Raw genomic sequence first — 56308 nt, 5'->3', positions numbered from 1 at the left:
ACGTCCTCGTCGGCCAGCCGCCGCAGGATCTGCTCGGGTCCGCCCTCGCTCGCCCAGCTCGGCAGCAACGCCACCAGGGTCGTGCAGCCCGGCGTGTAGGGGTAGGTGTCGAGGGTGATGTCGGCGCCGGCCGCGAGCGCCTCGTCCAGCAGGGCCAGCAGTTCGGGCGCCCGGCCCTCGTTCACGCCGAAGTTCATCGTCGCGTGCGCCAGGTGCAGCGGGCAGCCCGCCTCGCCCGTCAGCGTCACCATCTTCCGGTACGCCTCCAGGGCGCCCGCGCCGTAACTGCGGTGGTGCGGGCAGTAGTAGCCGCCGTAGCGGGCCACCACCCGGCACAGCCCGGTCAGTTCCGCGTCCCTGGCGTACATGCCCGGCGTGTACGTCAGCCCCGACGACATGCCGACCGCGCCCTGCTCCAGGCCCTCCGCGACCAACTGCCGCATCCGCCCGAGCTCGGCCTCGGTCGCCTCCCGGTCCTCCCAGCCGACCGCCAGCGCGCGGACCGTGCCCTGCGGGACCAGATACGCCGCGTTGACCGCGATGCCCTGCCCGTCGACGCCCCGGTCGAGGCGGTCCAGGTACTCGCCCACCGACCGCCAGTCGAAGTCGACGTCGTCGCCGTGGCCGTTCCAGCCGGAGATCGCGCGGCGCACCTCGCCGAGCGTGCGGTCGTCCACCGGCGCGTACGACAGCCCGTCCTGGCCGATCACCTCCAGCGTGACGCCCTGCGCGACCTTCGCGCTGTGGTCCGGGTCGCGCAGCAGCGCCAGATCGCTGTGCGCGTGCATGTCGATGAAACCGGGGGCCAGGACGAGCCCCTCGGCGTCCACCTCCCGCATCGCGCGGGGCCGCTGACAGCCCGCTGCCGCCGCCTCCTTGACGATCGACACGATGCGTCCGTCGTCCACGACGACATCGGCGCGGTACGACGGACCGCCCGTGCCGTCCACGACGTCCGCGTCCCGGAACACGAGGTCTTCCATCGCCGGCCTCCTCGGTCTCAGCCCAGCCTCAGTAGAACGTACGGACGCGGCAGAAGAGCAGGGGCGGATCAGAAGAACGTGCGGACGTAGTCGGCCACCGTGCCGTCCGCCTCCACCACCGGGATCAGCTGCCACTTGTCGAACGACGTGCACGGGTGGGACAGGCCCATGCCGAGCCAGTCGCCCACCTCCAGGTCGGCGCCGGGCTCCGTGCGCACCCAGGCGTGCTGGTCGGACACCCGGGTCACGGTGATGCCGGTCGCCGGGAGTTCCCCGCCGTCGCGCCGGACCACCTGCACGACCGGCATGTCGAGGTCGTAGGCGGCGTCCCGCTTGCCCGCGTTGGCGAACGCCTGCTCCGCGGACGGACGGGACACGACCTGCGCCCACAGCCGGAGCGCGGGCCGCAGGGCGCCCTCCTCCGGGACGCGGTTGAACGGGGTGACCTCGCCGTAGTGGCCGTCGTCGTGCGAGACGTACGCGCCCGAGCGCAGCAGCTTCAGGACGGGCAGGGACAGTGCGGGGATCTCCGCGAACACGTCGGCCACCGCGTCGAACCAGGCGCTGCCGCCCGCGCTGACGACGATCTCGTCCAGCCCCTCGAAACGCCCCGACTTGTCGAAGTCGCCGGCCAGCGCCACCAGCCGGCGCAGCCAGCCGCGCACCCGCTCCGGGTCGGCCCGCGGTACCTCGCCCTCGTAGCCCGCGACACCGACCAGGCGCAGTGTCGGTACGGCCGCCACCGCGTCCGCGACCGCCGCGCACTCCGCCTCCGTACGCACCCCGGTACGGGCGCCGTCGCCGCCCGCCAGCTCCACGACGACGTCCACCGGGCGGGCCGCGCCCGGTGCCGCGTCCACCGGGCGGGACGCGTCCCGCAGCGCCGCGTCCATCAGCTCCACGCCGCGCACCGAGTCGACGTAGCAGACGAACCGGAAGGCCGGGTCGGCTGCCATCTCGCCCGCGATCCAGCGCAGGGCGGCGGCGTCGACCAGCTCGTTGGCGAGGAAGATCCGCTGCACGCCGAACGCCCGTGCCACCCGCACCTGATGGGGCACCGCGAGCGTGATGCCCCACGCCCCGCGCTCGATCTGCCGTCGGAACAGCTGCGGCGCCATGGAGGTCTTGCCGTGCGGGGCGAAGGTGAGGCCGTGCCGGGCCGCGTACGTCTCCATGAGCGCGAGATTGTGCTCCAGGCGCTCGGCGGACAGGACCAGGACCGGTGTGGTGAAGCCGCCGGTGAACAGGTTGCGGCGCTGAGCGGCCAGCTCGGCGACGGTCAGGCCGTCCGCGTCGGGCGGGAGGCCCTTGAACCGGTGGTCGACGAGGTCCTCGGCCAGACGACCGAGAGCTTCGCTGCTCATGACGTGCCTCCCTGATCAGGCGAGTTGCATACTCTGCAACACCCATTGCGTATTTCGCTCACCGCTGTCTAACATCTCGGCCACGCGGGGTCAACGACACAGTTTCCCGCCCGGCCGTGAAGGAGCTACGACCATCGTGACCCCCACCGGAGCGTCCGCCGGATCCCCCGCCGGAACCGGTACCCCCGGCACCGCGCCCGGCACCGCCCCCGGTGTCGTGGACGTCGTCGCGCTCGGCGAGTCCATGGTCACGTTTCTGCCCTCCCGGCCGGGCCGTCTCGCCGACGTTCCCTCCTTCGAGCGGACCATCGGCGGCGCCGAGTCGAACGTGGCGTGCGTGCTGGCCGCCGCCGGGCACACCACCCGCTGGGTCGGCCGGGTCGGCGCGGACGGCTTCGGCGACCATCTGGTCCGCGCGATCGGCGCGTACGGCGTCGACGTGACGGCCGTACGCCGCGACCCCGGCCGTCCCACCGGCGTGTACTTCCGCACGGCCGGGGACCGCGCCGGCGACGACCACGAGGTGGCGTACTACCGGGCGGGCTCCGCGGCCTCCGCGATGAGCGTGACCAACACCGACCTGGCCGCGTGCCGCGCCGCCCGCGTCCTGCACCTGACCGGCATCACCGCCGCGCTCTCCGCCGACTGCCTCGCCCTCCTCCACGAACTGACGGCCCCCGCCCCCGGCGGCCCCCGCCCGCTCGTCTCCTTCGACGTGAACCACCGCCCGGGCCTGTGGCGTGCCGACCCGTCAGGGGCACGGGTCCTGCTGACCCTCGCCCGCAGGGCCGGCCTCGTCTTCGTCGGCGAGGACGAGGCGGAGCAGGCCTGGGGCATCACCGGCGGCCCGGCCGCGATCCGCGAGGCCCTGCCCGAGCCGGACCTGCTGGTGGTGAAACAGGGCGGACACGGCGCCACCGCGTTCCGCACGACACCCCCCTCGCCCCCCGCCGGCCCCCGCCCACCCGCCGGTTCACTCTCCCTCACCGAACCCGCGCCCCGCGTCACCGTCACCTCCGCCCCCGGCGCGGGCGACGCCTTCGCCGCCGGTTTCCTCTCCGCCACCCTGCGCGGCCTGCCCCTGCGGCAGCGGCTGCGCCACGGCCACCTCATGGCCGCCGCGGCCCTCACCGCCCCCGGCGACCTCGCCCCGCCCCCCGCCCGCGCCCACGCCGACCGCCTCGCCGCCCTCGACGACACCGCGTGGGGGAGACTGCGACTCGGCCCCGGCTGGACCGACACCGCGGAGGGGGCCGAGGAGGAGGTACGCACGCCATGAGCCAGACCGTCGACCGCGCGCTCAGCATCCTGCCGCTGCTCGCCGAGGGCCCCGCCGATCTCGGGCAGGTCGCCGAACGGCTCGGCGTGCACAAGTCCACGGCCCTGCGCCTGCTGCGCACGCTGCACGAACACGGCTTCGTCTACCGCCAGTCCGACCAGCGCTACCGCCTCGGTGCCCGCCTCATCGCGCTCGCCCAGGAGGCGATGGAGAACCTCGACGTCCGCGAGATCGCCCACCCCCACCTCGTACGCCTCAACGAGACCTGCGGGCACACCGTGCACCTCGCCGTGTACGAGGAGAACGAGGTCCTCTACATCGACAAGGTCGAAAGCCGCTACCCGGTGCGGATGTACTCCCGCATCGGCAAGCCCGTCGCCATCACCGTCGCGGCCGTGGCGAAACTGCTGCTCGCCGACCTGCCCGAGGCCGAGCGCCGCGCCGTCGCGGACAAGCTCGACTACCCCATGTACACGCCCCGTTCGACACCGCACGCCGACGCCTTCCTGAAGGAACTGGCCACGGTGCGCGAACAGGGCTGGGCCACCGACCTCGGCGGCCACGAGGAGTCCATCAACTGCGTCGCCGCGCCCGTCCGCGGCGCCGACGGCCGGGTGGTCGCCGCGATGTCGGTCTCCGCGCCGAACGTCGTCGTCACCGCCGGTGAACTCCTCACCCTGCTCCCGCTGGTGCGCCGTACGGCGGACGCCGTCAGCGGCGAGTACTCCGGCAGGACCCCCGTCAAAGACGTCACGGAAGTCACCTCATGACCGAGAAGACCGCCCTCACCCCGAAGACCCACACCGCGCCGCCCGCGAAGTTCTCGCACGGCGTGAGGAAGGGCAACATCCTGCAGGTCGCCGGGCAGGTCGGTTTCCTGCCGGCCGAGGAGGGCAGGCCGCCCAAACCGGCCGGCCCCTCCCTGCGCGAGCAGACCCTCCAGACCCTCGCCAACGTCAGGGCGATCCTCGAAGAGGGCGGCGCGACCTGGGACGACGTGATGATGTTGCGCGTCTACCTCACGGACACCGCCCACTTCGCGGAGATGAACGACCTCTACAACGCCTACTTCGAGGAGCAGGGCCTGACCGGCCCGCCCGCCGCGTGCACCACGGTCTACGTCGGCCTGCCCGCGGGACTCCTCATCGAGATCGACGCGCTGGCCGTCCTCGGCTGACCCACCGCCCGCCCCCTGCCACACCGGTCCGAACCGGCACGGCGGCGCCACCGACCCAGGCCGCCGTGCCGCGCTCTCCCCTGCCCGGAAGACCCATGCACGCCACCCTTCCCGCCCACTTACCCAGAGGCCCCCCATGACCTTCCCCACCGTCCCCCTCGCCGCTCCCGCACCTGGGACCCCACCCCACACAGGCGGCCTTCTCACGCTGATAGACGGCACGGCGGGCCTGCTGACGGTCGCCGCGACAGGCATAGCGCTGCTGCTGTTCCTGATCATCAAGGCGCGGCTGCAACCGTTCGTGGCGCTGCTCGCGGTGTCCATCACCGTCGGCCTGCTGGCCGGCCTGTCGGTCACCGAACTCTTCGGCACCGTCCAGAAGTCCGACGCCGTCTCCACCATCGAGTCCGGCATGGGCGGCATTCTCGGCCACGTCGCGATCATCATCGGCCTGGGCACCATGCTCGGCGCGATCCTCGAGGTCAGCGGCGGCGCGGAGGTGCTGGCGAGCCGGCTGCTGGGCCTGTTCGGCGAGCGACGAGCACCCCTGGCCATGGGCCTGACCGGCATCATCTTCGGCATACCGGTCTTCTTCGACGTGGGCATCTTCGTCCTCGCGCCCATCGTCTACGCGGCTGCCAAACGCTCCGGCAGGTCGGTCCTGCTCTACTGCCTGCCGCTGCTCGCCGGCCTGTCCATGACGCACGCCTTCCTTCCGCCGCACCCCGGCCCGGTCGCCGCCGCCGGACTGCTCCACGTCGACCTCGGCTGGGTCATCCTCATGGGCGCCGTCTGCGGCATCCCCGCCGTGCTCGCCGCGTGGGTCTTCGCCGCCTGGATCGGCCGCCGCATCTTCGTCGCCGTGCCGCAGGACATGGTGGAGGCCGCCGCGGAGGCCAGGCAGGCCGTCGTCACCGAGCAGCGGGAGGCCGGGACGGCGCCGCGCGAGGAGCCGGTCGCGCTCGGCACGGTCCTCGGCATCATCGGTACGCCGCTGATCCTCATCCTCGCCGCGACGTTCTCCTCGATCGCCCTCGACCCCTCGACCCCGCGCTCGGTCGTGGAGTTCTTCGGCCACCCGTTCGTGGCCCTGACCATCGCTCTCCTCCTCGCCTACTACCTGCTCGGCATCCGGCGCGGCTGGTCCCGCAAGTCCCTGGAGACCGTCTCCACCGCGTCACTGAAGCCGGTCGGCAACATCCTGCTGGTGGTCGGCGCGGGCGGCGTCTTCGGCGCGGTGCTCAAGGCGAGCGGCGTGGCCCAGGCCCTGTCGGACACGTTCAACGGCGTCGGCCTGCCGGTGATCGTCCTCTCGTACCTGATCTCCCTGGTGCTGCGCGTCGCGCAGGGCTCGGCGACGGTCGCGATCGTCACGACGGCCGGCATCGTGGCACCGCTGCTCGCCGAGGGCGACCACTCGCAGGCGTTCGTGGCCCTGGTCATCATGGCGATCTCCGCCGGCTCCATCTTCGCCTCGCACGTCAACGACGGCGGCTTCTGGATGGTCGCCAAGTACTTCGGCATCAGCGAACGCGACACCCTCAGGACGTGGACGGTCCTGGAGAGCGTGCTGTCGGTGGCGGGCTTCGCGATGGCGGCGGTGCTCAGCGTCTTCGTCTGACGCGAGCGTTCACCCGGCGCCGGGCGCTCCCGCGAGTGGGGCGTTCGTGTAGGCGTCTGATAACGAAGTAGGGCCTGAAGCCGGGGCCGACTGTGCCCGGCACGGGTTTGTCGACCATACTGCTCCGCTGTGGAGCAGCGCACAGGTTCGAGCAGCCAGCCCTTGACGGGCGCCGGATTCGACCCGGCTTTCATCCCCGGGCTCACCGCACCCGCGTCCGGCGCGGAAGCCACGCCGAAGAAGGCGGACGACGACGCGGCCGACGCCACCGGGCCGGAGGATTCGGCCGCGCCGGACGCGGCCGGGCCGGAGCAGAGCGAGGAGCCGGAGACCGCCGCGCCCGAAGCGGAGGGGCCGGCCCCCTCCGAGGAGGAGGCCGGCCCCGGCCCCGACGGTCCCGTCTTCGAGGCGTCCGACTTCCGCGCGAGGATCGTCGCCGACCACCGGGGCGTACGCCTGCGTCTGGACGACCAGGAGTGCGAGTTCCGGTGGGACGAGATCGGCGCCGTGGAGACGGAGTCCCCGCGCTTCGGCAAGCGGTACACGGTCACGGTCCACACCCCGGACCGCCGCTGGTACCCCATCGAGATCGTGGCCGGGTCCAGGTCGCAGCACCAGGAATGGGACACCCGGCTGGACGAGGTCCTGGACGCGTACTTCGAGGACGCCGAGGCCGAGGCGGACGGTGCGGCCGGGCCGGACACCGAGGACGCCGGGGACGCGTAGCGAGGCCGGGCGGTACGGGCGGCGGGCGGCTCGGCCGTCACACCGCCCGCCCCCGGTCACCCGGTCGGCGGGGCTCAACCGCAGTACTGCGCGGCCTTGCCGATCGACCGGTACATGCAGTCCGCGTTCTCCAGCAGTTGCAGCACCGCGTCGCGGTTGCGCGAGGTCTCCCGCTCGATCACCTCGTCGGGCGGGTAGAAGCCGCCCCCGGAGCTCGACGACGGATACATCTCGAAGGTGTACGCGAAGACCTTCTGAGTGCCCCACAGCCAGTCGTCGATCGACCCGTCGGTGATGTACAGGTCGCTGGACTGCTCGGCCGTGTAACCGTTGCTGGCGCCCATCGCGCGCCCGACGGTCGCGAAGGCGTTGCGGTCGTCCGCCGTCATGCCGGTCGTCGTGTCGGAGTACGTGTAGCCGAAGGGCCACAGCACCAGTTCGCTGTAGGTGTGGAAGTCGATCCCCGCCGTGATCTGCTGCTCGCCGCCGACGACCCGGCTGCGCACGAAGTCGGCGACCACCTTCACCTCGGGCGCCGACTCGCCCGCCGCACCGCGGTACGTCTCGGAGGACGCCGAGCCCGAGGAACCGCCGCAGCAGCCCCAGTGGTAGTCCCAGTTCCGGTTCAGGTCCGTACCGACGTACGAGGAACCGGAGTTGGGCTGGCGGTTCTTGCGCCACGAGCGGTACGAGCCGGACGCGATGTCGTACTCGCCGCCGTCCGGGTTGAGGTCCGGGACGATCCAGATCTCCCGGTTGTTCACCATGTTCGTGACGCGCGAGTCGCTGCCGTAGCCGGCGCCCAGCTCGCGGATCAGGTACAGCGCCATCTCGACGGTGAGGTGCTCGCGGGCGTGCTGGTGGTGCGTGAACAGCACCTCCGGCTCGCTCTCGTCGGCCGCCACGTTGTCGCTGATCTTGACGGCGACGATGTCCCGGCCCTGGTACGACCTGCCGATGACGCGCTTGCTCATGATGTTCGGGTACGCCGCGAGCCGCTGGTCGATCTCCGCGTTCATCTCGGCGTAGTTGTGGTAGCGCGAGTCGGCGGACGGGAAGTCGTAGAGCCGTACGTCGTCCGCCGCCGGGGAGCGGCCGGGGGCGTCGCCGAGCGGCTGGACCTCGTAGCCCTGCCGGCGCAGTGTGCCGATCTGGGCGGCGCGTCCGGAGACGACGACGGTCTCCTCGTCGGCCTCGTCCACGGTGACGCCCGCGGCGGCGATGGCGGTCCGCACGGCCGGGGTGCTGTGGGGGACGTGGATCTCGTACTGGCGGACGTCGTCGGCCGACGCGGCGCCCGCGTGGGCCCGGGCGGCGCTGTCGGCACTGGCGTCGGACGCCGTCGCCGAGAGGGGCGCGGCGAGGGCGAGGGCGAGGAGGCCGGCGAGCGCGGCGGTACGTCTGCCGCCGCGGATGCCTGCGCCTCGAAGGCGGAGTCGCATGAAGTCTCCTTGGTTCTCCGGGTTCCGGGGTCACCGGATGTGGGGGAGTGGAGCAGGGGGGTGGTTCAGCGACGTGCGGGTGATACGCCCGGTGTGCGGGCTCCCGCTCATCGTTCAGGCGTGGCATGCGCAGGTCAATAGAGAGGCGGGGCGGACAGCGGGAAGCAACCGCAAACCGGCCGCGCGGGGCGAAAGGCACGCGCGGGTGTGCCGTGCGGGGCTCCGTCGAGCCCCCGGGCCCGGCCCACGGGCATCACGTGAAAATCCCGGCCGGCCCCCTTGTCCCCCCGGCACCGATGGGCTTTCTTGACGTGCATGGCGGAATCCACGGCAAACACCAGCAAGGCCGCGGCCGGCGGCGAACCGGACCCCGGCCCCCGCACGTCCAGTTGGCGGTACATCGGCCCCGGCATCGTCGTGGCGGCGACCGGTGTCGGCGCGGGCGACCTGGTCGCCACCCTCATCGCGGGCAGCAACTTCGGCTACACGCTCCTGTGGGCCGCGGTCCTGGGCTGCCTCGTCAAGATCTCCCTCGCGGAGGCGGCGGGCCGCTGGCACCTGTCCACCGGCCGCACCCTCTTCGACGGCTGGGCCGGCCTGGGCCGCTGGACCACGTACTTCTTCGTCGTCTACGTCGTGATCTGGGGCTTCGTCTACGGCGCGGCGGCGATGTCGTCCAGCGCCTTGCCCCTGCAGGCCCTCTTCCCCGACGTGATGGACCTGAAATGGTGGGGCGTGGCCTGCGGCCTGGTGGGCCTGGTCTTCGTCTGGTTCAACAAGTACGCCGTCTTCGAGAAGGTCATGACGGTGCTGGTGGGCGTCATGTTCGTGGTGACGGTGTACCTGGCGATCCGCGTGACCCCGAACCTGGGCGACGCCTTCGCGGGCCTGCTGCCGGTCCTCCCCGACGAGAAGGACTCGATCCTCAACACCCTCGGCCTGATCGGCGGCGTCGGCGGCACGATCACGCTCGCCGCGTACGGCTACTGGGTCAACGCCAAGGGCTGGACGGACAGCGGCTGGATGAAGGTCATGCGCCTGGACAACCGGGTGGCGTACGTGACGACGGGCATCTTCGTCGTGTCGATGCTCTTCGTGGGCGCGGAACTCCTGCACGCCGCCCACGTCTCCATCGCGAGCGGCGACAAGGGCCTGGTACAGCTCACCGACATTCTCGAGCAGGAGTACGGCACGGCGACGGCCAAGTTCTTCCTGATCGGCTTCTTCGCCACGTCGTTCACCTCACTGATCGGCGTCTGGCACGGGGTGAGCCTGATGTTCGCGGACTTCGTGGCGCGTTACTGCGGCCGCGACGCCGTGAAGGGCGAGGAGATCGCCTCGGGCGACCGGGAGCGCTCCTGGCCGTTCCGCGCGTACCTGCTGTGGCTGACCTTCCCCCCGATCGTCCTCCTCTTCCAGGGCCAGCCCTTCCGCCTGATCATCATCTACGGCGTCCTGGGAGCGGCCTTCATGCCCTTCCTCGCCCTCACCCTGATCTGGCTCCTCAACTCCTCCCGCACCCCCCGGGCATGGCGCAACGGCCCGCTCAGCAACGCCATGCTGGCCATCGCGGGCCTGCTGTTCCTCGTCCTGTGCGTGAAGCAGGTCTGGGACCAGCCGTGGGCGGAGTTCTTCTAGTCCTCCGGAGCGGCCGGCCTTCCCGGCCCTGGTGCCGAGGATGAGGCCGCGAGTGCGGCGCGCCCGCCGCCCGACGATGCAGGGCCCGGACCCCGCGTAACGTGCGCGAGGACCGGGCCCTGCCCGTCGGTGGACGGAGGAGGTTACGGCAGCGCGTGCACGTGCGGTCCCACCGCGTTCGACCACGCGTTGCCCGCCGTCGCGTCCCAGTTCGTCGACCAGGTCATCGCGCCGCGCAGGTCCGGGTAGGTCCTGGAGGGCTTGAAGGTGCCGCAGTTCGTGCCCTTCGCCAGGCAGTCCAGGGCCGCGTTCACCACGGACGGGGCGACGTACCCGCTGCCGGCGCCACGCGTGGACGCCGGGACGCCGAGGCCCACCTGGGACGGGGCGAGTCCGCCCTCCAGCTGGATGCAGGCCAGGGCCGTCAGGAAGTCGACCGAGCCCTGGCTGTAGACCTTGCCGTCGCAGCCCAGCATGGAACCGCTGTTGTAGTACTGCATGTTGACGACGGTGAGGATGTCCTTCACGTTCAGCGCGGTCTGGAAGTACGTGTTCGACGTCGACTGCATGTCGATGGTCTGCGGCGCCATCGTGAGGATCATCGACGGGCCCGCCTTCGCGGACAGGGCGCGCAGCGCCTGCGTCATGTACGTCGCGTTGAGGCCGTTCTCCAGGTCGATGTCGACGCCGTCGAATCCGTACTCCTGCATCAGCGCGTACACGGAGTTCGCGAAGTTCGTCGCCGAAGCCGCGTCGTTCACGGCCACGGTGCCCCTCTCGCCGCCGATCGAGATGACGACCTTCTTGCCTGCCGCCTGCTTGGTCCTGATGTCGGCCTTGAACTGGTCGACGGTGTAGCCGCCGAGTCCGGCCGAGTCCAGGGTGAAGGTGACGGCGCCCGGCGTGGAGGCCGCGTCGGCGAACGCCACCGCGATGATGTCGTACTGGTTCGGCACGTCGGTGATCTTCTGGACCGTCGCCCCGTTGTTGAAGTTCTGCCAGTAGCCCGTCACCGCGTGCTTCGGCAGCGCGGTCCCGCCGTCGTCCTGCCTGGGCGTGGTACGGGCCGTCACCACCGCCGACTTAGCGGACTCGCCCGCCGCGTTGCCCGCCGTGACCTGGAAGCCGTACGAGGTGTCCGCCGCGAGGCCCGTCACGGTCGCGGAGGTGCCGCCGACCGCCGTCACCCTCGTACCGTCCCGGTAGACGGTGTAGCCCGTCGCGCCGGTGACGGTGTTCCACGTCAGCGAGACCGACGAGGACGTCGCCCCGGAGGCCTTCAGGCCGGCCGGTGCGGACGGCACGCCCGGTTCCGGGTCGGTGCCGCCGCCCCCGTCGGGGCCGAACACCGACACGTCGTCCGCGTAGTACGCGGCCTGCCCGTACCAGCCGTGCGTGTAGAGCGTGACCGACGTCGTCGCCGACCCGGTCGTGAAGCGGGTGGTCAGCTGCTTCCAGGCCGACGAGTCCGGCGTCCAGGCCGATACGTCGGTGGTGCCGGTGCCCGTGACGCCCAGGTACGCGTACCCGCCCCGCACCCAGGCGCTCAGCGTGTACGTGGAGCCGGGCCTGACGGCGACCGTCTGGCTGCACCGGGCGTTGTCCTGGCCCGCGGGCGTCGCCTTCAGCGCGGTCGTGCCGGCGTGCACCGGGGACGTGACCGTCGTACCGCTGTTCGCGGAGCAGGTCCAGTTGCTCAGGCCGGACTCGAAACCGGCGTTCTTGGTGTTGTTGACGTCCGCGGCGGACGCCTGGCCGGCGCCGGCGAACGAGAGGGCGAGGGCGGCGAGCGCGGTCGCCGCCCAGAGCCGTCGGCGCGTGGGCATGCCTGGTGCGCGGTCCACTTGGGCCTCCGGTGGGGGAGAGGTGGGGAGGGAAGACACTCACGGTGGCCACCGTCTGGGAGTACAAGCTGGTCCAGACCAATTGAACTGTCAAGAGGTCCAGACCCAATTGCTTACGTCGATCGGCCCGTCAGTCCGCCCCGGCGGACCGCCCCTTCGGCGGGCGAGCACCCCGCGCCCCGGACCCCGCCCCCTACTCCCGCCCCTCCCGCCACGCATCCAGCAGCATCCCCACCGCGCACCCGGCCAGCGCCACCGCCGTCGACATCCAGAACGCCGACGTCGTGAAACCCGCCCGGTCCCAGCGCAGCGACAGTGTCAGCACCTGCGCGGCGGCCGGCACCGCACATCCCGCCAGCGCGTGCCGCAGCGGCATCTCCCGCCACGGCTCCGGGTGCGCCCGTGCCGCCGCCCACGTCGCCAGCACCACACACACCAGGTTCGGCAGATGCACCAGCGCGAGCGCCGCGCCGAACGAACCGACGCCGCGCGGCCCGACGAGGTGGTCGTGCACCACCGTCATCTGCACGTACTCCGTCACCGCCAGGGCGAGGACGCCCGCCGCCCAGGCCCGCACCAGGGCCAGGGACGGCGCCGAGGCCGTACCGGTCGACGGGGGAGCGCCGTACCCGCGCATCACGAGCCCGAGAGGATCGCGTAGCCGAGCAGGGACGCGAAGCAGAGCGCCGCCATCCCGAAGCCGGCGGTCAGCGCCAGGGCCAGGACCAGGAGCACCGGGGAGCAGATGCCGTGGGCCGCCGTGGGCCTCGGCGTACGTCGCCGCCCGCCCCGCAGCGCGACCCTGTGGGCGGCGGCCCACAGGCGTGCGGTCAGCGCACCTCCACCGACTCCACGAGCCGGTCCAGATCGCCGTCGGACAACTCGCCCTCGGCCGCGTCCACACGTACAGCGAACGCGGTGTCCCGGGAGTCCAGGCCGGTGAGGATGACGCCCTCGACGGGCGTACCCTTCGGCGGCCCGCCGTCCTCGCCCGTCGCCTCGAAGCGGAAGTCGATCCGCTTCGCCTCGTCCGTGCCGGACAGCTCCACGTCCTTCTGCCCCTCGACGTCCGCGCCCATCTGGATGCCCGCCTCGGCCGCGATGGCCGCCTGCTCCGCCGAGTTCGCCTGCGTGAACCCGAGCTGCACCGTGATCACCGACACCGTCCGGCCGCCCTCCGTACGGCCGGCCGCCGCCGCGTTGTGCTTCCCGCGCTCGGCCGCGCCCCACTCCTCGAAGCCCTCCGGGTACGAGACGGAGACGCTCCTGGTCCTGAGCGTTCCCCAGCCGTCGGGCACGGTCCCGGAGCCCGGCCCGGAGCCGGACTGCGAGCTTCCGCAGCCGGTCGGGCACGCGCAGCAGGCGAGCGCGAGCGCGAGGGCGGACAGTCGGCCGGTGGCCACATGTGTACGGCGCGTCTTCATCGTGACGGCTCCTTCCCCGGTCAGTTCGCACAGTAGCTGTAGGGGACGTAGGAGCGGCCGTTCCCGTGAGGTGCGCCCAGGAACTCCGCATCGGTCAGGGTCTCCGCCTTCTGTTCGGTGCTCACGGACAGGCCGAGGCTCAGGCCCAGGTTCAGCTCGAAGCCGTACTCCGCGGCGTTCACCTCACCCGTGTACGTCATGCGGCTGGACTGTCCCTCGTCGAACAGCAGCCGGCCGAAGGGATCGTCGGCGCCGGGCCGGGACGTCGGCGCGTGGTCGTCGAACATGTACTGGAACGGCGTCGCCACCTGCTCGTTGCTGCTGTCCAGCCACTGTTCCGCGACCGCCCGGTCCGCGTCGCCCTCCGGGCCCGCCGGGAAACTCACCGAGTGGGACACGATCTCGACGCCGGTCGTGCTGTCGGAGCCCTTCACGCTGCCGCTGCCGCCCCGTTTGTCGCGGCCCGTCTCGCCGTTGTCGCCGCCGAGCCGGGCGCCGTCCCGCTCGCCGCCGCCCTCGACGGTCCGGGTCATGTCGACCCGGACCAGCTTCCCGGTGGTCTTGTCGTACGTGACGGTGATGGTGCCCGTGCGCCGGTTGTTCGTCGTGACGTCGCCGCCGAGCGGGCCCGCCTCGTAGCCGGCCCCGGCGCCGTACTCGATGGACGACGCGTACGTGTACGACTTGGTGTTGCTGTGGGCGTTGTCCGTCCAGGTGACCTCGGGGGCGTACGTGAAGCTGCCGCCCAGCGTGGCGCTCAGCTTCTTCTCGTCGGCCGCCGAGATCTTCAGACCGGCGGACGCCGACGCCTCCAGGCCCACCTTGCCGTAGGTGATCTTCCGGTTGTCGCCCAGGCCGTCCTCGACGCGGTCCCGGGTCTCCTCCTCGTCCTTGAGGGGGCCGGTCCCGAACAGGTACAGGATGCTGTCCCCCATGCTCGCCTCGGCGCCGCCCGGCATCGTGCGCCGCATCTCGTACATCTGGAGCTTCTCGATGTCGTCCCGGAAGCGCTCGGCCTCCTCCGGGCTCTTGAAGACCCAGGTGTCCCCGTTGGTGACCTTGATGCCGAGGCCGAGCTCCACTTTGTCGGCGCCGAACCGGCCCACCGTCATACCCGGCTTGAAGTCCTTCTTCGCGGCGACGGAGGCGGCGTCCGTGAAGGTCAGGTAGACCATCTCGTCCTTGTCGTCGACCGTGCCGTCCCCGTTGACGTCCGTCTTCGCCTTCAGATGCTGCTCCTGGAAGCCGTACTCCTTGCCGATCTCCCAGAAGAGGATCTTCGCCTTGGAGCCCGCCTTGTCGGTGACCGAGGAGATCTGGCACAGCGACGGCTCGAAGTCCCCGTCGGTCAGCGGCCTGCCCTGGCCGGTGGTGCCCGTACCGCAGTCGCCGCCGCCGGCGACCCGGCAGATCTCGGCGGCGATCCTGTCGTGGATCAGCTGTCCGAGCCCGGTCGCGGAGATGCCGAGGACGACGGCCGCGCTGACCACGACCATGCCCAGGTACTCGGTGCCGGTGGCCCCGCGGTCGTCGAAGACGCGTCGCCGGCCGCCCGGCCGTATGCCGTCCGGGTCGTCGGGGGCGCGTCGCCGGCCCCGTCCCCGTATGCCGCCCCCGTCACTCACACGGCACCCCTTCCTCGACTCCTCGACCGGTTGCCCCCACCCGTTGCCCGGTGGTTTCACCCGTGGACGGTGAGCGTAGGCACGCCGGACCGGGCGAGGCGTGGGCCCGGGGGCCCAAAGGAAGGCCCAGGAAACCGGGCGTCAATGCGGTACCCAGGGCCCAACGGGCCCGGGCCACCCGCCAAGCGGCCGAACAAAACGCACAACATGACCAGGTTTGACGCTACTTGTGCGATGACAGTTCCGCATGAGGTGCACGTACGCTGTTCTCCGGCCAGAGACCCGTGGATACAGTGCTGAGGAAGTCACGCAGTGAGGTCCGGTGCATCGGAGTGACACACCGGTGGGCCGTCGGGCTCGGGGAAACGGGGAGCAGCGCGTGCCAACTGCCGTAGCCGTGACCAGCGCCGACATGGCGCTGCCGCCACTGGACGACCGGACCGTGCCCGCGGTCGTGCTGGATGACGTCGACCGGCGCCCCCTCGATCACGTCCTGTCCGACACCCAGGTCCTGCTCGACCAGTACGGACACCTCGTCGTCGTGTACTCGCACGCCGTGCCGCCCGCCGTCGACCGGCGGCTGCGCACCGTACGCTCGCTGCTCGAGAGCGACCGGATCGCCCTGTTCCGCCCGGAGCTGCCGCCGCTCGGCGTCGCCGTCCTCGCCCGGCAGCTGCGGCAGTTGGCGTCCTGCGACATCAGTCCCGGTGTGCTCGCCTCCGCCGGGCGGCTGCTCACCCACTACATCCACGCAGGGGCCCAGCTGGGTTCCGTAGCCCGCCTGGACCGCGTCCCCGTGGGTCTCACCTCGCACGCACGGTCCTGGATGCCCGGCAGTCAGTTCGCGGTCCTCGCCCACCCCGAGCCGCGGCTGGTCCGTCTGGGCACCCCCGGGGCCGGCCTGCCGGGCCCGGAGTTCGGTACCTGGATGCTGGTCGGCAAGGGGTCGTTGCAGTCCGACTGGGTCACCGGCACCCTCGCCCCCTCCTGGACGGTGCAGGGTCTGCACGAAACGTCTCTGCCCGCCGAGTCGGCCCGCTGGTGGGGCACCGGCAAGACGATCGAGTTCGCCGGGTTCCTGCCCGACCTGTCGGTTCTCTACCAGCTCGTGACATCGGTGCGGCGCGGTGTCTGCCACTGGTGCGGCATCGACGTCATCGGCGACCGCTGCGTCTTCTGCTCCGCCGTCCCACCGGAGCACGGCCACCCGCCGGCCACCCGCGACGACAACCCGCCGGCCACCCGCGACGACAGCCGCCCGGACGACCGGCGGGGCAACCGACCGGTGAACCGGCTGGATTACCGAACGCCCGGCGGCTGAGGCCCTCCGGCCCGCCCCTGACCCCGACCGAAGTCCGCCCGACCGATTCCTTAGAGGTTGCACGGTTCATGAACTCCCGTCAGCGCCGCGGCGTGCTACTCCTGCTCCTGTCGGTCGTCTGCGCCCTGGGCGCCTTCGCCGGCGTGCTGTCCGTCATCAGCGACGTGAAGTCCAAGGTCGGGCCGGAGGTCACCGCCTACCGGCTGAAGTCCGACGTGGCGCCCTACACGACCCTCGACACGGGCCAGTTCGAGAAGGTCGAGATGCCCGAGCGGTGGCTGTCGGACAACGCCGTCACCAACCTCTCCCAGATCCGCGGCAAGATCGCGGTGACCACGCTGCGGGAGGGCTCACTGCTGCAGACCGACATGATCGTCGACCAGCCCGCCCTGAAGCCCGGGCAGCAGGAGGTCGCCATCATGGTCGACGCGGCCACCGGTGTCGCCGGCAAGATCACCCCGGGCGCCACGGTCAACGTGTACGCCACCTTCGAGGGCGAGCGGGAGGGCGCACCCTCCCAGTCGAAGATCATCGTGACCAACGCCAAGGTCATCGACGTCGGCGAGATCACCGCCCTCGACCCGGAGGAGAGCGACCGCACGCAGGAACCCACCGACGCCGTGCCCATCACCTTCGCGCTGTCCACGCTCGACGCCCAGCGCATCACCTACGCGGAGTCGTTCGCCCAGCGGGTCCGGCTCGCGCTGGTCGCACCCGGCAGCGACACCACCGTCCCCGACCGGGAGCGGACGTACGAACTCGCGAAGGACAAGTGAGAGGCCCGCATGCCCACGAGGATCCTCCCGGCAGTCGGTGACGCGGACGCGGTCCGGTCGATCACGACGCTGCTCAGCCAGCTCCCGGACGCCGAGCCGGTGGCCCCGGTGGTGGACTCCACGCAGCTCGTCGACACCCTCGCGCGGCTCGCCGCCGAATCCGTGGACGAGCTGCCCGAGGTCGTGGTCGTGCACGAGCGGATCGGGCCCGTCCCCGCGCTGGAACTGGTCCGCGAGGTCGCGCTGCGCTTCCCCGCCGTCGGCGTCATCCTCGTCACCTCCGACGCGAGCCCCGGCCTCTTCCAGGCCGCCATGGACTACGGCGCCCGGGGCCTGGTGGCCCTCCCGCTGAGCTACGAGGAACTCGCCAGCCGCGTCCAGGCCGTCGCCCAGTGGTCGGTGGGCGTACGCCGCCATCTGGGCAGCGGCGGTGACGTGTTCACCGGCGTCGGCGGCACCGTCGTCACCGTCAGCGGCGCCAAGGGCGGTGTCGGCACCACCCTCACCGCCGTGCAGCTCGCGCTCGCCGCGCAGACCTCCGGGCGCGCCACGGCCCTGGTCGACATGGACCTCCAGACCGGCGACATCGCCTCCTACCTGGACGTCCAGTTCCGCAGGTCCGTCGCCGACCTCGCCGCCATCACCGACATCTCCCCGCGCGTGCTGGCCGACGCCGTCTTCCGGCACGACTGCGGGCTCGCGCTGCTGCTCGCGCCGGCCGAGGGCGAGCGCGGCGAGGACGTCACCGACCGCGCCGTACGCCAGATCGTCAGCGCCCTGCGCGCCCGCTACGACGTCGTCGTCATCGACTGCGGCGCCCAGCTGGGCGGGGCCGGCGCCGCCGCGGTCGAGATGGCCGACAGGGCGCTGCTGGTCACCACCCCGGACGTGGTCGCCGTACGGGGCGCCAAGCGCACGGTGCGGATGTGGGACCGGCTGCAGATCCGCAAGGCGGAGGAGACCACGATCGTCGTCAACCGCCACAGTCGCGCGACCGAGATCCAGCCGCCCCTGATCCAGAAGATCACCGGCACGCACGTCGCCCGCACGTCTGTCCCCGCCAACTTCAAGGAGCTCCAGGGAGCCGTCGACTCGGGCCGGATGCACGAGCTCGAGAGCAAGAGCACCGTGAAGCAGGCCCTGTGGGGCCTCGCCGGTGAACTCGGCCTGGTCAAGGCCCCCGAGGGCGCCCAGAAGGGTGGCAAGGGCCGGGGCGGCGACCGGGGCGCGGTGAGCCTGCGGCGGCGCAGGGAGGCGGGCGGATGACGGGCGGGCGGACGATGGACGTGAGGGTGCGGTCGCGGCGCCCGCACCGTCGGCGGGACAGCGGTCAGGTCACCATCGAGTTCCTCGGCATGACCCCCACCATCCTCGTGACGCTGGTGGCGCTGTGGCAGGTGGTGCTCGTGGGGTACACCTTCACCCTGGCGGGGAACGCCGCCGACGAGGCGGTACGGGCGGGGACGGCGGCGAAATACGACCGGCAGGGCACGTGCTCGACGGCCGGCCTGGACAAGCTGTCACCCGCGTGGCGGACCGGCGCCGACGTGACCTGCACCACCGGCAACGACTACGTCACCTCCGACGTCCGCCTCAAGGTGCCCGTCCTGTTCCCGGGCACGATCGACTTCCCGTTCACGGTCAAGGGACACGCGGGAGCCGTGGAGGAGGCGACGCGGAGATGACGACGTACGGGCGACGGGACGCCTGCCGCGTGGGCGAGCGCGCACGTGGCGACGAGCGCGCACGCGGTCACGCGGGCGGCCGGGGCCCCGAGCGAGACCGGCGCCGCGACCGCGACCGGGCCGGCGCCCGTGACCGCGCACGGGTCCGCGTCCGTGTCCGCGACCGGGCCCAGCTGGACCGCGGCCAGGTCGCCCTCGAATACCTCGGCTTCCTCCCGATCCTGCTCCTCGTCGCCCTCGCCGCGGTCCAGCTGGGCCTGATCTCGTACGCCGCGCAGCAGGCGGGCACGGCGGCACGGGCCGGGGCGCGCAGCGCGTCGCTGGACGGGCCGTACGCCGCGGACTGCCGGGCGGCGGTGAGCGGCTGGCTGGCCGACGGCCTCGACTGCGGCGCCGCGCGGCTGGGGGACGAGGTGACCGTGACCGTGACCGTCGACATCCCTTCGGTGGTCCCCGGCTGGGACTTCGACCCGGCCCGCAAGACCGCCACCATGCCGCTCGACCACTGACCCGCCCACCGACGACCCGACGACCTGCGACCGACCGACCCTGCCGGACCACCCACCCGCCCACCGACGGCCCTTCTGGACCACCGACCCCGCTCGACCACCGACCGAGCACGAGGAGCACCCGAGCCATGAGCCTGCGGGCACGCATCAACTCCCCCGAGGAGAAGGGGAACCGGGGCGAGGACGGCCACATGGTCGCCTCGTACCGGACCAAACTCCTGGAGGAGATCGACCTCGCGGAGATGAGTTCGCTCGCCGCCGCCGAACGGCGGGCCCGCCTGGAGCGGGTGCTCGGGCACATCATCAGCCGCGAGGGCCCGGTGCTGTCCACGGTCGAGCGCTCGCAGCTGATCCGCCGCGTCGTGGACGAGGCGCTCGGCCTGGGCATCCTGGAACCGCTGCTGGAGGACGCCTCCATCACGGAGATCATGGTGAACGGCCCGGACCAGATCTTCGTGGAGCGCGGCGGCCGGGTCGAACAGCTGCCGCTGCGGTTCGCCTCCCACGACCAGCTGATGCAGACCATCGAGCGGATCGTGTCCACGGTCAACCGGCGTGTCGACGAGTCCAACCCGATGGTGGACGCCCGCCTGCCGTCCGGGGAGCGCGTCAACGTCATCATCCCGCCGCTGTCCCTGACCGGCCCCACCCTCACCATCCGCCGCTTCCCGCGCTCCTTCACCCTCCAGGAACTGATCGGGCTCGGCTCGCTCGACGAGCAGATGGTGTATCTGCTGGCCGGGCTGGTGCAGGCGAAGTTCAACGTCATCGTGTCCGGCGCCACCGGCACCGGAAAGACCACCCTGCTCAACGCCCTGTCCGGCCTCATCCCCGAGACCGAACGCATCATCACCATCGAGGACTCCGCCGAACTCCAGCTCCAGCAGTCCCACGTCATCCGCCTGGAGTCCCGGCCGCCCAACGTCGAGGGCAAGGGCCGGGTCACCATCCGCGACCTGGTCCGCAACTCGCTGCGCATGCGCCCCGACCGCATCGTCGTCGGCGAGGTCCGCGGCGGGGAGTCCCTGGACATGCTGCAGGCCATGTCGACCGGCCACGACGGCTCCCTGGCCACCGTGCACGCCAACAGCGCCGAGGACGCGCTGATGCGGCTGCAGACCCTGGCCTCCATGTCCGACGTGGAGATCCCCTTCCCCGCGCTGCACGACCAGATCAACAGCGCCGTCGACGTGATCGTGCAGCTCACCCGGTTCGCCGACGGCGCCCGCCGCATCACCGAGATCGCGCTGCTGGAGAGCCACGCCAGCGAGCCGTACCGGCTGGTGACCGCCGCCCGCTTCCACGCGCAGCCGATGGCCTCCGACGGCCGTGTCCACGGCACGTTCGCGTACTTCCCGCTGCCGCGCCGCGCCGCCGACCGGCTCTACATGGCGAGCCAGCCCATCCCCCAGGCGTTCGGCGTCGCCGAGTCGGCGGACCAGCTAGCCACCCGAGAAGCCAGGTAGGTGCCGTCCCCATGGATCTGCAGACCCTCGTCACCCTGACCACCGGCGTCGCGCTGCTGACCTGCGTCCTCGCCGTCGTCGGCCTGCACTTCTACGCGCAGGGCCGGGCCCAGCGCCAGGCCCTGGTGGACCGGCTGTCGGCCACCGGCCAGGTTCCCGCGGCCGGCCGCCGCCGCAACTTCACGGGCGTGGACCGCCGCCTGCGCCGCACCACACCGGGCCGGAAACTGGAACTCCGGCTCGCCGCGACCGGCCTGGACGTCACCCCGGGCGAGTTCTTCGTCTACATGCTCGCCACGGTCGCCGGCCTCTGGCTGGTCGGACAGGCCGCCCTCGCCCCGTTCTTCGGCCCGCTCGCCGGGCTGCTGGGCATCTGGGTGGCGCTGCAGTTCCTCAACTGGCAGCGCCAGAAACGCATCGAACGCTTCATCAACCAGCTACCCGAACTCGCCCGCATCCTCGCCAACGCCACCCAGGCCGGCCTCGCCCTGCGCACCGCCATCGGCATGGCCGCGGAGGAACTGGAAGCCCCGGCGGGCGAGGAACTCGGCAAGGTCGCCGCCCAGCTGGCGGTGGGCGCCTCCATGGACGACGCCCTCGGCGAGCTGGCCGAGCGCCTCCCGTCCCGCGAACTCGTCGTCCTCGTCACCACCCTCGTCCTGTCCAACAAGGCGGGCGGCCAGGTCGTGAGCGCCCTGCGCAACCTCACCGAGACCCTGGAGGAACGCAAGGAGACCCGCCGCGAGGTCCGCACCCAGCTCTCCCAGGTGAACATGACCTCGTACGCCGTCCCGGTGCTGGGCGTCGGCTCCCTGTTCCTCATGAACGGCGTGAAGGACGGCGCCCTGGAACGCATGACCGGCTCCGGCTTCGGACAGGCCGCCGTGATCATCGCGTTCTCGCTGTACGCCGTCGGCTTCGTCCTCATCCGCCGCATGTCCCGCATCGACGTCTGACCGGCCCAGGAGATATCGACTCATGGCACTACTGCTGGCCCTCCTCATGGGACTCGGCGTCTGGGGCGTCTTCGCCGGTGTCCGCATGTACCGCGCCGAGGTCAAACTGCCCAGCGACCTCGCCCTCGCCCTGGAGGTCGGCGCCACCCGCACCGGTGCGGTCGACTCCCTGATCGACCGCCTCGGCATGCGGTACGCCCCCGCCGTCCAGCGCATGATGGGCCCCAGGCAGGTCGCCAAGTACCGCCGCAAGATCGACCTGGCGGGGAACCCGGGCGGTCTGACGATCGACCGCTACGCGGCCCGCCGCGCCGTCTACGGCTTCCTGGGCGGCTTCGGCGGCCTGGTCTTCCTGATGCGCGGCGACCTCTTCGTGGCCCTGCTCCTGCTCGCGTTCGGCGCGTTCTGGACGGAGGTCGGCATCTGGGCGGCCATCCGCATCCGCAAGGACGAGATCGAACGCACCCTGCCGGACTTCCTGGACGTCCTCGCCGTCGTCGTCAGCGCCGGCCTCGGCTTCCGCCAGGCCCTCGACCGCGTCGCCTCCCGGTACGAGGGCCCCTGGGCCGACGAACTGCGCATCACCCTGCGTCAGATGGACCTCGGCATGAGCCGCCGCCAGGCCTTCACCGAGCTGCGCCGCCGCAACGACTCCGAGCAGGTCGCCATGTTCGTCACCGCCCTCCAGCAGGGCGAGGAACTCGGCGCGCCCATCGTCGACACACTGGTCGCCCTCGCCAAGGACATGCGCCGTACGGACGCCCAGAACGCCCGCCGCAAGGCCGCCCGCGCCGTCCCCAAGGCGACACTGATGATCACGACGTTCATGGTCCCGGCGACGATGCTGCTGCTGGGCGCCGGCCTGATCCTCGGGTCGGGCACGGACTTCGGAACGATCACGGGGGAGTGACAGCGGTGGCGGACGACATGCGGGAAGACAGCGGTGCCGGCGACCAGACCGGCACCCGCACCCGTCTGCTGCGCCGCCGCCCCAGGACACCGCTGATCACGACACCCCCGGCCGGCACGGTCCTCCCGGCCCACGCCCGCACGGGCGCCCCGGACATACCGGTCACCTCGGCGACCCCCGCCCTGCCCCCCGGCTGGCAGGCGGCAACGACGCAGGGCACACGACCGGCCACCGGCACCGGGCGACGGCCACCGGCACCGGGCGACGCCGACGGGCCCGTCGCCGCGGCCGGCTCCCCGCCCCGGACGGACTCCCGCACCGAACCACCCGCCACCCTCGCCATCCAGGTCAACGCCCTGCAGGCCATGTGCCGCCAGGTCTTCGGCTTCCGCCTGGCCATGATCGCCCTCGCCGCACCGGCCGCCCTCCTCAACGCCAACCCGGGCCTGGGCACCCGCCTCGTGGGCATCGCCGTGGTCGTCACCTTCATGGCGTCCTACGTCCTCTTCCGCGACTGGGAACGCTTCGGCCCCCTCCTCCTGCGCCACCCCACCCTGCTGGTCCTGGACACCCTCTTCGGCTTCCTGCTCCTGGTCTCCGCGGGCCCGGACACCACCCTCGCCTACGTCAGCGTCTGCACACCGCTGCTCGCCGGCCTCGTCTACGGCTGGCGCGGCGCCGCCGCCTTCGCCTCCCTCGAGGCCCTGATCCTGCTCCTGGTCCACGCGACCCTGGAGCACCACGACCCGAGCATCGCCGAATCGTCCCTGCTCCCCGGCCTGTGTGTGATCGCCGGCGCCGTGGGCTCCAGTCTGCGCGGCCTGATGCTGCGCTTCGGGGAAGCCACCCAGGCCCTGACCACGGTCCAGGCCCGGCTCGCGGTCACGGAGGCGGTGAGCGCCGAACGCGCCCGCCTCGCCCGCGACATGCACGACTCGGTCGCCAAGACCCTGCACGGGGTGGCCCTGGCGGCCGACGGCCTGGCCCGGTCGGCCGGCCGCGCCCCCATCGACCCCGGCCTGATCAAGCAGCAGGCGGAACTCGTCGCCCGCTCGGCCCGCCGCGCCGCGGCCGAGTCCAGGGAACTCCTCTCCGACCTGCGCCGCGAGTCCGACCCCGCGGAAATGACCGACGTCACCGCCGAACTCGCCGCCCGCACACGCGACTTCACCTCACGCACCGGGCTCCCGGCGGCCTACCACCCCACGTCCGCCGCCACGGCCGTACCGTCCGTCCCACCGGCGGTGGCACGCCAGCTCCTGACGATCGCCACGGAGGCCATGGAGAACGCCCACCGCCACGCCGCACCCACCCACGTGGACGTCAGCGCCGGAGTACGCGGCGACCTCCTCCGCATCAGCGTCTACGACGACGGCCGCGGCCTCCCACCGGGCACGACCCTCGAACAACTGCGCCGGGCCGGCCACTTCGGCCTGGTGGGCATGGTGGAACGGGCGGCATCGGTGGGCGCCCGGATCCGCATCGGCCGCGGCACGCACCCCCGGGGCACGGAGGTCCGCCTGGAACTCCCCCTGGCAGCCCTGACCACCACCCCCTGACCCCGAGCCGTCTCACGAGAGGAGGCCGCACCATGCCGGATGCCGACCCGACCATCCCCCCGCCCGGCGCCGAGCAGTCGCCCCCCAACCCCTTCGCGGCCGCCCCGCCGCGGCCCCCGCTGCGGGTCGTGGTGGCCGACGACAACCCCGTGGTCCGCGCCGGCCTCACCGCCCTGCTCTCCGGCCGCGAGGACATCACGGTGATCGCCGAGGCCGCCGACGGCCGTGAGGCCTACGAGGCGACACGCGCCGGACACCCCGACGTCGTCCTCCTCGACGTCCGCATGCCCGGCGTCGACGGCATCTCGGCCCTGCCGTACCTGGTGCGGCTCGCCCCGGTCGTGATGCTGACGTACAGCAGGGAGTCGCACATCGTGCGGGAGGCCCTGCGCAGAGGGGCGGGCGGCTACCTGGTCCACGGCGAGTTCACGGCGGACCAACTGGTCGCGGCGGTACGGGACATCAAGGAGGGCCGACCGCACTTCACCGCGACGGCGGCGGGCGCGCTGCTGGCCCAGCTGAGGGAGGGCCAGGCCGGACCGGCGCTACCGGACGGCCTGGGTGGAGCAAGTGCGACTGCACATGACGGACAGGAGGCGGGAAGGCGCCAGGGCCGCGCCGAACTCCCCCACCAGGGGACTCCCTTGCCGACAGTGCCCGGACCGAGCCTCTCACGTTCTTCAGAAAACCTTTCGCAGATGCAACCGGTTGTGGGACAGTCGTCGTCTGGGCGGACAGGTGGCCGTCCGGCCGTCCCCGACAGGGCGCGCTATCGACTCAGCACGAGGGAGGCGGAGATCATGGACCACATCGCGTCCGGCATGACCAACCAGCAGATCGCCGCCACCTGCTTCATCAGCGAGAAGACGGTCAAGAACCACATCAACCGCATCTTCGCCAAACTTCACAGCACGAGCCGCGCGCAGGCGGCGGCCACCTGGCTGGGCACGGCCCCGGGCCCGGGCCGAGGGGCGGAGTGACGGCATGTCAGCAAGGGAAAAGAACAGCCGGCGCCGCTGGGCCTCCCTTTGGGCCCGCGAATGGGCCCTGGGACCCTCGGCAGGGCTCGGTGTCCTGGCGTACGTTGCTCGTGTCGAGAGCTGCACCGCTGAACCCGGAGGGGAACACCATGAGCGACCTGATGCTGAAGACGGCCGTTGCGGCCAAGGTGCGTGTCAACGGCTGGAAGAACACCACGGTCGAGGCCATGCAGCGCCGCGGCGCCGACGACAGGGGCCAGACCGCGGTCGAGTACCTGGGCATCATCGCGGTGGTGGTGGCGATCGTGCTGGCGATCACGGGCACCAACCTCGGTCAGACAATTCTCGGCAAGATCCAGGCGCAGATCGCCAAGGTCGCTCCTTGATCCGAGGCCGACGGTACGGCGACGCAGGGCAGGCCTTCCCCATCTACATCACCGTGGTGGGGGGCCTGCTCTTTCTCGCGTTCGCGTACTTCGCGGTCGGCCAGGCAGCGGCGAACCGGAACGGCGCGCAGACGGCCGCCGACGCCGCGGCACTTGCTGCGGCTCAGGAGAGGCGGGACCAACTCGCCGGGAACTGGCTGCGGAACGTCCGTGACCCCGAAAAGTGGCAGGACATCTTCGACGGTGACCCGGGCGGCTTTCCCGGATCCGCGTGCGGGCGAGCGGCACAGCTCGCGGGGCAGAACGACGCACGCCTCCTGAGTTGTGACCCCGGCGTTCTGCGCTTCACGGTCGAGGTCGAGACGAACAAGACCGTAGGGGACTCGATCGTCCCCGGGACGGAGAACCGTCGGGCGAACGCGACGGCCACGGCGGTGGTCGAAGCCCGGTGCGTGTTCAAGCTCCCGGCCGAGGACGCCCCCGTGAAGACGCTGCCACAGCTTTCCTGCAAGGGCGAAGACTGGGACCTCGACCCGGACGATCTCACGATTCTGCCGAAACCCGAGGACCTCTTCGACGCCCACCTGGCCGACTGAAGAAGCGAACGACGAGTGGAGAAGGAAGCAGAGAGATGAGCATTCGGTTCACTGCGAAGGCCCGCAGGGGGATGGTCGCCCTGACCCTGGCGGCCGGGCTGGCCCTCGGCGTGGCCGGCTGTGGCGGTGGTGACGATGACAAGGCCAGTCCGTCGGCCTCGGCCTCCCCCGGTGACGGCGGATCCAAGCCGAGTGCTCAAGAGGGGGAGCCCGAGACCCCTTTGGCGGAGCTGAAGGGCATCGAGGGGTTGTTGCTCCGGATCACATCTGCTGAGAGGGACGCGGGCGGCTTCGTCACCGTGAACGGCACCGTCAAGAATGACGGCGCCAAGTCGGTGGTGATCCCGCCGCAGACGAGCGGCGACGAGACGGAAGTCATCAAGCACGGGCCTTCGCTGGGTGGCGCGACACTCGTCGACTCCAAGGGGAAGAAGCGCTACTACGTACTTCGCGACACCGACGGGCGGCCGTTGACCACCACAGGGCTGGGGAACCTGGAGCCGGGCCAGACATTGCCGGTCTTCATGCAGTTCCCTGCGCCGCCGACCAGCACAGCGGAGGCCGTCTTGCAGGTGCCGACCTTCAGCAGCGGCACGATCAAGATCTCCGGGTGAGGCGCGCCATGACCCGAACCCGCACCCGGACGGCCCGCCCACGCGTGGGCCTGGTGGTCACCACCGCCACCCTCATGGTCGCCGCGAACGTCTACGGCGCCGTCTCGGCCCACGCCGACGGGAATCCCGGAGTACCGCCCGGCTCGCAGGCCTCCGCCGCGGCGCCGGTCGACGTCGACCGCAACGACCCCGACCTGAAGCTCCCCGAGGGCGCCACCCTCGCCGAACCCAAAGTCCTCGACATCAAGTCGGTCGTGGAGGACCAGAGCGGTGACGAAAGGCGCGAGGACACCAACTCGGACGTGAAGTTCGCGCTTCAGGCCGAGGTGCTGTTCCCGAAGGACAGCGCGAAGCTCGGCGGCGCGGCGAAGGCCCGTATCGCGACGATCGCCGAGGAGATCAGGTCGCAGAACGCGACGAAGGTCCGCGTGTTCGGCTTCACGGACAACCTCGGCTCCTCCGCCCACGGAGACGTCCTGTCCAAGCAGCGGGCCGACGCCGTGCAGAAGGTTTTGGAGCAGCAGCTGAACGACGCGGACCTCACCTACGAGGTGCGAGGCTACGGCGAGCAGTACCCGATCGCGGACAACGCGACGGAGCCGGGCCGCAAGAAGAACCGCCGCGTGGAGGTGTCCTTCCCCCGCGGGCAGGGCTGACGCGAGACCGGGGGGACGGGGGCGATTTTGTAAGATCTCGTCAGCCTTGGCTGAATCTCACGCCGTTCGGCGGAAGGATGGCAGATCTGGCAAGGTTGTCCGAGATGCCGACGGGGCAGTCCGTTCGCTTCCGACAGGACGTGCATCTTGGATTCCGGCCTGCCCCGGTCCACGGGGCTCGGGCCCGCGTGTTTGCCCCCTGTTTCGCCCTGCCGCCCTGCGGCCGCGGCCTCGATGGCGGGATCGGCGGCTTCGCGATCTTCCACAGCCCGTCCGGAACGATCCAACTCCCCGTACCCCGCCCCATACCGAGGTCAACGACGCCTCACCACGTAGGACGCGGTCTGAAGGAGGAGGTGAGTCCTCGCGGTCGATTCAGGCTGACTCGCCGGCCCGAGCCGGTTCAGCCGTGGCGGGATGCCGGCACGGTGATCACCGGGCACTCCGCCCGGTGCAGCAGGCCGTGGACCACCGATCCCAGCCTCATGCCGGAGTACCCGCCGCGCCCGTGCCTGCCGACCACGACGACGAGGGCGCCGGCCGAAGCACGAGCCAGTTCCTCTACCGGATGGCCGCGAAGTACCTGCTGGGTGATCTCCACGTCCGGATACCTGTCCGCCCGTCCCGCCACGGTCTGCGACAGGACACGGCGCCGCTCGTCGAGCTCCGCCGTCTCGTCGCCGAAGGACACGACAGGCCGTCGCCACACCCACACGGCGCGCAGGGCGGCGCCGTGCACCGCTGCCTCTTCCACGGCGAAGTCCACGGCGGCCCTGGACGATGAGCTGCCGTCGACACCCACGACGAGATGAGGACGCCGCTCTCCCGCATGTTCCGGCTCCCTTACCACGACGACCGGGCAGTCTGCCCTGGCACTGACCGGAACCACTACCGAGCCCGCGCTGAAGAGCTCCTCCGGCCGGCTGAGCCGACGCGAACCGACGACGAGCATCCGGGCATGCGCCGCCGCCCGGCAAAGCACGGCCGACGGAGCTCCGTCGAGCAGTTCCGTCGTGAGGGGCACGTCCGCGTGCAGCGCCCGCACCGTGGCGACCGCATCGGCAAGCGCGCTCTCACCCCGGGCCCGCAGCATGGAGCGGCGCCAGGGTGCGTCGATGTGCTGCCCGCCGGGCAGGGGCGGTACCGCCACCACCAGATGGAGTGCCAACCGCCTGCGCACAGCCTCGTCGACCGCCCACGCGAGCCCCGGAACGTGCTGCTCGCGTGGATCGATCCCGACGATCATCCTGTTGCTTACGGCTGTGTCCTCCATGGCTCCTCCTGCCACTGCTCTGCCGTCGGGGAAAAGGACTGCGGCGAGTGGGCGCGGCATCACCGTGCAGGTCTTCTTTCACGACGCCCGGACCGTCAGGGCATCGTGCTGCTGTCCGCCGAGAATGACCTTGAGGGCACCTGTGTCGCGGGCCCGAGAGAAGACCTCGTACGCCTCCTCCATGTGGTCCAGCGGGAAAGTGTGGGTGACCATGGACGCCGCAGGCAGACGGCCGGCGGCCATCATGCGCAGCAGCGTGGGCGTGGAGTACGTGTCGACCAGGCCGGTGGTGATCGTCACGTTCTTGATCCACAGGTCTTCGAGGTGGAGTGTCGCCGGCCTGCCGTGTACGCCGACGTTGGCCACATGTCCGCCGGGCCGCACCATGCGCGTGCACGTCTCGAAACTCTCCGGCACCCCGACCGCTTCGATGACCACGTCGGCTCCGAGTCCTTCGGTGAGGTCGGCGACCAGCTGCTCGGCCTCTTCACCCGCGGTAACCACGGCATCCGCCCCGAGGTTCCTGGCCGCTTCCAGCCGGGACGGGGCGAGGTCCACGGCGATGACCCTCTCGGGGGAGTAGAGCCGGGCGGTGGCGATCGCGGCGAGCCCGACGGGCCCCGCCCCGACCACGGCGACGGTGTCTCCGGGCCGGACCCGCCCGTTCAGCACACCCACCTCGTAGCCGGTGGGGAAGATGTCGGCCAGCAGGACGGCGTCCTTGTCGTCCACCGCGCCGGGTAGCGGATACACCGACAGGTCCGCGTACGGCACACGGACGTACTCGGCCTGAGTGCCGTCGATCAGGTGACCCAGGATCCAGCCTCCGCCGCCGCGGCACTGTCCGTACGCCCCCTCCCGGCAGAAACGGCAGCGCCCGCACGCCGTGATGCACGAGATCAGGACGCGGTCGCCGGGGCGCACACTGCGTACGTCGCCGCCCACCTCGACGACCTGACCGACAGCTTCATGCCCGAGCACCGTACCGGGGCGTACCTCGGGCACATCGCCCTTGAGGATGTGCAGGTCGGTCCCGCAGATCGTCACGGCCTCGACCCGGACGATCGCATCGGTGGACTCCTGAAGGCCGGGATCCTCGGTCTCCTCCCAGGCGGACTTGCCGGAACCGTGGAACACGAGTGCTTTCATGACAATCCCTTCCCGGGCCTTCGAATGCCGACCCTGAGGGGCTGCGGCGGGCCCGGAGCCCCCCGGCCACCCGCTGCCCGGAATCGTCGGCGCCGGGGGCCGCGGGACGTCATCGGGCGGCCACCGTCGTACGGAATGACCTCGTCCGTCCAGCTTGCCCGTGAAGGCTGCCGTCCGCATGGGCAGGCCGTTTCCCCCGTCGCCGGACCTGGGCCACGCTCCCCTCGCGACATGACGTCGAAGCAGTCAGGCTGGTCGCAGCTTCCCGGGCTGTTCCTGCGCCGGGACGAAGGAGTTGTGCACCATGACGAGCCTGACGGGATTTCCGGAGCGCCCGGTCCGGGTGAACGCACGTATCGACTCGCCGCTGTCCCGATGGCTGTGGCTCGTGAAGTGGATCCTTGCCGTCCCGCACTACATAGTGCTGTTCTTCCTCTGGATCGCCTTCACCGTGGTGACCGTGATCGCGTTTTTCGCCATCCTGCTGACTCAGCGCTATCCCCGAGCCCTGTTCGACTTCAACCTGGGTGTCCTGCGCTGGAGCTGGCGGGTCTCCTACTACGCGGGCGACGCCCTGGGCACCGACCGGTACCCGCCGTTCAGCCTGGGGGAGGAACCGGATTACCCGGCTCGGCTGGACATCGCCTACCCTGAGCGGCTCTCCCGGGGCCTGGTGCTGGTGAAGTGGTGGCTCCTTGCCGTCCCGCACTACTTGGTCATCGGCTTCTTCCTCGGCGGCACCCATCTGGGCTGGTGGTCCGGCGGCCTGATCGGCGTGCTGACGGTCATCGCGGCCGTGATCCTTGCCTTCACCGGGAAGTACCCGAAAGACCTGTTCGACCTGATCATCGGCCTCAACCGGTGGGTCTTCCGCGTCTGGGCCTACGCCGCGCTGATGACGGACCGGTACCCGCCGTTCCGCCTGGACCTGGGCGGCACGGAGCCGACCAGTCCCGAACACCAGGCGTGATCTGTCCGCCCGAGGCCGCAGTCCCGTCCTTGCCGGACGCGGCGGACCCGCCTGGGCCAAGGCCCTCGGCGTCGGCGTGCGGCAGGTCGCTCGCCAGGCGGGACAGGCGCAGGAGCAGTTGTCCGAGCCCTTCGAGGTCGACCGGTGCGCCGCCGTGCGTACCTGGCAGCAGCGGGGCGCAGCGCGGTGCGGTGTGGTCCGCACGGCGTTCCGCTCCACCTCCCACGCATGCGGAGGCCGGTGACCGCAGGCCATGGACGACCTGGCCGGGCAGCTGCTGAAGACCGCCGAGCGCGACATCGACAGCGCGGGCGCACCCAAGCCGCACGACCGGAGTCCCCGGGATGGCCCATGTCACCGACGGCGTACAGCGGCTCCCGGGACAGAAGTCGAGGAGAGGTCAGCCGTGATGTCGGGGGCACGTCGGGGGCACGGTGGACCCCGGCTGATCGGTCCTGTGCGGTCGCGCCCCAAGCGTGGCACGTTGGATGGAGCACCACTTTGAGGAGAGGCGGACGCCATGCGAGCCCACCTCGGCGACCAGCTCGTCATCGAACGCGCGACGACCGGCGCCGCCAGGCGCGACGGCGAGATCGTCGGACTCCATCACGAGGACGGAACGCCTCCGTACGACGTGCGCTGGTCGGACACGGACGAGGTGACGCTGATGTTCCCCGGGCCCGACGCGCACATCCGTCATGTCGAACACGGCCGGACCGGGAGCAGCGATGTTCCTCCCGGCCAGGACGGGTCCGGGGTGGAGGACGTGCCGCCCAGAGCGTCCGGTTCCGGTGACATCGGCCGACGCGTGGCCCTCGAACGCCGCAGGCTTCGGCTCAGCCGTGAGGAGACGGCTCGCCGCGCCCGGATGTCCCCCGGCTACCTGGAGTACCTGGAAGAGCGGCCTGCCGGCCCGAGTGTGGAGACCCTCACCAGGCTGGCGGACGCGCTGGGCAGCACCGTCGCCGCGCTGCGCGGCGGAGGAATGGACCTGCCACCCGGCCAAGGACAGGCACTGCTGCATCCCCGGCTGCGGGACATCGACGCGGACGAATGCCGCGCGCTGCTCGACACCCACGGCGTGGGGCGCCTCGCGGTGACGGCGTCCGACGGCTGCCCGGCCGTCATGCCGGTCAATTACGACGTCCTTGACGACGCGATCGTGTTCCGGACCGCACCGGCGTCCACCCCCGCCGCGGCCGCCGGAACCGAGGTCGCCTTCGAGGTCGATCACATGGATGAGGCGATGAGCAAGGGCTGGAGCGTCCTTGCCGTCGGGCCCGCGAGCATCGTGACGGAGCCCGACGCCGTGCGCAGGCTCATCGAGCAGGCTCACACCACGCCCTGGGCGGGCGGCGAACGCGAGATGTGGGTGGAGATCCGGCCCGTACACCTCACGGGCCGCCGCATCACCCCGGCCGACGGATGATCCATGCAGTCGCGGGCCATGAAGAACCCTCCCGGCCCGACGGCTTCCGAAGGGTGTTCCGATGAACCAGCCGCTCCCGTCCGACGAGTGGGTGGCCACCGTCGTAAGCGACGCGGTGACCGCGCCGTCGATGCACAATGCGCAACCCTGGCGCTTCCGCTTCATCCGGCGCGACCGCGCTTTCGAGGTGTGGGCCGACCTCCAGCGCGCCCTGCCGCACTCCGACCCCGACACCCGTGGCCTCCACCTTGGTTGCGGTGCCGCCCTGCTGAACCTGAGAGTCGCGATCACTCACGCGGGCTGGCACCCGGAGACCCTGCTTCTGCCCGACCTCACCGACCGGACGCTGCTCGCGACCGTGCGGTTGGCCGGCACTTCGGACGATGTGAGCGGCCTGAAGGCGCTGTATTCGGCGATCCGCCAACGGCACAGCAGCCGCAATCCGTTCCAGGAACGGCAGATCCCCCAGACTGTGCGCGCGGTGCTCGCCGAGAGTGCTCGCGCCGAGGGCGCGGCACTCGTATTCCCCGACTCGTGGCATCTGTGGGAAGTGCTGGAGTTGGCTCAACAGGCCGAGGCACGCAACATCACCGACCGCGGCAGTGACCGGGACCTGACCCGGTGGACGCACATCGACGCCCCGTCGGTGAGCATCGCGGACGACGGAGTCCCGCATTACGCCTTCGGTCCGCGCAAGCGCGGGGGCAAGGCGCCCGTGCGCGACTTCGCGGGCCCGCGGCAGGTTTCGGGACGTGACGCGGCGGACTTCGAGCAGAACCCTCAGCTCGCTCTCATCAGCACGGACCACGACCGCCCGGAGGACTGGCTCCGCGCCGGCCAGGCGATGGAACGCGTCCTGCTGCGGGCCACTCGGGAGGGTCTTGTCGGCTCCTTCGTGACCCAGCCTCTCGAATGGACGGACCTGCGCTGGCCACTGCGTGACCCGAGGACCGGAACGGGATACGTGCAGATCCTTCTCCGCCTGGGCTATGGACCGAGAGGCCCCGCAACGCCGCGCCGTCCGGTACCGGAGGTACTCGACATCGAAGCCTGACCCCTCCGACTCCGCCGGCGGGACGTCCTTGTCCGGCGTCGGCGCGATCCGGCGCACGGGCGCCCCGCCGGGGACGGGGACGGGAACGGCGGCTCGCCGAGCACGCACGCGACAGCACGCCCGCAAGGCCGCCCCGCCCCGGCCCGCCCGCAAGGCCGCCCCGCCCCGCCCCGCCCCGCCCCGGCCCGCCCCGGCCACCGTCCCCCGGACGACTCCCGGCCCAGCCCGGTTCACCCGGCCTCGGCCGACGGCCGTACCTCCACCCGCGCCCCCACCACGAGCCCCCACTCCGCCATGACCCCCGCCTCTGCCTCCAGCACGGACCGGGAACGCGGCCTGGGCAGCCCGAGCCGCCCCGGCCGCATGGTGCGGACGGCGATGACGTGGAGGTGGCGGTCGAGGTAGGCGACGTCGATGGGGATGCGCATACGGAAGGTGTGGATGCTGTTGGCGGGGGTCAGCAGGATCGCGCCGTCGACGCGGTCCCGGCCCAACAGCCCCTTCGTACGGGCCCGATACGAGGCGGCGATCTCCAGCGGCACCCGCACCGGACCGCCCGCTGCACCCGGCACCACCGCCCGGCCCGGGTCCGCGCCCTTCGCATGTACGACCAGGTGCCCCCGTCCGTCCCGCCACCGCCCCATCCCGCACCCCTTCCGGAAGCCCCGAGCGACAAGAAGACCACTGTGCCCCACAGGGCGCGCCCGCTCGCAGGACGTTCCCCGGCCACCCCGAAATGTAGTTGCCGGTGTCCGCTCCCCCCGGTAGGAAGCCCTCATGACCGACTGCCCCGACGGCCGCGCTTCCCCCGCCGACGTCCCTTCCTTCGAAGAGCTCGTGACCGAAGGTGCCGCCGTCCCCACCGAGGGGTGGGACTTCTCCTGGTTCGAGGGCCGGGCCACGGAGGCCAGGCCCTCCTGGGGGTACGCGGGTCGCCTGGCCGCGCACCTGGCCGTCGCGCGTGCCGCGCTCGACATCCAGACCGGCGGAGGGGAAGTACTGGAGTTCGCGCTCCGCACGGCCGCCCCGGCGCGGCCCGGCCTCGCCGTCGCCACCGAGGGATGGGCGCCCAACGTCGTCAGGGCCACCGCCCTGCTCCGTCCGTACGGTGTCCCGGTCGTCGACTGCGACGCGGACGCGCCCCTGCCGTTCGCCGACGACACGTTCGACGTCGTCTCCAGCAGGCACCCGGTGCGCCCGCACTGGTCCGAGATCGCCCGCGTCCTGGCGCCCGGTGGCACGTACGTCGCCCAGCACGTCGGCCCCGCCAGCGCCTTCGAGCTCGTGGAGCACTTCCTCGGCCCGCTGCCGGACGGGGCGCGCGCCGGCCGTCACCCCGACGCGGAGCGTGCCGACGCCGAGGCCGCCGGCCTGGAGCTGGTCGACCTGCGCGCGGAGCGGCTGCGCATGGAGTTCCACGACATCGCCGCCGTCGTGCACTTCCTCCGCAAGGTCGTCTGGATGGTCCCCGGCTTCACCGTCGGGGCGTACGAGCCCCAGCTCCGCGCCCTGCACCACACCATCCGCACCGAGGGCCCCTTCACCGCCCACAGCGCCCGCCACTTCTTCGAACTCCGCAAACCGAGTGCCGGAGCGAAGAAGCAGGCGCCGCGCTGAGGGACGCCGGAAGAGGTCCACCCGTCGGTCCGCGGCCACTGAATCCCCGAGCCCGCCCGCGATGCCCCGCCACCGTCGCGTTCACCTGCACGTGTGTGTCCGCGTCGTCACACGTTTTCCACATCGTTATCCCTGACGGCTCGCATCCGGGGCGACAGGTCACGTACCTTCAGCCGAAGGTAATTCGCGTCAGCAAAGCTGCGCGGGGCGGCACCGCGCAGTGGAGGGGGCTGCGCGGAGCCGCCCACCTGCCGACGTCCGGCCCGGGTCAAGGGCGCCCACCCCCGTGTTCACCCGTCAGGGGGACGTCGCGCGCCCACCAGCTTCGGCGGGCCCCGCTCCGGTGTCGCCATTTGTGCGCTTCTGTCCGGGTGCTGTCGCGTTGTCGAGCGATTTCGGAGACTAGTTGTGGCACGCCGATGCGCACAGCACGACATACAAAGGGTTATGGTGGAAACCCCCCCTCGGGCCGGTCCGTATCCCCCCCACGGACCGGCCCGTTTTTTGTGCGTGCGCCCAGCCTGCCCCTGTGCGCCCCCACTACAGTCCTGAGCATGTCGAACGATCAGCCGAACGGGCACCCGCACCCTCCGGCACCCCACCCGCAGTACCTCCAGCCCGGCCCCCAGCCCGGTCGGCCCGGCCCGTACGCGCAGCATCCGCAGTACGGCGGCTACGTCCCGCCCTCCGGTGCGGCGCCGTACGCGAACGCGCCCCATGCCCCCTACGCCCCCGCGGCGCCCCATGCCATGCCCGGTCCGGTCCGTGCCGCCCGGGTCGTGGTCTTCGTGATGGCCGGCCTCGCGGTCGTGCTCACCGCGCTCGTCACCGGCACCTCGGATTCCGTGGCCGGCGGGCGCTTCTTCGGCATGTTCCTCATGACGGTCCCCCTCTTCGTCCTGGCCTTCCGCTACGCCACCGCCGGCAACGGCGTCCGCGTCGCCTCGATCGTGCTGGCGTCCGTACAGCTCGCCCTCGCGCTCGGCGCGGCCGGGCGGGGCACCGGGGGCTGGGTCGTCCCCGCGGCCGGCGCCATCACCCTGCTCGTCCTGCTGGCGCAGGCGTCCTCGCGCGCCTGGTTCCGGCGGAACTCGGACGGGGTGCCCCCGCAGGCACCGTATGGGCCGTACGGGGCCTGACACCCGTTTCGGGCACCGGGCGGCGGCAGGGGTAGGCTTCGCCCCGGGGTACCGCAATGCGGACAGAGGTGCATCCTCGGCCGCGCCCGCCCGCCGGTCGCGGGCCCGCGACCGGCGGTCCGATCCGTCCGGAGGGGCTGACAATCTCGTGATCCTGCGCGAAAAGCTGCGCAACCTGCTGGTCAGGCTGTATGCGCGCCGGGTGGAAGGCCACCTGGACCACGCTCAGGTGCCCAAGCACATCGGCGTCATCGTGGACGGCAACCGCCGCTGGGCGAAGGCCGCCGGTTCCACCACCGCACAGGGACACCGGGCCGGCGCGGACAAGATCGAGGAGTTCCTCGGCTGGTGCAGCGAGACGGACGTCGAAGTCGTCACCCTCTGGCTGCTGTCCACGGACAACTTCGAGCGGCCGCAGGAGGAACTGCTCCCGCTCCTCGACATCATCGAGGACGTCGTGCGCACCCTCGCCGCCGACGGCCGCTGGCGGGTCCACCACGTCGGCACGATGGACCTGCTGCCGCACCGGGTCCAGACCGTCCTCAAGGAAGCCCAGGGCGCCACGGCGAACAACACCGGCATAGTGGTCAACGTCGCCATCGGCTACGGCGGCCGGCAGGAGATCGCCGACGCGGTGCGCTCGATGCTGTACGAGGCCCAGCGGCAGGGCACCCCGATGGACGAGCTCGCCGAGGCCGTCGACATCGACATGATCGGCCGTCACCTCTACACCGGTGCCCAGCCCGACCCCGACCTCGTGATCCGCACCAGCGGCGAGCAGCGGCTGTCCGGATTCATGCTCTGGCAGAGCGCCCACTCCGAGTACTACTTCTGCGACGTGTTCTGGCCGGCCTTCCGCAAGGTCGACTTCCTGCGCGCCCTGCGCGACTACGCGGCCCGCCACCGGCGCTTCGGCGGCTGACCATGCCATGGACATGAGCCGGGGTCACCTTCCGGTCGGCGGGGTCCAAACAGTGGCGAGTACCCAGTAGAGGGCGGACGTCACGAAGAGTTCACCGGGGAGCCGAGTCGCTCTCTGGCATGACGGTGCGCGCGAAAGGGCATAAGCCAAGCAGGTCGACGCCCGAATCACGGGTGTCGGATCTCAGTGGGCGGCTCGGGGCCGCCCGCCCGGGAGGCCCTTTGCACCAGCCCGACCGTGCGGCATCGGCACGGAAGACGCGGAGGGCCGGTTCTCGGCCCGCGGTGTGTCGCGGCCGACGACCGGTCCAGCTCGACTCCGTCGCTCCCCGACCTCATCCGAGGGGGTACGTCCTTCCGTGGTGACCAGCACAAAGCGCCACAAGCCAGACCGGCGCACCTACGTTCTCGACACCAGCGTTCTGCTGGCCGATCCGAACGCCCTGAGCCGCTTCGACGAGCACGAGGTCGTGCTGCCCGTCGTGGTGGTCACGGAACTGGAGGCCAAGCGGAACCATCCGGAACTCGGCTATTTCGCCCGGCAGGCCCTGCGGCTGCTCGACGAGTACCGGGTCCGGTTCGGCCGACTGGACGCCCCCATCCCGATCGGGGAACTCGGCGGAACCGTCCGTGTCGAGCTCAACCACTCGGACCCCAGCGTGCTGCCCAGCGGCTACCGCCTGGGGGACAACGACTCCCGCATCCTGGCCGTGGCCCGCAATCTGCAGGCCGAGGGATTCGACGTCACCGTCGTGTCGAAGGACCTGCCGCTGAGGATCAAGGCGTCGTCCGTCGGCCTCCTCGCCGAGGAGTACCGCGCGGAGCTCGCCATCACGGACGCCTCCGGCTGGACCGGCATGTCCGAACTGACGCTGCCCGGCGAGCAGGTCGACATCCTCTTCGAGGAAGGACACGTGTACGCCCCGGAGGCGTCCGCCCTGCCCGTGCACACCGGCCTGACCATCCAGTCGGAGCGCGGCAAGGCGCTCGGGCGCGTCACGCCCGAGGGCAACGTCAGGCTGGTGCGCGGCGACCGTGAGGCGTTCGGTATCAAGGGGCGCAGCGCCGAGCAGCGCATCGCCCTCGACCTGCTGCTCGACCAGGACGTCGGGATCGTGTCCATGGGCGGCCGGGCCGGCACCGGAAAGTCGGCGCTGGCACTGTGCGCGGGCCTCGAGGCGGTCCTGGAGCGCCGTCAGCACCAGAAGATCATGGTGTTCCGTCCGCTGTACGCGGTCGGCGGGCAGGAGCTCGGCTATCTGCCCGGCAGCGAGGCCGAGAAGATGAGCCCCTGGGCGCAGGCGGTCTTCGACACGCTGTCGGCGGTCACCAGCCGTGAGGTCATCGAGGAGGTCACCGCGCGCGGCATGCTCGAGGTCCTCCCGCTGACGCACATCCGGGGCCGTTCCCTCCACGACGCGTTCGTGATCGTGGACGAGGCGCAGTCACTCGAACGGAACGTCCTGCTGACCGTCCTGTCCCGGATCGGCGCGAACTCTCGGGTCGTTCTGACCCATGACGTGGCACAGCGGGACAACCTGCGCGTCGGGCGCTACGACGGTGTGGTCGCCGTCGTGGAGAAGCTGAAGGGGCATCCGCTCTTCGCGCACGTCACCCTCACGCGGTCCGAGAGGTCCCAGATCGCCGCTCTTGTGACCGAGATGCTGGAGGACGGACAGATCTAGCGGGTTCACTCCGTACGGCCTGGTCAGGGCCGGTTGCGCGGTAGTTGGCGCCGTCCGGAAGGCGTAGAGCCTAGCCGGGCGGCGTCGGCGCGCGTGCGGCTTTCCGGAATCCGCCAGGCCCAAACGAGGTGTGAGCTTTCACACCCACGAGGGAATTGCCTTGCGGTGGGGCGTTGCGGCAGAGTCTCACTCCTGTCAGGCCCCGCATACGACACATCTGTGCCCCCAGCGGTATGGCACCACAAAGCATCAGGTCCAACTCCATAGCGATGTCGTATGCCGCCCGCGCACTACGCGGCGCTCCCCGCGAGGGAGTTGCCCACCGGGCCCGAGCCTCCCGTGACCCCGCTGTTGGGGAGGCCAGTGTCAGGGGCACGATTGCGTCCGCCAGGGTCACCGAAGCGGGCGATGCTGGAAGGAAAACCGTGTGAGCCGGATTTCGGTCCGGGGATTCGCAGTGGCCTCGGCCACCGCGGTCACCGCTGTCGGAAGCGTCGTCGGTGTTGCCTCGGGCAGCGTCGCGCAGAACAACGACGCCGAAGCGACGGCAGCCGATGCGGCAACGCTGCTCGCGGACATCCCCTCGGGTCAGCAGGCCCAGGTGCAGACCGCATCCCTGACGCAGCAGGCCGACGCGCAGGCCATCGCCGCCGACGCGAGCGCCAAGAAGGACGCCGAGGCCGCGGCCCGCAAGGCGGCTGCCGAAACGGCCATCGCCAAGAAGGAGGCCGCCAAGAAGGCGGCCAAGGCGGCCGAAGAGGCCAAGAAGCGCGAGGCCGAAGAGGCGGCGGCCAGCCGCAGCGCCGGCCGGGACGCCTCGGACTTCGCCGTCCAGAGCTCGTACACCGTCGCCCAGATCCAGGCGATGGCGCGCCAGATGGTGCCCGGCGGCCAGTTCCAGTGCTTCAGCAACATCGTGAACCACGAGTCCTCCTGGAACTACCGGGCCGTCAACGCCTCCTCGGGCGCCTACGGTCTCTTCCAGGCCCTCCCGGGGTCCAAGATGGCGTCGGTCGGCGCCGACTGGCAGACCAATCCGGCCACCCAGATCAAGTGGGGCCTCAACTACATGAACGACCGCTACGGCAGCCCGTGCGGCGCCTGGTCGTTCTGGCAGGCCAACCACTGGTACTGAGCCTCACCCCGGCCCGCCGGATCCGCACCCGGCGCCAGGGCGGCCGCTCAACCCGGCGCAGCCCCTCACCGTCCTACGGTGGGGGGCTTTCGCCATGTACGGTCTGTCGGGACGACTCCTGGGGGAGTGGTGAGGAGACACGGGGGAAGAGGACTGATCATGTCGCGAGTGCCAGGGTGGCTCGGCCGGCTCGGTGCCGGACTCACCGGGATCAGCCGGCGGTTGGAAGAGCGCCGTGCCGAGGCGGAGCGCGCGGACGCCGAACCCGGACCGCCGCCCGCCCGGTCCGTCCCGCCGCCCCCGGAGTACGCCCCCGAGGTCCCCGCCCCCCGCCCCGACCCGGCGCAGGCCGTGCCGTGGGGGGTGCGGGTCGCCGCCGAGGCGAGCTGGCGGCTGCTGGTGCTGGCGGGCACGGTCTGGGTCCTCATGCGGATCATCAGCGCCGTACAGCTGGTCGTGCTGGCGTTCGTCGCGGCGCTGCTCGTCACGGCGCTGCTCCAGCCGACCGTGGCGCGGCTGCGGCGGCTCGGGGTGCCGCGGGGGCTGGCGACCGCCATGACGGCGATCCTCGGGTTCGTCGTGATGGGCCTGATGGGCTGGTTCGTGACCTGGCAGGTCATGGAGAACATCGACGACCTCTCCAGTCAGATCCAGGACGGCATCGACGAGTTGCGCAAGTGGCTGCTCAACAGCCCCTTCCATGTGACCGACAAACAGATCAACGAGATCGCCAAGAACCTGCGTGAGGCGGTCGGCTCCAACACGGACGCCATCACCTCGGCGGGCCTGGAGGGCGTGACGGTCGTCGTCGAGGCGCTGACCGGCATCCTGCTGACGATCTTCTCGACGCTGTTCCTGCTCTACGACGGCAAGCGCATCTGGGAGTGGAGCCTGAAGCTGGTGCCCGCTGCGGCCCGGCCGGGGGTGGCGGGCGCGGGCCCGCGCGCGTGGCGCACGCTCACCGCGTACGTGCGCGGCACGGTGATCGTCGCTCTCATCGACGCCATCTTCATCGGCCTGGGCATCTACTTCCTCGATGTGCCGATGGCCGTGCCGCTGGCCGTGTTCATCTTCCTGTTCGCCTTCATTCCGCTGGTCGGCGCGGTCGTCTCGGGCGCTCTCGCGGTGGTGGTCGCGCTGGTCACGCAGGGCGTTTTCACGGCCGTCATGACGCTGGTGGTGGTGCTGGCGGTGCAGCAGATCGAGGGGCACATCCTGCAGCCGTTCATCCTGGGGCGGGCGGTCCGGGTGCATCCCCTGGCGGTGGTGCTGTCGGTGGCCGCCGGTGGTCTGGTGGCCGGCATGGGCGGCGCCGTGGTGGCCGTACCGCTGGTGGCGGTGACCAATACGGTGGCGGGCTACCTGCGGGCGTACTCGAACGAGGCGGCGCGGAGGTACGCGCCGAAGCCGCGCGGGGCGACGGCCTCCGACGCGGCCACGGCGAGGCCGCCCGGCCGGACCGAGTAGAGCGAGCAGGAGCAGTACGACGACGGGCCCCGGCCGCCGTGACGGCGGCCGGGGCCCGTGCGTGCGTGAGGGGCGTGCTAGTCCCCGAGGATCGCCTCGGCGTCCAGGGTGGTGCCGACGGCCTGGATCACGGACGCGATCTTGAAGGCCTCCTGGACCGTGTCGCGGTCCACGCCCGCCTTGCGCAGCACCTGCTCGTGCGAGTCGAGGCACATGCCGCAGCCGTTGATGGCGGAGACGGCGAACGACCACAGCTCGAAGTCGGCCTTGTCGACGCCCGGGTTGCCGATGACGTTCATCCGCAGGCCCGCGCGCAGCGTGCCGTACTCGTGGTCCGACAGCAGGTGGCGGGTGCGGTAGAAGACGTTGTTCATCGCCATGACGGCGGCGGCGGACTTGGCGGCCGTGTACGCCTCGGGGGACAGGTTCGCCCTCGCCTCCGGCGCCAGCTCGCGCAGCACGGCGGCGGAGCGGGAGGCGATGGCGGTCGCCAGGACCGTGCCCCACAGCTGCTGCGCGGTCAGCTCGGAGTTGCCGATGACCGAGCCCAGGTTGAGCTTCAGGTCCTTGGCGTAGTCCGGCAGCGCGGACTTCAGGGAGTCGAGCGACATGTCAGGTCACTCCCCGGCCAGCAGCGCGACCGGGTCGAGGGTCTCGTCGCCCTTGGTCCAGTTGCACGGGCAGAGCTCGTCGGTCTGCAGGGCGTCCAGGACCCGCAGGACCTCCTTCGGGTTCCGGCCGACGGAGCCGGCGGTCACCATGGAGAACTGGATCTCGTTGTTCTGGTCCACGATGAACACGGCGCGCTTGGCGAAGCCGTCCTCGCCCTCGATGCCGAGGTCGCGCATCAGCTCGTGCCTGGGGTCGGCGAGCATCGGGAAGGGCAGGTCACGCAGGTCGCCGTGGTCCTTGCGCCAGGCGTGGTGGACGAACTCGGAGTCGCCGGAGAAGCCGAGGACCTGGGCGTCGCGGTCGGCGAACTCGTCGTTCAGTTTGCCGAAGGCCGCGATCTCGGTCGGGCACACGAAGGTGAAGTCCTTGGGCCACGCGAAGACGATCTTCCACTTGCCTTCGTAGGTCTTGTGGTTGATCGTTTCGAACTCCTTGCCCTTCTCCAGCGAGACGCAGGCGGTCAGTTCGAACTCGGGGAACTTGTCACCGACAGTGAGCACGTACTCTCCTTGCAGCAGGGAAACGGCCGACTTTCCGCCGCTTCCCGGGGGTTGGTCGCTGGTGATGGTGGCACACGGTGCATTGATTGTGGAAATAGCTACACTCGGTCGGGTTGATCGAAGGTGGTTATCAGTGACCGTGGGTAAGAAGAGACAGCCGAGCCTCGCCCAGTTGAGGGCGTTCGCCGCCGTCGCCGAGCACCTCCACTTCCGCGATGCCGCCGCGGCCATCGGCACGAGCCAGCCCGCCCTGTCCGGTGCCGTCTCCGCTCTGGAGGAGACCCTCGGCGTCACCCTCGTGGAGCGCACCACCCGCAAGGTGCTGCTGTCGCCCGCCGGCATGCGGCTCGCCGTGCGCGCCAAGGCCGTACTGGAAGAGGTCGGGGCGCTGATGGAGGAGGCCGAGGCCGTACGGGCGCCGTTCACGGGCGTGCTGCGGCTCGGCGTCATCCCGACCGTCGCGCCCTACCTGCTGCCGACCGTGCTGCGGCTCGTCCACCACCGCTATCCGCACCTCGACCTCCAGGTCCACGAGGAGCAGACCGCCAGCCTGCTCGAAGGGCTGACCGGCGGCCGGCTCGACCTGCTGCTGCTCGCGGTCCCGCTCGGCGTGCCCGGCGTGGCCGAAATCCCCCTCTTCGACGAGGACTTCGTGCTCGTCACGCCACTGGACCACCCGCTCGGCGGGCAGCGGGACATACCCCGCGCGGCGCTGCGCGAGCTGAACCTGCTGCTCCTGGACGAGGGGCACTGCCTGCGCGACCAGGCCCTCGACATCTGCCGGGACGCCGGGCGCGGTGACGTCCCGGCGACCACGACGGCCGCCGGACTCTCGACCCTCGTGCAACTGGTGGCGGGCGGGCTCGGCGTCACGCTGCTGCCGCGTACGGCCGTCAAGGTGGAGGTCTCCCGGGCCGGCGGCCTGCGCACGGGGTCCTTCACCCACCCCGCGCCCACGCGGCGCGTCGCGCTGGCGATGCGGGCGGGGACGGCGCGGGGCGCGGAGTACGAGGAACTGGCGGGGGCGTTGCGGGGGGCCATGGGGGAGTTGCCGGTACGGACCGTGGGGGCGTGACCGCCGTAGGACGTGTGCAGCCGGTCGGCCACCAGCAGGGGGCCGGACCTCGGGGTCACCGGAGTCGTCGGAACCGCGAGCCCCGTCGTTGTCCTCGGGGTTGCGAGAGTCACCCGTTCACCGTCCCGGCGAGCCTGTCGAGGCGCGCGGCGGCCAGTTCCAGCCAGCGCAGGTCGGCTTCCAGGTGGAACAGCGCGTGGTCGCAGACCAGCTGGTCGGCGAGGTCGCCCGTGCGCTTGCGGTCGGTGAGGATCCGCATCATGCGCAGGTGCTCGGCGCGCTGCGTGTCGAGGATGCCGGCCGCGTCGCGGTGGGTGAGCAGCGCGAGCACGATCTTGGTGTAGAGGGCCGACCGGAGGTAGGGCTCGGGTTTCTCCGGCGCCGCGAGCCACCGCTCGACGTCGGTGACACCGGCGTCCGTGATGGCGTACCGCTTGCGTTCGGGGCCTTCACCGGGCTCGATGCCGTCGACCTCCACGAGGCCGTTCTTCAGCAGGCGGGACATCGTGGAGTAGACCTGGCCGTAGTGCAGTGGCCGGTCCTGACCGAACGTGTCGTCGAAGGCCCGCTTGAGGTCGTAGCCGTGCCGTGGGCCCGACTCGAGCAGGCCGAGGAGTGTGTGACCGATGGACATGAACGGCACTCTACCCATGGTGTATACGTCGTGTGTATACCGGCGGCTTCGCCTCGGGGACCGCCGGTCGGGCGATCGGTCCGCCACGGGCCCGGCCGGCGTTCCAGGACGAGGCCGTCAGGCCGACGGGGGTCCGGGAGCGGAACCCGGCGGGGGACCGGAGGCGGGACCCCGGGGCGGTCGCCCCCGCCGCGGCAGCGGCCCCGTGTCGCCCGGCAGCCGGCCCGCCTCCTTGAGGGCGCGTCGCAACAGGAACTCGATCTGCGCGTTGGCCGACCGCAGCTCGTCGCCGGCCCACCGGGCCAGCGACTCGTACACCGACGGGTCGAGCCGCAGCAGCACCTGCTTGCGCTGCTGCGGCCCGCGACGCCGGGCAGCCGGTTCCCCGGAGGGCTCCGGGGAACCGGCGGAACCGGAAGGATCGGAAGGGGTCGTCACTGGTAGAGGGTCCCGGTGTTGACGACCGGCTGCGCGGCGCGGTCCCCGCACAGCACGACCAGCAGGTTGGACACCATCGCGGCCTTGCGCTCCTCGTCCAGCTCCACGATGTCCTGCTGGGCGATGCGGGCGAGTGCCGCCTCGACCATGCCGACCGCGCCGTCCACGATCTGGCGCCGGGCGGCGACGACCGCGCCGGCCTGCTGCCGCTGGAGCATCGCCGAGGCGATCTCGGGGGCGTAGGCGAGGTGCGTGAAGCGGGACTCGATGATCTGCACGCCGGCCGCCTGCACGCGCGCGTGCAGCTCGACGGCGAGCTTCTCGGTGATCTCCTCCGCGTTGCCGCGCAGGGAGAGGGCGCCCTCGTCGTGGGCGTCGTAGGGGTACTCGATGGCGATGTGCCGGACGGCGGCCTCGGTCTGCGTGGAGACGAACTCGATGTAGTTGTCCACCTCGAAGGTGGCCTGTGCGGTGTCCTCGACCCGCCACACCACGACCGCGGCCAGCTCGATCGGGTTGCCGTAGGCGTCGTTGACCTTGAGGACCGGGGTCTCGTGGTTGCGGACCCGGGTGGAGATCTTGGTGCGGGAGGTGAAGGGGTTCACCCAGCGCAGGCCGTCCTGCCGGATGGTGCCCCGGTAGCGGCCGAAAAGCTGGACGACCCGCGCCTCGCCCGGCGCGACCATGTTCAGCCCGCACATGGCGAGGAACGCGGAGAGGCCGATCACGATGCCGCCGACGATCAGGACGGCCTTGCCGCCGGTGCCGGAGACCGCCGTCGCGCTCACGATCATGGCCACGGCGGCCAGCAGCCCGAGCAGCCCCAGGAGGAGCGCGAGCCCGCCGCCGATGCTCTGGGCCTTGACCTCCCGTACGCGTGGCGCCGGCATCTCCGGCACGTCGATCTCGACCTGCGGGTTCTGTATGGACATGAGGGATCCCCGTTCCCGCACCGACGACGCGGTGCGACTAGCTTCGGTCTAGCTAAGTGATATCACTTTTCCCCGCCGTGGCAACCCTCAACCCCCCTCGTACGTCGGTTCCGGTGCGGGCGGGTGCTGATTGTCACGTCCGTGAAGAGCCGGATAGGCGAGCATGTGCCACATTTCCCGGGTTAGCTTTCTGAGCTGACCTGAGCGGCGAACCCGTGTGATCGCCGCTCACACATGAGTGAAGCGGAGCGGACCGGAACCATGGGACGAGCGGAAGACAGACGAGCGCGGCAGCGCGGCGGCCGCCGCGCCGCGCCCACCGGCTCGTCCGCGAGCCCGTCGGCCCCCGTCGGCGGCCGGGCCGCGGCCCGGCGGGCCGGCCGGGGCGGCAGGAGCGGTGGGAGCGACGGGAGGAGCGGCATACGCCGGCTGTTCACCTGGAAGAAGATCCTCGGCACGTTCTTCGGCCTCTGCCTGCTCGGCATGGGCGCCTTCATCGTGCTCTACATGATGATCGACATCCCCAGGGGCAACACCGACGCCGAACTCCAGAGCAACGTCTACCAGTACAGCGACGGCTCCACGATGGCCCGCTCCGGCGAACGCAACCGCGAGATCGTCGACCTGGCCAAGGTCCCCAAGGACGTCCAGAAGACCTTCGTCGCCGCCGAGAACAAGTCGTTCTACAACGATGCGGGCGTCGACCTGAAGGGCACCGCGCGCGGCGTGTTCAACACGCTCGCCGGCCGCGGCGCCCAGGGCGGCTCGACCATCACCCAGCAGTACGTCAAGAACTACTACCTGACGCAGGAACAGACCGTGTCCCGCAAGCTCAAGGAACTGGTCATCGCGCTGAAGGTGGACCGGGAGAAGTCCAAGGACGACATCCTCGCGGGTTACATCAACACCAGCTACTACGGCCGCGGCGCCTACGGCATCCAGGCCGCCGCGCAGGCCTACTACGGCGTCGACGCCCAGGACCTCTCCGTCGATCAGGGCGCGTACCTCGCCGCGGTCCTCCAGGCACCCAGCCAGTACGACTGGTCCGTCGCCACGGACACCGGCAAGCGGCTGGTGAAGAACCGCTGGAACTACGTACTGAAGAACATGGTCGAGGAGGGCTGGCTCGACAGCGCCGACCGCCAGGGCCTGACGTTCCCGGTCCCACAGGACCCGCGGGGCGTGCCCGGCATGGAGGGGCAGCTCGGGTACCTGAGGAACGCGGCCAACGAGCAGCTCGCGAAACAGCTCGTCGCCGAGGGCGCCGCGGAGAACCCGAAGCAGGCCGAGTCGATGGTCGACCGGGGCGGCTGGACGATCACGCTCAACATCGACAAGAAGAAGCAGAAGGCGCTGGAGAAGGCCGCGAAGGCCGAGCTCATGGGCAAGCTGGACCCGAAGCACCGCAAGGTCGACAGGAACATCCAGGCCGGTGCCGTCTCGGTGGACCCCAAAACCGGCAGGATCGTCGCGATGTACGGCGGCGTGGACTACTTCAAGCACTACGTGAACAACGCGACCCGTCCCGACTACCAGCCCGCCTCCACCTTCAAGCCGGTCATCCTGGCCGCCGCGATCGAGGAGCGGGCCCAGACCCAGGACGGCAAGCCCATCACGGCCGACACGCTCTACGACGGCACCAGCAAGCGCCCCGTCGTGGACCACGGCACCGAGGTCGGCTTCGCCCCGGAGAACGAGGACGACCAGAACTACGACGACATCACCGTCCAGGAGGCGATGAACAAGTCCGTGAACTCCGTCTTCGCGCAGATGGGCGTCGACGTCGGCATGTCGAACGTCGTACAGACCGCCGGCAAGCTCGGCATGGACGTCGACGGCATGGAGGCGGTCCCCGCCCAGACCCTGGGCAGCATGGGCGCGAGCCCCCTGGAGATGGCCGGGGTCTACGCCACCCTCGCCAACCACGGCAAGAAGGTCACGCCGACCATCGTGAAGTCGGCCGAGCACCGGACCGGCAGCTTCACGATGCCGGACGCGATCGGCGAGCAGGTCGTCAGCCGAGAGGCCGCCGACACGGTGACGTCGGTGCTGACCGGCGTGGTCGACGACGGCACGGCCAAGGAGTCCGTACGCAACAACCCGCTGCGCCGGGGCCAGCAGGTCGCGGGCAAGACCGGCACCTCCGACAACAACAAGTCGGCCTGGTTCACCGGCTACACCCCCGACCTGGTCACCTCGGTCGGCCTGTTCGGCGAGGACGCCAAGACGCACGCCCAGACCAAGATGTACGGCGCGGGCGGCCTCCCCCGGATCAACGGCGGCCACTTCCCCGCGCGGATCTGGTCGGCGTACACCTTCGGCGTGCTGGACCAGGTCACCGACTTCGACCTGGAGACCCAGCAGGGCGCGGGCGTGGAGCCGACCGAGAGCCCGACGGTCAGCGAGGAACCCAGCAGCGAGGCGCCCAGCGGGACGCCGACGGACGAGCCGAGCGGGTCGCCCTCCGGGACGCCGACCACCGGGCAACCAACCGGCCCCCCCTCGGGCGAGCCGACGGGCCCGCCCACCGCCACCCCGCCGACGGACGAACCCACGGGCGACATCACCCTCGACCCCGTGGACCCCGGCAGCGGGCGCGACAACGACGAGCCGTAGCCCCGGACGGCGACGAGCCGGAGGGCCGCGGCCCTCGTACCGCGCACGACGAAGGGCGCCCGGCACAAGCCGGGCGCCCTTCCTCACGCTTCCGCTCCGTCAGCCGCGGTTCAGCTCGAACCAGACGACCTTCCCGGTGCTCAGCCGGGTCGCGCCCCAGCGCCGGGCCAGCCGGTTCACCAGGTACAGCCCGCGGCCGCCCTCGTCCGTGGCCCGCGCCTGCCGCAGCCGCGGCAGCTGCGGCACGTCGTCACCGACCTCGCAGCGCAGCACGTCGGTGCGCAGCAGCCGCAGCGTGACCGGACGCGACGCGTACCGCACCGCGTTGGTCACGACCTCGCTGACGAGCAGCTCCACGGAGTCCGTGAGGTCCTCCATGCCCCAGCGCGCCAGCGCGCGGCGCGCCAGACGCCGGGCACGGCCCGGGGCGGCGTCCTCGGGCTCCAGGAACCAGTACGCCACGTCGTTCGGCGCGATGCCGTCGAAGCGGGCGGCGAGCAGCGCGATGTCGTCGTCCCGGTCGCCCGGACCCAGCATGTCCAGGACCTCGTCGCACAGCGCCTCGAGGGGCGGCGGATGGTCCGGGCCGGTGAGCTGCGCGGTCGCGGCGAGCTTCTCCCGCAACTGCTCGATGCCGGTCCACACGTCCCGCAGCCGCGACTCCACCAGCCCGTCCGTGTACAGCAGCAGGGTGCCGCCGGCCGGAGCGTCCAGCTCCACCGCCTCGAAGTCGACGCCGCCGACCCCGATGGGCGCGCCCGCCGGGACGCGCAGCACCTCGGCCCGGCCGCCCAGGTGCAGCAGTACGGGCGGCGGGTGGCCGGCGTTGGCGATGGTGATGCGGTGCGAGACCGGGTCGTACACCGCGTACAGGCAGGTCGCCATGCGGTCGGTGCCGAGCCGCTGGGCCTGCTCGTCGAGGTGGTGCAGCACCTCCTGCGGCGGCAGGTCGAGCCCGGCGAGGGTCTGCGCGGTGGTGCGCAGCTGGCCCATGATCGCGGCCGACGTCATCGAGTGCCCCATGACGTCACCGACGACGAGGGCGACACGGCTGCCCGGCAGCGGGATCGCGTCGTACCAGTCGCCGCCCACCCGCGCCGTCTCGGCGGCCGGCAGGTAGCGCGACGCCAGCCGTACGCCGGTGGGCTGCGGCAGGGTCTCCGGGAGCATGGTGCGCTGCAGCTCGTCGGCGATGTAGGCCTCACGGCCGTACAGCACCGCCTTGTCGATGCCCAGCGCGCTGTGCGTGGCGAGCTGCGCGGCGACCAGCAGGTCGTCGGTCTCGAAAGCGAGGCGGTCGAGGCGGCGGAGGAACAGCGCGGCGCCGATCACCCGCCGCCGGCCGCGCAGCGGGGCCAGGATGGCGCGCTGCCCGGTCGGTACGGCGATGTCGTTGCCCTCGCCGAGCAGCTCGGGCAGCGCGGCCCGGGCGGCCGGCGCGTCCGTGAAGACGGGCCGCACCCCGCGCAGCACCTCGGCCAGCGCGCTGCCGGGCCGCACCTCGCACAACTCGCTGCCGACCATGTCCAGCTCGGTCGGCTCGGGCTGCGCGGCGGGCAGGAACCCGCCACCCTCGGTGTCCCGCTCGGGGGGAATGCGGTCCGTGCGCCGCAGCCGCAGCACCAGCGGGCCCGTGGGCCGCTCGTCGCCGACGGGCAGCGGGTCGCGCAGATAGACGAGGATCGCGTCGGAGAACGTCGGCACGGTCGCCCGGCACAGCCCCATCACGATCTCGTCGAGGTCGATGCCCCGGGCGATCCGCCGGGTCGCCGCTCCCACGAACCGCAGCCGGTCGCCGTCACGCCGCATCGGCGTGGGACGGTTGCGCTGCGGGACGTGGCCGGTGCGGCGGTCCTGCCCGTCGGGCGACGGCGCCATCTCGCCCGGCTGCCCGCCGGGCTGGACCGGTATGGCCTCGGGGACGGGGCGCGGGCGATGCGCCTCCGGCTCGGCGGAGTGCTCGGCACCCGGCTGGGAATGCTCCGGGCCGACCGCTGTCGACGCCGCGCCGGACGGTTCGCCGTCCGCGTGGGCTTCATGCGGTAAACCGCCGGGGGAACGCGGTGTGGGGGTGTGCAGGAGCGCCCCACGGGGGTCCGCAGGGTCCGCGCCCGTCTGGGAGCGCTCGAATGAGGTCGGCTGCTCGGTCACGCGTGTCGAATCCATCCGTCCGGGGCTGCGCGCCGCGCGTGCAGTTCGTCCCGCCGAAACTCCGATACCCGGAACGGGTGCTCCAGGAACGGAATTCCCGCGTGGTCAGAGGTTGTTTCTGTGCTGCCGGCAGGCCGACCGCGGCTCCTGCCGGCGATGCCCTCGTACCCCTCGCTCACGTCCAGCCGCCCCTCGGTGACGATCGGTCAAGCCCAGCGCGTGCTCCGGTCATTGCCACTGCGCGCCCTTGCGGAGGAAGATCCTACGTTTCTTGACCGGGGGCGCATCAAGGGTCTCATGAGGACACGTGCGCGGGCGTACGGTCCCAGTCATCCGGCAAAGACGGTACCCCCCAGGACGGATTTGGTCTCCAGTCCTGCCAGTCGTCCGCGAACGGAGAGCCCCAGACGCGGATCGTCTCGACCGCGTCCCGGCCCGCCTGCCGCACCCGTTCGGCCAGTTGGGCGTCCATCAGGCCGTCCCGCTGGGCCTGCGCGAACTCGTCCTCGTCGCGCCAGTGCCACGTGCGGTCCGGGTGCACGGAGATGTCCAGGAAGTGATCCTCGGAGTCCACACCGCCCGCCCAGCGGGTCAGCGGCTCCTCCAGGTTCACGTACCAGTTCTTGAACTCCCAGCCCGGGTCCCAGAACAGCCACACCGACCACGGCTCCCCGGGCCGGGCCAGCTTCAGCACGCCCGTGCCGAACCACTGTCCGCGCTGCACGATCCGCGGCTTGGTGTAGCGCGTCGTGAGCGGCTCCAGGTGCGGGGGCGTGCCGTCGGCCAGCGCCGGTTTCACGCACTCCGTGCCGGGCGCCAGCCACACGGCGAGCAGGTCCGCGTCGTCCCGTACGACCGTGACGGGACGCGCGATGTGGAAACGTTCGCCGGCGTTCTCCCGGTAGCGCCACAGGATGTGTGTCCCGGGGCTCCAGAAACCTGCCGCTTTGCCCGCTTCCACTTGTGCGCTCACCACATCACCGTCCGCCATGCAGAGATATTAGGTGTGTCGCCATGACGACGCTGCTGCGCGTGTCACGGTTCACACGCCGGGACACCACTCGGTGAGCCACCCTCACGGCCGGGTCATCCGCAGCACGTCGAGCGCCTCGTCCAGCTGCCGCTCCGTCAGGTCGCCCCGCTCGACATAGCCGTTCTCGAGGACGACCTGACGGATCGTCTTGCGTTCGGCGAGGGCCTTCTTGGCGACCCTGGCGGCCTCCTCGTAGCCGATGTACTTGTTCAGCGGCGTCACGACGGACGGCGACGACTCGGCGTACTCGCGGGCCCGCTCGCGGTGCGCGACGATGCCGTCGACGGTGCGGTCGGCGAGCAGCCGGGAGACGTTGGCGAGCAGCCGGACGGACTCCAGGACGTTCTTCGCGATGACCGGCAGCATCACGTTCAGCTCGAAGTTCCCGGCGGCTCCGGCGGTCGCCACCGTCGCGTCGTTGCCGACGACCTGCGCGGCCACCATGAGCACGGCCTCGGGGACGACCGGGTTGACCTTCCCCGGCATGATCGACGAGCCGGGCTGGAGGTCGGGCAGGGAGATCTCGGCGAGTCCGGTGCGCGGCCCGGACGCCATCCAGCGCAGATCGTTCGCGATCTTCGTCAGTGACACGGCTACGGTCCGCAGCTGCCCGCTGGTCTCCACGACGCCGTCCCGGGCGCCCTGCGCCTCGAAGTGGTCGCGGGCCTCCGTCAGCGGCAGCCCGGTGGCTCGGGCGACCTCCTCGATGACGGCCGCGGCGAACCCGGGCGGGGTGTTGATGCCGGTGCCGACGGCCGTGCCGCCCAGCGGCAGTTCGGCGAGCCGTGGCAGGGAGGCGCGCAGCCGCTCCACGCCGTACCGGATCTGCGCCGCGTACCCGCCGAACTCCTGGCCCAGCGTGACCGGGGTGGCGTCCATGAGGTGGGTACGGCCCGACTTCACCACGTCGGCGAACTCCGCGGCCTTGCGCTCCAGGGACGCCGCGAGGTGCTCCAGGGCGGGGATCAGGTCCCGCGTGACGGCCGCGGTGGCGGCGATGTGGAGGGAGGACGGGAACACGTCGTTGGACGACTGGGAGGCGTTCACGTGGTCGTTGGGATGCACGGGCCGGCCCAGCCGCTCGCTCGCGAGGGTGGCGAGGACCTCGTTGGCGTTCATGTTGGACGACGTCCCGGAGCCGGTCTGGAAGACGTCGACCGGGAAGTGCTCGTCCCAGCGCCCCTCCGCCACCTCGGCTGCCGCCTCCTCGACGGCCCCGGCGATCTCCCCGTCGAGCACTCCGAGCCGGGCGTTCACCCTGGCGGCGGCGCCCTTGACGCGGGCGAGCGCCTCGATGTGGGCGCGTTCGAGGCGCTGCCCGGAGACGGGGAAGTTCTCGACGGCGCGCTGCGTCTGGGCCCGCCACTTGGCGTGCGCGGGCACCCGCACCTCGCCCATGGAGTCGTGCTCGACGCGGTAGCCGCGGTTGTCCTGCTCGTCGGTCATCGACGGTCACCTCCACGTGTCACAGCATCAGGGACGCGACCACTGTTCCCCGTGGAGGTGCTCCGTCACCCGGACGGTCAGGCGAGTCCGGGGCCGCGTACCGGAATGGACGTGAAGGTGGGGGCCGGGGCGGGGTCCTGGAAGAAGTCGTTGCCCTTGTCGTCCACGACGACGAACGCAGGGAAGTCCTCGACCTCGATCCTCCAGACCGCCTCCATGCCGAGCTCCTCGTACTCCAGGACCTCGACCTTCTTGATGCAGTCCTGCGCGAGACGGGCCGCGGGGCCGCCGATGGAGCCCAGGTAGAAGCCGCCGTGGGCCGCGCACGCGTCCGTGACCTGCTTGCTGCGGTTGCCCTTGGCCAGCATCACCCGGGAGCCGCCCGCCGCCTGGAACTGCTCCACGTAGGAGTCCATGCGGCCTGCCGTGGTCGGGCCGAAGGAACCGGAGGCGTAGCCCTCGGGGGTCTTCGCCGGGCCCGCGTAGTACACCGGGTGGTCCTTCAGGTACTGCGGCATGTCCTCGCCCGCGTCCAGCCGCTCCTTGATCTTGGCGTGCGCGATGTCGCGGGCCACGACCAGCGGGCCGGTGAGCGACAGCCGGGTCTTGACCGGGTGCCTGCCCAGCTCGGCGAGGATGGCGTCCATGGGCTGGTTCAGGTCGATCCGGACGACGTCACCGGCCTCGTCCAGGTGCTCGTCCGTCGTTTCGGGCAGGAACCGTGCCGGGTCCGTCTCCAGCTGCTCCAGGAAGACGCCCTCGGCGGTGATCTTCGCGACGGCCTGGCGGTCGGCGGAGCAGGACACGGCGATGGCGACGGGGCACGAGGCGCCGTGCCGGGGGAGGCGGACGACCCGCACGTCGTGGCAGAAGTACTTGCCGCCGAACTGCGCGCCGATGCCGATCCTCTGCGTCAGCTCGAAGACCTTCTCCTCCAGCTCCTTGTCCCGGAAGCCGTGCCCGAGCGGCGAGCCCTCGGCGGGGATCTCGTCCAGGTAGTGCGCGGAGGCGTACTTCGCGGTCTTCAGCGCGTACTCGGCGCTGGTGCCGCCGACGACGATCGCCAGGTGGTACGGCGGGCACGCGGCGGTGCCCAGCGAGCGGATCTTCTCCTCCAGGAACTTCATCATGGAGGCCTCGTTGAGGACGGCCTTCGTCTCCTGGTACAGGAACGACTTGTTGGCGGAGCCGCCGCCCTTCGCCATGAACAGGAACTTGTAGGCGCCGCCGTCGGTCGCGTACAGCTCGATCTGCGCCGGGAGGTTGGAGCCGGTGTTCTTCTCCTCCCACATGGTCAGCGGAGCCATCTGCGAGTAGCGCAGGTTCAGCCGGGTGTAGGCGTCGTAGATGCCCTGGGACAGGGCCTTCTCGTCCTCGCCCTCGGTGAGGACGTTCTGCCCGCGCTTGCCCATGACGATCGCGGTGCCGGTGTCCTGGCACATGGGGAGCACGCCGGCGGCGGCGATGTTCGCGTTCTTCAGCAGGTCGAGGGCGACGAACTTGTCGTTGCCCGACGCCTCGGGGTCGTCGATGATGCGCCGCAGCTGCGCCAGGTGCGCCGGCCGCAGGTAGTGCTGGATGTCGTGGACGGCCTCCTCGGCCAGCTTGCGCAGGGCCTCGGGCTCCACCTTGAGGAAGGTCCGCCCGTCGGCCTCGAAGGTGGAGACACCCTCGGAGGTCACCAGCCGGTACGGGGTGGTGTCCTCTCCCATGGGGAGCAGATCGGTGTACGCGAACTCAGGCATCTCGCCCATTCCTCACTCGACGGACTGCGGCTGACCTCACTGGCAGCGCCCACCAGCGTAGAACCTGGCTCGGACAGTGGGGCTGTGAGGTAAGGCTCAGTCACTGTCCGGCAGGCGGTTTACGGAGTCCGCCGACCCGGGTGTGCGATTCCGCCGGCCGGACTTCCGGGTCCGCCGGCCGTCTCCCCGGTCCGTCGGCCGGTTCCGGTTCCGCCGGCCGGGTTTCCGGGGGTTTCCCCCCCGCCCCTGGTCGCGATCTATCGCGTTTCGGTACGCTGCTGCCGTGGACCTTCAGAAGCACGCCCCAGTAGAGGACCCGCGACCGGACGCGGTGGCCCGCCCCGCCGAACTGCGCGCGTCGGACGCCGAGCGGGACCGCGTCGCCGACATTCTGCGCGAGGCCCTGGCCGAGGGCCGGCTCACCGCCGACGAGCACGCGGAGCGGGTCGAGGGGGTGCTGAGCGCCAAGACGGTGGGCGAGCTGGAGGTCTTCATCCGCGACCTGCCCGCCGCCCACGACCGGAGCCCCGCCCCGGAGTGGAGCCCGGCACCCAGTCGCCCCACGGCGGGCGCCATCCCGATCGACCCCGACGACAGCGTGGTCGCCGTGTTCAGCGCCGCCACCCGCAAGGGCCGCTGGCGCACGGGCCGTCGCATCCACGCCTACGCCGTCTTCGGCAGCGTCGAGATAGACCTCAGCGAGGCCCTCTTCGACCATCAGCAGGTCGTCATCCAGGCGATGTCGGTCTTCGGCGACATCCAGATCCGCGTCCCGGAGAACGTGTCGCTGCGCGGCATGGGCGGCGGCGTCCTCGGCAACTTCGAGGTGGACAACCTGGACTCCCGGGACGCGCAGGCGCCCGTGGTCTACGTCGACGGGTGGGCCGTCCTGGGCAACATCGAGGCGCGGCCGAAGCGCGGCAAGCTCGTCGCGGACATCCTGGACCGGGTGCAGCGCAGGGTCGACAGGAGCACGCGCAAGCAGCTGTAGCGACGGCGTCCGGCGGGGCGGCGGGTGCCGGGGGCCGTCCGTGGGCGCGCGGCTCCGCTCAACTCCGCGTGCGAACCGGGTGGTTGGGAACTCAGTGCATAGGCACGCGCACAGCGGGTAGGCCTTGCTGCATCGTCTCTCGCTCGCGAAGCCGTCGTCAGGAGTAGACCGTGCTGCAACCGCCGCAGTCGTCTTTGCAGGTAGCCGCCGTGCCGGCCCAGCTAGTGCCCGCGCGCGACCGGGACCAGGACGCCTCGTGGCACACCGAGGCGGTGTGCCGGCGCGACGAGGCCGGCCTGTTCTTCGCGCCGTCCAAGGAACCCACCGCCGCCCGGCTTTCGCGCGAGGAGGCCGCCAAGCGTGTCTGCGCACGCTGTCCCGTCATGATCGAGTGCCGCGAGCACGCCCTTCTCCAGCCCGAGCCCTACGGCGTCTGGGGCGGCCTGACCGCCGCCGAGCGCCGCGTGATCCTCGCCCGGCGCCGCCGCCGCGAGATGGAGCTGAAGACGGCGGCGCGGACGACGAACCGCATAGCGGCGGCGGGCTGACACGCGACAGCGGCGGCGGTACACGCAACGACAGCAGGGAGAAGGGGCACCCCCTCCGCCTTGGGTTCTAGGAGTCGTTGCAACACCCCAGTTCAAGGGGTGCGATGGACTTCGAGATCCGTAAGGACCGGACGAAGCCTCAGGGCAGGAA

At 71.3% G+C, this 56308-nt stretch carries 52 protein-coding genes and 1 pseudogene (1 of these 53 cut by a window edge); 33 read left to right on the top strand and 20 right to left on the bottom strand.

Annotated features, from left to right (window positions below):
- Positions 1-983 carry the 5' portion of a D-aminoacylase gene (locus ABZ354_RS25395; protein WP_358660440.1) on the bottom strand. It extends 643 nt beyond the left edge of the window, so only the first 983 of its 1626 coding nucleotides appear in the window; its start codon is at positions 981-983; its stop codon lies off the left edge, out of view.
- A 68-nt stretch (positions 984-1051) separates the two neighbouring features.
- Positions 1052-2347 (bottom strand): amino acid deaminase, encoded by a 1296-nt coding sequence (locus ABZ354_RS25390; protein WP_358660438.1) that lies wholly within the window; start codon positions 2345-2347, stop codon positions 1052-1054.
- 217 nt (positions 2348-2564) lie between these two features.
- Here ABZ354_RS25390 and ABZ354_RS25385 point away from each other — a divergent pair, with 217 nt between their 5' ends.
- From ABZ354_RS25385 to ABZ354_RS25365, 5 genes are all read left to right on the top strand, one after another.
- Positions 2565-3626, top strand: a complete 1062-nt coding sequence (locus ABZ354_RS25385) for a sugar kinase (RefSeq protein WP_358660466.1) — start codon at positions 2565-2567, stop codon at positions 3624-3626.
- On the top strand, positions 3623-4396 hold the full coding sequence (locus ABZ354_RS25380; RefSeq protein WP_358660436.1) for an IclR family transcriptional regulator: 774 nt from the start codon (positions 3623-3625) through the stop codon (positions 4394-4396). The genes ABZ354_RS25385 and ABZ354_RS25380 overlap by 4 nt, the downstream gene beginning before the upstream one ends.
- Positions 4393-4803, top strand: coding sequence for a RidA family protein (locus tag ABZ354_RS25375; protein WP_358660434.1), 411 nt, complete (start codon positions 4393-4395; stop codon positions 4801-4803). Before ABZ354_RS25380 ends, ABZ354_RS25375 begins: the two co-directional genes overlap by 4 nt.
- A gap of 136 nt (positions 4804-4939) precedes the next feature.
- Positions 4940-6424: a gluconate:H+ symporter gene (locus ABZ354_RS25370; RefSeq protein WP_358660432.1), complete on the top strand. Its 1485-nt coding sequence runs from the start codon at positions 4940-4942 to the stop codon at positions 6422-6424.
- A 129-nt stretch (positions 6425-6553) separates the two neighbouring features.
- Complete coding sequence (locus ABZ354_RS25365; protein WP_358660430.1) at positions 6554-7150, top strand: hypothetical protein; 597 nt, start codon at positions 6554-6556, stop codon at positions 7148-7150.
- Between the two features lie 74 nt (positions 7151-7224).
- Here the strand turns inward: ABZ354_RS25365 and ABZ354_RS25360 are convergent, their stop codons facing one another.
- On the bottom strand, positions 7225-8592 hold the full coding sequence (locus ABZ354_RS25360; RefSeq protein WP_358660428.1) for a M14 family metallopeptidase: 1368 nt from the start codon (positions 8590-8592) through the stop codon (positions 7225-7227).
- Positions 8593-8907: 315 nt separating this feature from the next.
- On the opposite strand from ABZ354_RS25360, the gene ABZ354_RS25355 reads away from it, so the two are divergent.
- Positions 8908-10230 carry an Nramp family divalent metal transporter gene (locus tag ABZ354_RS25355; RefSeq protein ID WP_358660427.1) on the top strand — a complete coding sequence of 441 codons (1323 nt, stop codon included), beginning with the start codon at positions 8908-8910 and terminating at the stop codon, positions 10228-10230.
- Positions 10231-10373: 143 nt separating this feature from the next.
- On the opposite strand, the gene ABZ354_RS25350 is transcribed toward ABZ354_RS25355, so the two are convergent.
- The 4 genes from ABZ354_RS25350 to ABZ354_RS25335 form a co-directional block, all read right to left on the bottom strand.
- The gene (locus ABZ354_RS25350; protein WP_358660425.1) at positions 10374-12056 is read right to left on the bottom strand and encodes a glycoside hydrolase family 18 protein; all 1683 of its coding nucleotides are present in this window, start codon (positions 12054-12056) and stop codon (positions 10374-10376) included.
- A 211-nt stretch (positions 12057-12267) separates the two neighbouring features.
- Positions 12268-12711 (bottom strand): hypothetical protein, encoded by a 444-nt coding sequence (locus ABZ354_RS25345; protein WP_358660464.1) that lies wholly within the window; start codon positions 12709-12711, stop codon positions 12268-12270.
- A gap of 193 nt (positions 12712-12904) precedes the next feature.
- Positions 12905-13498, bottom strand: coding sequence for a hypothetical protein (locus tag ABZ354_RS25340; RefSeq protein WP_358660423.1), 594 nt, complete (start codon positions 13496-13498; stop codon positions 12905-12907).
- Between the two features lie 20 nt (positions 13499-13518).
- Positions 13519-15123: a hypothetical protein gene (locus tag ABZ354_RS25335; protein WP_358660421.1), complete on the bottom strand. Its 1605-nt coding sequence runs from the start codon at positions 15121-15123 to the stop codon at positions 13519-13521.
- 412 nt (positions 15124-15535) lie between these two features.
- On the opposite strand from ABZ354_RS25335, the gene ABZ354_RS25330 reads away from it, so the two are divergent.
- The 14 genes from ABZ354_RS25330 (at position 15536) to ABZ354_RS25265 (ending at position 27537) form a co-directional block, all read left to right on the top strand.
- Positions 15536-16444: a hypothetical protein gene (locus tag ABZ354_RS25330; RefSeq protein ID WP_358660463.1), complete on the top strand. Its 909-nt coding sequence runs from the start codon at positions 15536-15538 to the stop codon at positions 16442-16444.
- A gap of 68 nt (positions 16445-16512) precedes the next feature.
- Positions 16513-17220: a Flp pilus assembly protein CpaB gene (gene cpaB, locus ABZ354_RS25325; RefSeq protein ID WP_358660419.1), complete on the top strand. Its 708-nt coding sequence runs from the start codon at positions 16513-16515 to the stop codon at positions 17218-17220.
- 9 nt (positions 17221-17229) lie between these two features.
- A complete protein-coding gene (locus tag ABZ354_RS25320) occupies positions 17230-18486 on the top strand; it encodes an AAA family ATPase (RefSeq protein ID WP_358660417.1) in 1257 nt (418 codons plus the stop codon).
- The gene (locus tag ABZ354_RS25315) at positions 18483-18905 is read left to right on the top strand and encodes a TadE family protein (protein ID WP_358660416.1); all 423 of its coding nucleotides are present in this window, start codon (positions 18483-18485) and stop codon (positions 18903-18905) included. The genes ABZ354_RS25320 and ABZ354_RS25315 overlap by 4 nt, the downstream gene beginning before the upstream one ends.
- Before the next feature lie 173 nt (positions 18906-19078).
- Positions 19079-19414 (top strand): TadE/TadG family type IV pilus assembly protein, encoded by a 336-nt coding sequence (locus tag ABZ354_RS25310; RefSeq protein ID WP_358660461.1) that lies wholly within the window; start codon positions 19079-19081, stop codon positions 19412-19414.
- Between the two features lie 128 nt (positions 19415-19542).
- Positions 19543-20880 carry a CpaF family protein gene (locus tag ABZ354_RS25305; RefSeq protein WP_358660414.1) on the top strand — a complete coding sequence of 446 codons (1338 nt, stop codon included), beginning with the start codon at positions 19543-19545 and terminating at the stop codon, positions 20878-20880.
- 11 nt (positions 20881-20891) lie between these two features.
- Entirely contained in the window at positions 20892-21836 is a 945-nt protein-coding gene (locus ABZ354_RS25300; RefSeq protein ID WP_358660412.1) for a type II secretion system F family protein, read from the top strand.
- Between the two features lie 22 nt (positions 21837-21858).
- Positions 21859-22746, top strand: a complete 888-nt coding sequence (locus ABZ354_RS25295; RefSeq protein WP_358660410.1) for a DUF5936 domain-containing protein — start codon at positions 21859-21861, stop codon at positions 22744-22746.
- A 17-nt stretch (positions 22747-22763) separates the two neighbouring features.
- Positions 22764-24305 carry a histidine kinase gene (locus tag ABZ354_RS25290; protein ID WP_358660459.1) on the top strand — a complete coding sequence of 514 codons (1542 nt, stop codon included), beginning with the start codon at positions 22764-22766 and terminating at the stop codon, positions 24303-24305.
- A gap of 32 nt (positions 24306-24337) precedes the next feature.
- Positions 24338-25285, top strand: a complete 948-nt coding sequence (locus tag ABZ354_RS25285; RefSeq protein WP_358660408.1) for a response regulator transcription factor — start codon at positions 24338-24340, stop codon at positions 25283-25285.
- Positions 25286-25434: 149 nt separating this feature from the next.
- Positions 25435-25671: a hypothetical protein gene (locus ABZ354_RS25280; RefSeq protein ID WP_358660406.1), complete on the top strand. Its 237-nt coding sequence runs from the start codon at positions 25435-25437 to the stop codon at positions 25669-25671.
- Positions 25671-26267, top strand: a complete 597-nt coding sequence (locus ABZ354_RS25275) for a pilus assembly protein TadG-related protein (protein ID WP_358660458.1) — start codon at positions 25671-25673, stop codon at positions 26265-26267. The genes ABZ354_RS25280 and ABZ354_RS25275 overlap by 1 nt, the downstream gene beginning before the upstream one ends.
- A 35-nt stretch (positions 26268-26302) precedes the next feature.
- Positions 26303-26881, top strand: a complete 579-nt coding sequence (locus ABZ354_RS25270; protein ID WP_358660404.1) for a hypothetical protein — start codon at positions 26303-26305, stop codon at positions 26879-26881.
- Positions 26882-26889: 8 nt separating this feature from the next.
- Positions 26890-27537, top strand: a complete 648-nt coding sequence (locus ABZ354_RS25265; RefSeq protein WP_358660402.1) for an OmpA family protein — start codon at positions 26890-26892, stop codon at positions 27535-27537.
- A gap of 113 nt (positions 27538-27650) precedes the next feature.
- Here ABZ354_RS25265 and ABZ354_RS25260 read toward each other — a convergent pair.
- The 3 genes and pseudogenes from ABZ354_RS25260 to ABZ354_RS25250 all read right to left on the bottom strand — a co-directional run.
- Positions 27651-27844, bottom strand: a pseudogene (locus ABZ354_RS25260) (hypothetical protein); the annotation flags it as partial.
- Between the two features lie 96 nt (positions 27845-27940).
- Positions 27941-28810: a universal stress protein gene (locus ABZ354_RS25255; protein ID WP_358660400.1), complete on the bottom strand. Its 870-nt coding sequence runs from the start codon at positions 28808-28810 to the stop codon at positions 27941-27943.
- Positions 28811-28888: 78 nt separating this feature from the next.
- On the bottom strand, positions 28889-29959 hold the full coding sequence (locus ABZ354_RS25250) for a zinc-dependent alcohol dehydrogenase family protein (protein ID WP_358660398.1): 1071 nt from the start codon (positions 29957-29959) through the stop codon (positions 28889-28891).
- 304 nt (positions 29960-30263) lie between these two features.
- Between ABZ354_RS25250 and ABZ354_RS25245 the strand changes: the two genes are divergently transcribed.
- From ABZ354_RS25245 to ABZ354_RS25235, 3 genes are all read left to right on the top strand, one after another.
- Positions 30264-30929 (top strand): DUF4389 domain-containing protein, encoded by a 666-nt coding sequence (locus tag ABZ354_RS25245; RefSeq protein WP_358660396.1) that lies wholly within the window; start codon positions 30264-30266, stop codon positions 30927-30929.
- Between the two features lie 520 nt (positions 30930-31449).
- The gene (locus tag ABZ354_RS25240) at positions 31450-32358 is read left to right on the top strand and encodes a pyridoxamine 5'-phosphate oxidase family protein (RefSeq protein ID WP_358660394.1); all 909 of its coding nucleotides are present in this window, start codon (positions 31450-31452) and stop codon (positions 32356-32358) included.
- Between the two features lie 61 nt (positions 32359-32419).
- Positions 32420-33412 (top strand): nitroreductase family protein, encoded by a 993-nt coding sequence (locus ABZ354_RS25235; RefSeq protein ID WP_358660392.1) that lies wholly within the window; start codon positions 32420-32422, stop codon positions 33410-33412.
- A 230-nt stretch (positions 33413-33642) separates the two neighbouring features.
- On the opposite strand, the gene ABZ354_RS25230 is transcribed toward ABZ354_RS25235, so the two are convergent.
- Entirely contained in the window at positions 33643-34056 is a 414-nt protein-coding gene (locus ABZ354_RS25230; protein WP_358660390.1) for a DUF192 domain-containing protein, read from the bottom strand.
- A 133-nt stretch (positions 34057-34189) separates the two neighbouring features.
- On the opposite strand from ABZ354_RS25230, the gene ABZ354_RS25225 reads away from it, so the two are divergent.
- The 6 genes from ABZ354_RS25225 to ABZ354_RS25200 all read left to right on the top strand — a co-directional run bounded on the left by ABZ354_RS25225 (position 34190) and on the right by ABZ354_RS25200 (position 41376).
- Positions 34190-35029: a methyltransferase domain-containing protein gene (locus ABZ354_RS25225; protein WP_358660388.1), complete on the top strand. Its 840-nt coding sequence runs from the start codon at positions 34190-34192 to the stop codon at positions 35027-35029.
- Between the two features lie 554 nt (positions 35030-35583).
- Positions 35584-36168 (top strand): hypothetical protein, encoded by a 585-nt coding sequence (locus ABZ354_RS25220; RefSeq protein WP_358660386.1) that lies wholly within the window; start codon positions 35584-35586, stop codon positions 36166-36168.
- A gap of 148 nt (positions 36169-36316) precedes the next feature.
- On the top strand, positions 36317-37090 hold the full coding sequence (locus ABZ354_RS25215) for an isoprenyl transferase (protein WP_358660384.1): 774 nt from the start codon (positions 36317-36319) through the stop codon (positions 37088-37090).
- 358 nt (positions 37091-37448) lie between these two features.
- Complete coding sequence (locus ABZ354_RS25210) at positions 37449-38774, top strand: PhoH family protein (RefSeq protein WP_358660382.1); 1326 nt, start codon at positions 37449-37451, stop codon at positions 38772-38774.
- Between the two features lie 427 nt (positions 38775-39201).
- Positions 39202-39909: a transglycosylase SLT domain-containing protein gene (locus ABZ354_RS25205; protein ID WP_358660380.1), complete on the top strand. Its 708-nt coding sequence runs from the start codon at positions 39202-39204 to the stop codon at positions 39907-39909.
- Between the two features lie 159 nt (positions 39910-40068).
- Complete coding sequence (locus ABZ354_RS25200) at positions 40069-41376, top strand: AI-2E family transporter (protein WP_358660378.1); 1308 nt, start codon at positions 40069-40071, stop codon at positions 41374-41376.
- 77 nt (positions 41377-41453) lie between these two features.
- Here the strand turns inward: ABZ354_RS25200 and ABZ354_RS25195 are convergent, their stop codons facing one another.
- Together ABZ354_RS25195 and ABZ354_RS25190 are read right to left on the bottom strand one after the other, a co-directional pair.
- Positions 41454-41987, bottom strand: a complete 534-nt coding sequence (locus ABZ354_RS25195; protein ID WP_358660376.1) for an alkyl hydroperoxide reductase — start codon at positions 41985-41987, stop codon at positions 41454-41456.
- A 6-nt stretch (positions 41988-41993) separates the two neighbouring features.
- Complete coding sequence (locus tag ABZ354_RS25190; RefSeq protein ID WP_358660374.1) at positions 41994-42548, bottom strand: peroxiredoxin; 555 nt, start codon at positions 42546-42548, stop codon at positions 41994-41996.
- A gap of 133 nt (positions 42549-42681) precedes the next feature.
- On the opposite strand from ABZ354_RS25190, the gene ABZ354_RS25185 reads away from it, so the two are divergent.
- On the top strand, positions 42682-43623 hold the full coding sequence (locus ABZ354_RS25185; protein ID WP_358660372.1) for a LysR substrate-binding domain-containing protein: 942 nt from the start codon (positions 42682-42684) through the stop codon (positions 43621-43623).
- Positions 43624-43732: 109 nt separating this feature from the next.
- Here the strand turns inward: ABZ354_RS25185 and ABZ354_RS25180 are convergent, their stop codons facing one another.
- The 3 genes from ABZ354_RS25180 to ABZ354_RS25170 form a co-directional block, all read right to left on the bottom strand.
- Entirely contained in the window at positions 43733-44257 is a 525-nt protein-coding gene (locus ABZ354_RS25180) for a PadR family transcriptional regulator (protein ID WP_358660370.1), read from the bottom strand.
- Between the two features lie 117 nt (positions 44258-44374).
- A complete protein-coding gene (locus tag ABZ354_RS25175) occupies positions 44375-44746 on the bottom strand; it encodes a hypothetical protein (RefSeq protein WP_358660368.1) in 372 nt (123 codons plus the stop codon).
- Positions 44692-45627, bottom strand: coding sequence for an SPFH domain-containing protein (locus ABZ354_RS25170; protein WP_358660366.1), 936 nt, complete (start codon positions 45625-45627; stop codon positions 44692-44694). Before ABZ354_RS25170 ends, ABZ354_RS25175 begins: the two co-directional genes overlap by 55 nt.
- A 261-nt stretch (positions 45628-45888) precedes the next feature.
- Here ABZ354_RS25170 and ABZ354_RS25165 point away from each other — a divergent pair, with 261 nt between their 5' ends.
- Positions 45889-48243: a transglycosylase domain-containing protein gene (locus ABZ354_RS25165; protein ID WP_358660364.1), complete on the top strand. Its 2355-nt coding sequence runs from the start codon at positions 45889-45891 to the stop codon at positions 48241-48243.
- A gap of 99 nt (positions 48244-48342) precedes the next feature.
- Here ABZ354_RS25165 and ABZ354_RS25160 read toward each other — a convergent pair whose 3' ends face one another.
- The 4 genes from ABZ354_RS25160 to ABZ354_RS25145 form a co-directional block, all read right to left on the bottom strand.
- Entirely contained in the window at positions 48343-50409 is a 2067-nt protein-coding gene (locus ABZ354_RS25160) for a SpoIIE family protein phosphatase (protein ID WP_358660362.1), read from the bottom strand.
- 280 nt (positions 50410-50689) lie between these two features.
- Positions 50690-51385, bottom strand: coding sequence for a DUF402 domain-containing protein (locus ABZ354_RS25155; RefSeq protein ID WP_358660360.1), 696 nt, complete (start codon positions 51383-51385; stop codon positions 50690-50692).
- A gap of 84 nt (positions 51386-51469) precedes the next feature.
- Entirely contained in the window at positions 51470-52873 is a 1404-nt protein-coding gene (locus ABZ354_RS25150) for a class II fumarate hydratase (RefSeq protein ID WP_358660358.1), read from the bottom strand.
- Between the two features lie 77 nt (positions 52874-52950).
- Positions 52951-54627, bottom strand: a complete 1677-nt coding sequence (locus tag ABZ354_RS25145; protein ID WP_358660356.1) for a fumarate hydratase — start codon at positions 54625-54627, stop codon at positions 52951-52953.
- Positions 54628-54901: 274 nt separating this feature from the next.
- On the opposite strand from ABZ354_RS25145, the gene ABZ354_RS25140 reads away from it, so the two are divergent.
- Both ABZ354_RS25140 and ABZ354_RS25135 read left to right on the top strand, forming a co-directional pair.
- Positions 54902-55609, top strand: coding sequence for a DUF1707 domain-containing protein (locus tag ABZ354_RS25140; RefSeq protein ID WP_358660354.1), 708 nt, complete (start codon positions 54902-54904; stop codon positions 55607-55609).
- Positions 55610-55779: 170 nt separating this feature from the next.
- Positions 55780-56157 (top strand): WhiB family transcriptional regulator, encoded by a 378-nt coding sequence (locus ABZ354_RS25135; protein ID WP_358660352.1) that lies wholly within the window; start codon positions 55780-55782, stop codon positions 56155-56157.
- Positions 56158-56308 lie beyond the last annotated feature (151 nt).

It is taken from the genome of Streptomyces sp. NPDC005925 (genome assembly GCF_040638805.1).
GTDB lineage: Bacteria > Actinomycetota > Actinomycetes > Streptomycetales > Streptomycetaceae > Streptomyces.
Note: the sequence above shows the minus strand (reverse complement) of the source record. Positions and strands in the feature narration are given on the sequence as shown.

What these genes read in the sequence shown, in the direction of transcription:
- ABZ354_RS25355 (WP_358660427.1), top strand. Translation starts at nt 8,908, where the DNA reads ATGGCGGAATCCACGGCAAACACCAGCAAGGCCGCGGCCGGCGGCGAA.
- ABZ354_RS25250 (WP_358660398.1), bottom strand. Translation starts at nt 29,959, where the DNA reads ATGAAAGCACTCGTGTTCCACGGTTCCGGCAAGTCCGCCTGGGAGGAG.
- ABZ354_RS25240 (WP_358660394.1), top strand. Translation starts at nt 31,450, where the DNA reads ATGCGAGCCCACCTCGGCGACCAGCTCGTCATCGAACGCGCGACGACC.
- ABZ354_RS25220 (WP_358660386.1), top strand. Translation starts at nt 35,584, where the DNA reads ATGTCGAACGATCAGCCGAACGGGCACCCGCACCCTCCGGCACCCCAC.
- ABZ354_RS25295 (WP_358660410.1), top strand. Translation starts at nt 21,859, where the DNA reads ATGGCACTACTGCTGGCCCTCCTCATGGGACTCGGCGTCTGGGGCGTC.
- ABZ354_RS25225 (WP_358660388.1), top strand. Translation starts at nt 34,190, where the DNA reads ATGACCGACTGCCCCGACGGCCGCGCTTCCCCCGCCGACGTCCCTTCC.
- ABZ354_RS25235 (WP_358660392.1), top strand. Translation starts at nt 32,420, where the DNA reads ATGAACCAGCCGCTCCCGTCCGACGAGTGGGTGGCCACCGTCGTAAGC.
- ABZ354_RS25340 (WP_358660423.1), bottom strand. Translation starts at nt 13,498, where the DNA reads ATGAAGACGCGCCGTACACATGTGGCCACCGGCCGACTGTCCGCCCTC.
- ABZ354_RS25380 (WP_358660436.1), top strand. Translation starts at nt 3,623, where the DNA reads ATGAGCCAGACCGTCGACCGCGCGCTCAGCATCCTGCCGCTGCTCGCC.
- ABZ354_RS25375 (WP_358660434.1), top strand. Translation starts at nt 4,393, where the DNA reads ATGACCGAGAAGACCGCCCTCACCCCGAAGACCCACACCGCGCCGCCC.
- ABZ354_RS25145 (WP_358660356.1), bottom strand. Translation starts at nt 54,627, where the DNA reads ATGGGCGAGATGCCTGAGTTCGCGTACACCGATCTGCTCCCCATGGGA.
- ABZ354_RS25390 (WP_358660438.1), bottom strand. Translation starts at nt 2,347, where the DNA reads ATGAGCAGCGAAGCTCTCGGTCGTCTGGCCGAGGACCTCGTCGACCAC.
- ABZ354_RS25230 (WP_358660390.1), bottom strand. Translation starts at nt 34,056, where the DNA reads ATGGGGCGGTGGCGGGACGGACGGGGGCACCTGGTCGTACATGCGAAG.
- ABZ354_RS25155 (WP_358660360.1), bottom strand. Translation starts at nt 51,385, where the DNA reads ATGGCGGACGGTGATGTGGTGAGCGCACAAGTGGAAGCGGGCAAAGCG.
- ABZ354_RS25160 (WP_358660362.1), bottom strand. Translation starts at nt 50,409, where the DNA reads ATGGATTCGACACGCGTGACCGAGCAGCCGACCTCATTCGAGCGCTCC.
- ABZ354_RS25320 (WP_358660417.1), top strand. Translation starts at nt 17,230, where the DNA reads ATGCCCACGAGGATCCTCCCGGCAGTCGGTGACGCGGACGCGGTCCGG.
- ABZ354_RS25170 (WP_358660366.1), bottom strand. Translation starts at nt 45,627, where the DNA reads ATGTCCATACAGAACCCGCAGGTCGAGATCGACGTGCCGGAGATGCCG.
- ABZ354_RS25245 (WP_358660396.1), top strand. Translation starts at nt 30,264, where the DNA reads ATGACGAGCCTGACGGGATTTCCGGAGCGCCCGGTCCGGGTGAACGCA.
- cpaB (WP_358660419.1), top strand. Translation starts at nt 16,513, where the DNA reads ATGAACTCCCGTCAGCGCCGCGGCGTGCTACTCCTGCTCCTGTCGGTC.
- ABZ354_RS25255 (WP_358660400.1), bottom strand. Translation starts at nt 28,810, where the DNA reads ATGGAGGACACAGCCGTAAGCAACAGGATGATCGTCGGGATCGATCCA.
- ABZ354_RS25200 (WP_358660378.1), top strand. Translation starts at nt 40,069, where the DNA reads ATGTCGCGAGTGCCAGGGTGGCTCGGCCGGCTCGGTGCCGGACTCACC.
- ABZ354_RS25345 (WP_358660464.1), bottom strand. Translation starts at nt 12,711, where the DNA reads ATGCGCGGGTACGGCGCTCCCCCGTCGACCGGTACGGCCTCGGCGCCG.
- ABZ354_RS25300 (WP_358660412.1), top strand. Translation starts at nt 20,892, where the DNA reads ATGGATCTGCAGACCCTCGTCACCCTGACCACCGGCGTCGCGCTGCTG.
- ABZ354_RS25180 (WP_358660370.1), bottom strand. Translation starts at nt 44,257, where the DNA reads ATGTCCATCGGTCACACACTCCTCGGCCTGCTCGAGTCGGGCCCACGG.
- ABZ354_RS25305 (WP_358660414.1), top strand. Translation starts at nt 19,543, where the DNA reads ATGAGCCTGCGGGCACGCATCAACTCCCCCGAGGAGAAGGGGAACCGG.
- ABZ354_RS25290 (WP_358660459.1), top strand. Translation starts at nt 22,764, where the DNA reads ATGCGGGAAGACAGCGGTGCCGGCGACCAGACCGGCACCCGCACCCGT.
- ABZ354_RS25195 (WP_358660376.1), bottom strand. Translation starts at nt 41,987, where the DNA reads ATGTCGCTCGACTCCCTGAAGTCCGCGCTGCCGGACTACGCCAAGGAC.
- ABZ354_RS25330 (WP_358660463.1), top strand. Translation starts at nt 15,536, where the DNA reads ATGGCGCTGCCGCCACTGGACGACCGGACCGTGCCCGCGGTCGTGCTG.
- ABZ354_RS25165 (WP_358660364.1), top strand. Translation starts at nt 45,889, where the DNA reads ATGGGACGAGCGGAAGACAGACGAGCGCGGCAGCGCGGCGGCCGCCGC.
- ABZ354_RS25270 (WP_358660404.1), top strand. Translation starts at nt 26,303, where the DNA reads ATGAGCATTCGGTTCACTGCGAAGGCCCGCAGGGGGATGGTCGCCCTG.
- ABZ354_RS25370 (WP_358660432.1), top strand. Translation starts at nt 4,940, where the DNA reads ATGACCTTCCCCACCGTCCCCCTCGCCGCTCCCGCACCTGGGACCCCA.
- ABZ354_RS25150 (WP_358660358.1), bottom strand. Translation starts at nt 52,873, where the DNA reads ATGACCGACGAGCAGGACAACCGCGGCTACCGCGTCGAGCACGACTCC.
- ABZ354_RS25265 (WP_358660402.1), top strand. Translation starts at nt 26,890, where the DNA reads ATGACCCGAACCCGCACCCGGACGGCCCGCCCACGCGTGGGCCTGGTG.
- ABZ354_RS25315 (WP_358660416.1), top strand. Translation starts at nt 18,483, where the DNA reads ATGACGGGCGGGCGGACGATGGACGTGAGGGTGCGGTCGCGGCGCCCG.
- ABZ354_RS25360 (WP_358660428.1), bottom strand. Translation starts at nt 8,592, where the DNA reads ATGCGACTCCGCCTTCGAGGCGCAGGCATCCGCGGCGGCAGACGTACC.
- ABZ354_RS25350 (WP_358660425.1), bottom strand. Translation starts at nt 12,056, where the DNA reads ATGCCCACGCGCCGACGGCTCTGGGCGGCGACCGCGCTCGCCGCCCTC.
- ABZ354_RS25280 (WP_358660406.1), top strand. Translation starts at nt 25,435, where the DNA reads ATGAGCGACCTGATGCTGAAGACGGCCGTTGCGGCCAAGGTGCGTGTC.
- ABZ354_RS25285 (WP_358660408.1), top strand. Translation starts at nt 24,338, where the DNA reads ATGCCGGATGCCGACCCGACCATCCCCCCGCCCGGCGCCGAGCAGTCG.